This is a genomic window from Streptomyces sp. WAC 06738 (assembly GCF_003945505.1).
Classification (GTDB): Bacteria; Actinomycetota; Actinomycetes; order Streptomycetales; family Streptomycetaceae; genus Streptomyces.
This window is the reverse complement of the sequence record NZ_CP029618.1, coordinates 7632059-7689729: the sequence shown is the minus strand read 5'-3', so window position 1 is coordinate 7689729 and position 57671 is coordinate 7632059. Positions and strand designations below refer to the sequence as shown.

The 57671-nt window shown below is 74.6% G+C and carries 44 protein-coding genes and 2 pseudogenes (2 of these 46 running past the window's edge); 16 read left to right on the top strand and 30 right to left on the bottom strand.

The annotated features are described in order from the left end of the window. Nucleotides 1–144: the start of a helix-turn-helix transcriptional regulator gene (locus DMB38_RS33420; RefSeq protein WP_125939441.1), read on the bottom strand. Its footprint begins 678 nt before the window's first position; the window shows 144 of its 822 coding nt (coding positions 1–144); it begins with the start codon at nucleotides 142–144; its stop codon lies beyond the left edge, outside the window. A gap of 323 nt (nucleotides 145–467) precedes the next feature. Here DMB38_RS33420 and DMB38_RS33415 point away from each other — a divergent pair, with 323 nt between their 5' ends. After that, on the top strand, nucleotides 468–716 hold the full coding sequence (locus tag DMB38_RS33415) for a hypothetical protein (protein ID WP_125938320.1): 249 nt from the start codon (nucleotides 468–470) through the stop codon (nucleotides 714–716). Nucleotides 717–799: 83 nt separating this feature from the next. Here DMB38_RS33415 and DMB38_RS33410 read toward each other — a convergent pair whose 3' ends face one another. The 3 genes from DMB38_RS33410 to DMB38_RS33400 form a co-directional block, all read right to left on the bottom strand. Next, the gene (locus DMB38_RS33410; RefSeq protein ID WP_125938319.1) at nucleotides 800–1111 is read right to left on the bottom strand and encodes an L-rhamnose mutarotase; all 312 of its coding nucleotides are present in this window, start codon (nucleotides 1109–1111) and stop codon (nucleotides 800–802) included. Then, the gene (locus DMB38_RS33405) at nucleotides 1108–1869 is read right to left on the bottom strand and encodes an SDR family oxidoreductase (RefSeq protein WP_125938318.1); all 762 of its coding nucleotides are present in this window, start codon (nucleotides 1867–1869) and stop codon (nucleotides 1108–1110) included. The genes DMB38_RS33410 and DMB38_RS33405 overlap by 4 nt, the downstream gene beginning before the upstream one ends. A 175-nt stretch (nucleotides 1870–2044) precedes the next feature. Further along, entirely contained in the window at nucleotides 2045–2620 is a 576-nt protein-coding gene (locus DMB38_RS33400; protein WP_240662613.1) for a TetR family transcriptional regulator, read from the bottom strand. A gap of 74 nt (nucleotides 2621–2694) precedes the next feature. Between DMB38_RS33400 and DMB38_RS33395 the strand changes: the two genes are divergently transcribed. Further along, complete coding sequence (locus tag DMB38_RS33395) at nucleotides 2695–4581, top strand: ABC transporter ATP-binding protein (protein WP_240662612.1); 1887 nt, start codon at nucleotides 2695–2697, stop codon at nucleotides 4579–4581. On the opposite strand, the gene DMB38_RS33390 is transcribed toward DMB38_RS33395, so the two are convergent. Beyond that, nucleotides 4566–8000, bottom strand: coding sequence for a S8 family serine peptidase (locus DMB38_RS33390; protein ID WP_240662611.1), 3435 nt, complete (start codon nucleotides 7998–8000; stop codon nucleotides 4566–4568). The two genes, DMB38_RS33395 and DMB38_RS33390, sit on opposite strands and share 16 nt — an antisense overlap. A 129-nt stretch (nucleotides 8001–8129) precedes the next feature. On the opposite strand from DMB38_RS33390, the gene DMB38_RS33385 reads away from it, so the two are divergent. Next, complete coding sequence (locus DMB38_RS33385; protein ID WP_125938315.1) at nucleotides 8130–9146, top strand: LuxR family transcriptional regulator; 1017 nt, start codon at nucleotides 8130–8132, stop codon at nucleotides 9144–9146. Nucleotides 9147–9344: 198 nt separating this feature from the next. On the opposite strand, the gene DMB38_RS33380 is transcribed toward DMB38_RS33385, so the two are convergent. The 4 genes and pseudogenes from DMB38_RS33380 to DMB38_RS33365 all read right to left on the bottom strand — a co-directional run bounded on the left by DMB38_RS33380 (nucleotide 9345) and on the right by DMB38_RS33365 (nucleotide 15513). Continuing rightward, the gene (locus tag DMB38_RS33380) at nucleotides 9345–13160 is read right to left on the bottom strand and encodes a S8 family serine peptidase (RefSeq protein WP_125938314.1); all 3816 of its coding nucleotides are present in this window, start codon (nucleotides 13158–13160) and stop codon (nucleotides 9345–9347) included. Between the two features lie 116 nt (nucleotides 13161–13276). Then, nucleotides 13277–13786, bottom strand: a complete 510-nt coding sequence (locus DMB38_RS33375; protein ID WP_346429533.1) for an alpha/beta hydrolase — start codon at nucleotides 13784–13786, stop codon at nucleotides 13277–13279. Between the two features lie 12 nt (nucleotides 13787–13798). Further along, nucleotides 13799–14490, bottom strand: a pseudogene (gene pcaG, locus DMB38_RS33370) (protocatechuate 3,4-dioxygenase subunit alpha). A 126-nt stretch (nucleotides 14491–14616) separates the two neighbouring features. Continuing rightward, entirely contained in the window at nucleotides 14617–15513 is an 897-nt protein-coding gene (locus DMB38_RS33365) for a LysR family transcriptional regulator (RefSeq protein WP_125938313.1), read from the bottom strand. Nucleotides 15514–15570: 57 nt separating this feature from the next. On the opposite strand from DMB38_RS33365, the gene DMB38_RS33360 reads away from it, so the two are divergent. Both DMB38_RS33360 and DMB38_RS33355 read left to right on the top strand, forming a co-directional pair. Further along, nucleotides 15571–16473 carry an EamA family transporter gene (locus tag DMB38_RS33360; RefSeq protein WP_125938312.1) on the top strand — a complete coding sequence of 301 codons (903 nt, stop codon included), beginning with the start codon at nucleotides 15571–15573 and terminating at the stop codon, nucleotides 16471–16473. Between the two features lie 133 nt (nucleotides 16474–16606). After that, complete coding sequence (locus DMB38_RS33355; RefSeq protein ID WP_125938311.1) at nucleotides 16607–17722, top strand: isoaspartyl peptidase/L-asparaginase; 1116 nt, start codon at nucleotides 16607–16609, stop codon at nucleotides 17720–17722. 112 nt (nucleotides 17723–17834) lie between these two features. Here DMB38_RS33355 and DMB38_RS33350 read toward each other — a convergent pair whose 3' ends face one another. The 9 genes from DMB38_RS33350 to DMB38_RS33310 form a co-directional block, all read right to left on the bottom strand. Then, complete coding sequence (locus DMB38_RS33350) at nucleotides 17835–18416, bottom strand: hypothetical protein (RefSeq protein WP_125938310.1); 582 nt, start codon at nucleotides 18414–18416, stop codon at nucleotides 17835–17837. A 271-nt stretch (nucleotides 18417–18687) separates the two neighbouring features. Beyond that, the gene (locus DMB38_RS33345; protein ID WP_125938309.1) at nucleotides 18688–19467 is read right to left on the bottom strand and encodes an FHA domain-containing protein; all 780 of its coding nucleotides are present in this window, start codon (nucleotides 19465–19467) and stop codon (nucleotides 18688–18690) included. A gap of 144 nt (nucleotides 19468–19611) precedes the next feature. Next, nucleotides 19612–21474 (bottom strand): serine/threonine-protein kinase, encoded by a 1863-nt coding sequence (locus tag DMB38_RS33340; RefSeq protein WP_240662610.1) that lies wholly within the window; start codon nucleotides 21472–21474, stop codon nucleotides 19612–19614. 118 nt (nucleotides 21475–21592) lie between these two features. Then, nucleotides 21593–22363, bottom strand: a complete 771-nt coding sequence (locus tag DMB38_RS33335; RefSeq protein ID WP_125938307.1) for an FHA domain-containing protein — start codon at nucleotides 22361–22363, stop codon at nucleotides 21593–21595. A gap of 103 nt (nucleotides 22364–22466) precedes the next feature. Beyond that, complete coding sequence (locus DMB38_RS33330; protein ID WP_125938306.1) at nucleotides 22467–23357, bottom strand: Gfo/Idh/MocA family oxidoreductase; 891 nt, start codon at nucleotides 23355–23357, stop codon at nucleotides 22467–22469. Then, nucleotides 23354–24553, bottom strand: coding sequence for an ROK family protein (locus tag DMB38_RS33325; protein WP_125938305.1), 1200 nt, complete (start codon nucleotides 24551–24553; stop codon nucleotides 23354–23356). Before DMB38_RS33325 ends, DMB38_RS33330 begins: the two co-directional genes overlap by 4 nt. 14 nt (nucleotides 24554–24567) lie before the next feature. Beyond that, complete coding sequence (locus DMB38_RS33320) at nucleotides 24568–25434, bottom strand: carbohydrate ABC transporter permease (RefSeq protein WP_125938304.1); 867 nt, start codon at nucleotides 25432–25434, stop codon at nucleotides 24568–24570. After that, nucleotides 25434–26450, bottom strand: a complete 1017-nt coding sequence (locus tag DMB38_RS33315; protein ID WP_125938303.1) for a sugar ABC transporter permease — start codon at nucleotides 26448–26450, stop codon at nucleotides 25434–25436. The genes DMB38_RS33320 and DMB38_RS33315 overlap by 1 nt, the downstream gene beginning before the upstream one ends. 47 nt (nucleotides 26451–26497) lie before the next feature. Further along, a complete protein-coding gene (locus tag DMB38_RS33310; RefSeq protein ID WP_125938302.1) occupies nucleotides 26498–27901 on the bottom strand; it encodes an extracellular solute-binding protein in 1404 nt (467 codons plus the stop codon). 156 nt (nucleotides 27902–28057) lie between these two features. On the opposite strand from DMB38_RS33310, the gene DMB38_RS33305 reads away from it, so the two are divergent. From DMB38_RS33305 to DMB38_RS33290, 4 genes are all read left to right on the top strand, one after another. After that, nucleotides 28058–29104 (top strand): zinc-binding alcohol dehydrogenase, encoded by a 1047-nt coding sequence (locus tag DMB38_RS33305; RefSeq protein WP_125938301.1) that lies wholly within the window; start codon nucleotides 28058–28060, stop codon nucleotides 29102–29104. Nucleotides 29105–29180: 76 nt separating this feature from the next. Further along, the gene (locus DMB38_RS33300) at nucleotides 29181–29981 is read left to right on the top strand and encodes a sugar phosphate isomerase/epimerase family protein (protein WP_125938300.1); all 801 of its coding nucleotides are present in this window, start codon (nucleotides 29181–29183) and stop codon (nucleotides 29979–29981) included. Next, entirely contained in the window at nucleotides 29978–31432 is a 1455-nt protein-coding gene (locus tag DMB38_RS33295) for a hypothetical protein (RefSeq protein ID WP_125938299.1), read from the top strand. Before DMB38_RS33300 ends, DMB38_RS33295 begins: the two co-directional genes overlap by 4 nt. After that, entirely contained in the window at nucleotides 31429–33417 is a 1989-nt protein-coding gene (locus DMB38_RS33290) for a glycogen debranching N-terminal domain-containing protein (RefSeq protein WP_125938298.1), read from the top strand. Before DMB38_RS33295 ends, DMB38_RS33290 begins: the two co-directional genes overlap by 4 nt. 113 nt (nucleotides 33418–33530) lie before the next feature. Here the strand turns inward: DMB38_RS33290 and nhaA are convergent, their stop codons facing one another. Both nhaA and glpK (DMB38_RS33280) read right to left on the bottom strand, forming a co-directional pair. Next, nucleotides 33531–35435, bottom strand: coding sequence for a Na+/H+ antiporter NhaA (nhaA, locus tag DMB38_RS33285; RefSeq protein WP_125938297.1), 1905 nt, complete (start codon nucleotides 35433–35435; stop codon nucleotides 33531–33533). Between the two features lie 123 nt (nucleotides 35436–35558). Then, nucleotides 35559–37027 (bottom strand): annotated as a pseudogene (gene glpK / locus DMB38_RS33280) (glycerol kinase GlpK). 275 nt (nucleotides 37028–37302) lie between these two features. Here glpK (DMB38_RS33280) and DMB38_RS33275 point away from each other — a divergent pair. Further along, entirely contained in the window at nucleotides 37303–38070 is a 768-nt protein-coding gene (locus DMB38_RS33275) for an IclR family transcriptional regulator (RefSeq protein ID WP_125938296.1), read from the top strand. Between the two features lie 69 nt (nucleotides 38071–38139). Continuing rightward, complete coding sequence (gene glpK, locus DMB38_RS33270) at nucleotides 38140–40146, top strand: glycerol kinase GlpK (RefSeq protein ID WP_125938295.1); 2007 nt, start codon at nucleotides 38140–38142, stop codon at nucleotides 40144–40146. A 24-nt stretch (nucleotides 40147–40170) separates the two neighbouring features. Here the strand turns inward: glpK (DMB38_RS33270) and DMB38_RS33265 are convergent, their stop codons facing one another. The 7 genes from DMB38_RS33265 to DMB38_RS33235 all read right to left on the bottom strand — a co-directional run bounded on the left by DMB38_RS33265 (nucleotide 40171) and on the right by DMB38_RS33235 (nucleotide 46836). Then, on the bottom strand, nucleotides 40171–40425 hold the full coding sequence (locus DMB38_RS33265) for a DUF397 domain-containing protein (protein WP_125938294.1): 255 nt from the start codon (nucleotides 40423–40425) through the stop codon (nucleotides 40171–40173). 211 nt (nucleotides 40426–40636) lie between these two features. After that, nucleotides 40637–41536 (bottom strand): DUF5753 domain-containing protein, encoded by a 900-nt coding sequence (locus DMB38_RS33260; protein ID WP_125939439.1) that lies wholly within the window; start codon nucleotides 41534–41536, stop codon nucleotides 40637–40639. Nucleotides 41537–41703: 167 nt separating this feature from the next. Continuing rightward, nucleotides 41704–42492 (bottom strand): ABC transporter permease, encoded by a 789-nt coding sequence (locus DMB38_RS33255; protein WP_240662609.1) that lies wholly within the window; start codon nucleotides 42490–42492, stop codon nucleotides 41704–41706. 11 nt (nucleotides 42493–42503) lie between these two features. Further along, complete coding sequence (locus DMB38_RS33250; protein WP_240662608.1) at nucleotides 42504–43403, bottom strand: SAM-dependent methyltransferase; 900 nt, start codon at nucleotides 43401–43403, stop codon at nucleotides 42504–42506. Between the two features lie 48 nt (nucleotides 43404–43451). After that, a complete protein-coding gene (locus tag DMB38_RS33245) occupies nucleotides 43452–44642 on the bottom strand; it encodes a hypothetical protein (protein ID WP_125938292.1) in 1191 nt (396 codons plus the stop codon). 53 nt (nucleotides 44643–44695) lie between these two features. Further along, nucleotides 44696–45472: an ABC transporter ATP-binding protein gene (locus DMB38_RS33240; protein WP_125938291.1), complete on the bottom strand. Its 777-nt coding sequence runs from the start codon at nucleotides 45470–45472 to the stop codon at nucleotides 44696–44698. Between the two features lie 209 nt (nucleotides 45473–45681). Continuing rightward, nucleotides 45682–46836: a hypothetical protein gene (locus tag DMB38_RS33235; protein WP_125938290.1), complete on the bottom strand. Its 1155-nt coding sequence runs from the start codon at nucleotides 46834–46836 to the stop codon at nucleotides 45682–45684. 182 nt (nucleotides 46837–47018) lie between these two features. Here DMB38_RS33235 and DMB38_RS33230 point away from each other — a divergent pair, with 182 nt between their 5' ends. Both DMB38_RS33230 and DMB38_RS33225 read left to right on the top strand, forming a co-directional pair. Further along, entirely contained in the window at nucleotides 47019–48122 is a 1104-nt protein-coding gene (locus DMB38_RS33230; RefSeq protein WP_125938289.1) for a chitinase, read from the top strand. Nucleotides 48123–48250: 128 nt separating this feature from the next. Then, on the top strand, nucleotides 48251–51175 hold the full coding sequence (locus tag DMB38_RS33225; RefSeq protein ID WP_125938288.1) for a glycoside hydrolase family 2 TIM barrel-domain containing protein: 2925 nt from the start codon (nucleotides 48251–48253) through the stop codon (nucleotides 51173–51175). 110 nt (nucleotides 51176–51285) lie between these two features. Here DMB38_RS33225 and DMB38_RS33220 read toward each other — a convergent pair whose 3' ends face one another. Further along, nucleotides 51286–52518, bottom strand: coding sequence for a S8 family peptidase (locus DMB38_RS33220; RefSeq protein WP_125938287.1), 1233 nt, complete (start codon nucleotides 52516–52518; stop codon nucleotides 51286–51288). A 213-nt stretch (nucleotides 52519–52731) separates the two neighbouring features. After that, complete coding sequence (locus DMB38_RS33215; protein WP_125938286.1) at nucleotides 52732–53646, bottom strand: LysR family transcriptional regulator; 915 nt, start codon at nucleotides 53644–53646, stop codon at nucleotides 52732–52734. A gap of 256 nt (nucleotides 53647–53902) precedes the next feature. Here DMB38_RS33215 and DMB38_RS33210 point away from each other — a divergent pair, with 256 nt between their 5' ends. From DMB38_RS33210 to DMB38_RS33200, 3 genes are all read left to right on the top strand, one after another. Then, nucleotides 53903–55228 (top strand): hypothetical protein, encoded by a 1326-nt coding sequence (locus tag DMB38_RS33210; protein ID WP_125938285.1) that lies wholly within the window; start codon nucleotides 53903–53905, stop codon nucleotides 55226–55228. A 204-nt stretch (nucleotides 55229–55432) separates the two neighbouring features. Beyond that, nucleotides 55433–55612, top strand: coding sequence for a hypothetical protein (locus DMB38_RS33205; RefSeq protein ID WP_125938284.1), 180 nt, complete (start codon nucleotides 55433–55435; stop codon nucleotides 55610–55612). 232 nt (nucleotides 55613–55844) lie between these two features. Further along, nucleotides 55845–57014, top strand: coding sequence for an LLM class flavin-dependent oxidoreductase (locus DMB38_RS33200; protein ID WP_240662607.1), 1170 nt, complete (start codon nucleotides 55845–55847; stop codon nucleotides 57012–57014). 69 nt (nucleotides 57015–57083) lie between these two features. Here DMB38_RS33200 and DMB38_RS33195 read toward each other — a convergent pair whose 3' ends face one another. Continuing rightward, nucleotides 57084–57671, bottom strand: partial view of a MauE/DoxX family redox-associated membrane protein gene (locus DMB38_RS33195; RefSeq protein WP_125938283.1) — the 3' portion only. The gene runs 351 nt beyond the window's last position; only the last 588 of its 939 coding nucleotides appear in the window; its start codon lies beyond the right edge, outside the window; its stop codon occupies nucleotides 57084–57086.

Genomic DNA, 57671 nt, shown 5'->3' with positions numbered 1-57671 from the left:
GCGCACGTACGGGATACGGAGGCCGACTTCCGCCTTCTCCATCCGCCGCACGGTCAGCGGCGTGACGTCGATGGCGTCCGCGGCCCGGTCGAAGCTGACCTTCGCCTGCTCCCGCAGGTGCCGCAGCCGTTTGCCCAGGACCATGCGGAGCACGGTCGGGGCGCTGCCGCCACCCGAGCGTGTTTCGCTCACGTCCTTGACCTCCCGGCACGGCTACCCCGGGAGTGTGTCACGGACGGCATGACGGTGACAGGGGGTCCGCACACATTCTGAAATTATCAGGGCGATGCTTGCGGACTGCCGTTGTCGACGGCCATAGTGAGGGGACCTGCCGACCACGCCGACCGCGCTCACGCCCCCACCGCGGTCCGGCCGCACGGCAGTTGGCGACTCCAGGGACCCGGTGGCCGACCACCACCGGGAGGGGGCACATCCTCGACCGCGTACGAACCTCCGAGGAGCGCATCGTGAGCAGCAGACTGGGCCTCGGCCTGGGGCACGAACGCCATCCGTTGCTGGGCAAGCTGGTGCTGGACCGTACCTCCGGCCGCACCGGCGTGCTCCGCGCCATCTGCCCCGAACCCGAGACCCACACGGTGTGGTCGACGCCCGTCCTGCGTCAGGTCGCAGGCCCCCGGATGGCATGGCTGGTCCCGGTGGGGGGCGGCGTGGAGTGGACGACGACGCCGGACGCCATCGAGGAGGCGACGGCCTGAGTGCGAGCCCGGGGAGGAGCGCCGGACGGACCCGGCCGCGTGGTGCGGCGCGGCCGGGTCCGCCGTGCGTCGGCGCGAAGGGCTCAGAGTTCCCAGACGACGGGCAGGCCCGCGCTGGTGCCCTCGTCGGTGTAGTCGTGGACCACGTCCAGGAGTTCGGCCATGCGGGCCTGCCAGGCGACGTTCACCGGAAGGTGTTCCAGCTCGGCGAGGAGGCGGGCGTAGTCCTCGCACTCGATGACGTGGAAGAGGTCGGTGCCGCTGCGCCAGATGGTCCAGGAGGTGGCGCCGGCGCCGCGGATGGCCGCCGTCAGCTCCCCGGGGACCTCGCGGTGTGCGGCCTCGTACTCCTCGATGCGGTCGGCGCGGACCTGCGTGCGCAGCGCGATCCTCATGTGCCGGACTCCGGGGCGCGCAGCCGCAGGCCCTGCATGCCGCCGTCGACGGCCAGGGCGGTGCCGGTGACGGAGGCCGCGGCGGGGCTCGCCAGGTAGGCGATGGCGGCGGCGACTTCGTCGGCGGTGACCAGGCGGCCCATGGGCTGGCGGGCGTGGAGCGCGGCGCGTTCGGCGGCGGGGTCGGGGGCCTGGTCCAAGAGCCGGCTCACCCACGGGGTGTCCGCCGTGCCGGGGTTCACGCAGTTGACCCGGATGCCCTCGCGTACGTGGTCGGCGGCCATCGCCAGCGTCAGGGACTGCACGGCGCCCTTGGTGGCGGAGTACAGCGCGCGCTGCGGGAGGCCGGCGGTGGCGGCGACGGAGCAGGTGTTGACGATCGCGGGGTGCGCGGAGCGGCGCAGGTGGCGCAGGGCGGCGCGGGTGGTGCGTACGACGCCCAGCAGGTTGACGTCCAGCACGCGGTGCCACTCGGCGTCGTCGTTGTCCTCGACGGTGCCGACGGCGCCGATGCCGGCGTTGTTCACCAGGACGTCGATGCCGCGCAGTGCGCCGGCCGCGTCGCTGATCGCGGCGGCGACGGAGGCGTCGTCGGAGACGTCCGCGCGGTAGCCGCGCAGAGGCTGGGGTACGCCGTCGGGGTGGAGGTCGAGGACGGCGACCTGGGCGCCGCGCTCGGCGAGCAGCCGCGCGGTGGCCAGCCCGATCCCCGAAGCCCCGCCGGTCACCACGGCCTTGAGCCCGTCGAAGTCCTTCATCCTGGAATGGCCTCCTGTCATCCGACGACTGCCCCGGCGGGCGCCGACCCGTCCGGCACGGCGCACCTGTGCACGCAGCACGATCTGCATATTTACCAGATCGATCGTCGCCTGCGACACCCCGCGGAGTGAAGATCCGTCCACCCGGCGTGAATTGATCGGATCTCTGGCGGGGCTAGGACGGCACGCCCACGGACTTCCGCAGTGTGTAGAGGCAGAGGCTGAGCGCGTTGTGCGTGGTGTCGCCGCCGCGCTTGCGCTGCCACGCGACGTACAGCAGCGACCAGAGGAGCTGGACGATCCAGTCGGTGTCCAGCCGGCCGTCCAGCGTGCCTTCCTCCCGGCCGCGGTCGACGAGCCCGGCCAGCGCCCGGTCCGCCTCCGTCTCCTCGTCCCAGCCGTCCCAGTTCCACGTCCCGGCCAGCGAGTCGTCGAAGGCGATCGCCAGGCTGTCGCCCAGCTCGAAGTATTCCTGGCAGACCCGCTCCAGCGCGGTGAGCGCGGGGCCGTCGTCGGGGCGGGCGCGGTCGGTCGCGGCGGCGATCTTGTCGAGGACGTCCGCGCCGATGGCGGCGACCAGGTCGGAGCGCTCGGCGAAGTAGCGGTGCACCGTGGTGCGCCCGACGCCCGCCGCCGCCGCCACGTCGGCCAGCGAGGCCGTCGGATTCTTGGCGAGCACGGCGATGCCGGCGTCGAGGATGGCGCGCCGTGTGCGGGCCCGCGCGCCGGTGCTGCTCACTGCGGTGTCCATGCCCATACCGTACCGCCACCACCAGAATGGAACTCGCTTGACGAGAATGGAACATCGATGTTCTACTACCGGGCATGAGTGTTCCGGATAGTGTGCGCATCCTCTGGTCGTTCGCCAGGCCCCACCGGCGGGTGCTGGCGCTCGGACTGCTGCTGGCCCTGGCCGGCTCCGCCCTCGGCCTCGCGTCCCCGATGGTGACGAAGTGGGTGCTGGACTCCCTCGCCGACGACGCGTCGCTCGCCGGCCCGGTCGTCACGCTGCTGGTGCTGATGGTCGTCGGCGCGGTGCTCGGGCACCGGCAGTCGGTGCTCCTCGGCGCGGTCGGCGAGCGCGTGGTGCTGGACGCCCGCGAGTCGATGGTGCGCCGCTTCTTCCGGGCCACGGTGCCGGGCGTGACCGCCCGGCCGCCCGGCGAGCTGGTCTCCCGGGCCGTCTCCGACACGACGCTGCTGCACTCGTCGGCCTCGGGCGCGATCGTCGGCCTGGTCAACGGCGTGGTCATGCTGGCCGGCACGCTGGCGATGATGGCCGTGCTGGACCTCGTGCTGCTCGCGACCACGGTCGCGTCGGTGATCGTCGTGGTCGTCCTCTTCGCCGCCCTGATGCCCGGCATCGCGCGGGCCGAGGAGCAGGCGCAGGAGCACGTCGGCAGGCTCGGCGGGCGGCTCGAAGGCGCGCTGCGCGCGGTGCGCACGGTCAAGGCCAGCGGCGCCGAGGAGCGCCAGGCCGACCGGATAGCGCAGGAGGCCAGGTCCGCGGCCGACCACGGGCTCCGGGCGATCCGGCTGGAGGCGGCGGTCTGGGTGATCGCCTGGACGGGCATCGAGCTGGCGATCATCCTGGTCCTCGGCATCGGCGCGTGGCGCGTGGACGCCGGGTCCCTGGAGGTCTCCGGGCTCATCGCCTTCCTGCTCTACGCCTTCGGGCTGATGGGTCCCGTGACCGAGCTGAGCGAGCACACCTCGGAGCTGCAGGCGGGGATCGCCGCGGCCAGGCGCATCCGCGCGGTGGACGAGCTGGCCACCGAGGAGGAGCAGACGGGTGCCGCGGCGGGTGCGCCGGCGAAGCGGGCCGCCGCGCCCCCGGGCGCCGCGGCCGAGCGGGCGGGCGGCCGGTCAGGCGAAGAGGCGCACGGCGGGTGCCGCGGCGGTGCCGTGCTCGAACTGCGGGGCGTCACCGCCGCGTACGAGCCGGGCCCCGACCCCGCGGTGCGCGGCATCGACCTCGCCGTGCCGCGCCGCGGGCACCTCGCCGTCGTCGGCCCCTCCGGCGCCGGCAAGACGACCCTCCTCTCACTGATCCTGCGCTTCCTGGAGCCCCAGGAGGGCGAACTGGCGCTCGACGGGCGGCCGTACGGCGCGCTGAGCCACGCCGCGATCCGCTCCCGGCTGGCGTACGTGGAGCAGGACACCCCGGTCGTCCCCGGCACCATCCGGGACAACCTGCTCTTCTCCCGCCCCGACGCCGGGGAGGAGGACCTGCGCCGCGTGCTGAGCGACGTGCGGCTGGCCGAGAAGGTCGACGGCCTCGACGACGGGCTGGACACCGAGCTCTCCGCCACCGCCGTCTCCGGCGGCGAGCGCCAGCGCATCGCGCTGGCCCGCGCGCTGCTGCGCGACCCCGACGTGCTGCTGCTGGACGAGGCCACCGCCCAGCTCGACGCGCTCACCGAGGCCGCAGTCCACGCGTGCATACGCACCCGGGCGCGGACAGGCGCCGTCGTCACGATCGCCCACCGGCTGTCGACCGTGATCGACGCGGACACCATCGTGGTGATGGAGTCCGGCCGGATCCGCGCCCGGGGCACGCACGACGAACTGCTCGCCGCCGACGCGCTCTACCGCGACCTGGTGGAGGCGCTGCGGATCGCCTCGGCGGGGTCGGGGGCCGCTGCGCCCGCCGGTCACGCAGCGGCCCCCGTCACCGTCGTCGCCCCGGGTGCGCCTCAGCGCACCGGGTAGGCGTCGACGATGGTCTGGTCGACGGTCCGGCCTTCCGCGGCCGAGCCCTCGACGCGTACGGAGACGGAGTCACCCGCGCGCGGCCGCACCCCGGGCGCCGTGGCCAGCACGGAGCCGTCCGGCGCGGGCACGACCACCATCCGGTGCCAGCGGTCGCCGGAGTCCGTGGACACCCACATCCGCAGCGTGCCCTTCTCCTCGCGCAAATCGCTCCGGCTCTCGGAGGAGACCAGCCGGGCCCCCATCATCAGCGGGACACCGGCGCGCAGCGTGCCGTCGTCGCGGGTCGGCGGCCGGTGGTCGACGGTGAGCAGCCGCGGCTTGACGGCCGAGCCGCCGGGCGCGGGCCCGCGGGACGGGAAGGTCCAACTGGTCTCCGTCCGGCTGCCGAGCGGCAGCAGCGCGGTGTCCGGCCGCGACGTGTGCTCCAGACGGTACGTCGCGGGCCCGGACGGCACGTCGAAGAACGCGCTGCCCGGCTGACGCGGCCGGACCTCGGTGCCGTCGCGGTAGAGCCGCAGGCTCTGCTCGCCGAACACGCCGGTCGGCTCTTGCCCGTTGTGCTCGCCGTCGCTGAGGTCGACGGGCACGTTGAGGCTGCCGTCGTAGTGGTTGCCGGCGACCACCGCCGGTGCCAGCCCGCGGAACCACACGGGCGCGCCCTGCTCCCCGCGCTCGTACGGCGCCGTCGGCCCGCACATCGAGAGGCCGCCCGCGGACGGCGCGCGCAGGCAGTGCTGCCAGCGCACCTCCGGTCCCGCGGTGACCAGTTCCGTCCTGCGCCGCGGCACGTCCAGCGGCTCGCTGATTCCGTACGCGGCGTGGATCCGGTCGGTGTAGGCGAAGCGCGTCTCGGCGTACGTGTCGGCACCGCCGCGCAGCGAGCGGTAGTCGGACGTCATCCTGGCGAGGTCGCGGACCTCGGCGCGGGAGACGTCGTAGACCGGCGGGTCGGCGATCTTCTCGCCGCCGAGCACGAGCTCGTAGGCGTCCGCCTGCCGGCCGTGCGCCGGGCCCGTCGCCTTCAGCCGCCAGCGGGTCTCGAACGCCACGGTGCCGCTCTCGACCCCGCCGGTGGGCTGGAGGAACACCCGGCCCTCGGCGACCTCTTCGCCGCCGGCGTAGATGCCGTCGCCGATGCCGCTGCCCCGCTTGGCGTCACCGCGCTGGTAGTGGATGGAGACGTGCTCGACCTCGGTCTGCGCGCCCGCGACCCGCGCGGGCCGCAGTTGCTTCGCCTTGCGGGCGTCGATGGTGTACTCCATGTCCCGGTCGAGCATGACCTCGGGCGAGCCGGCGAAGGCGACCGTGGCCGGGGAGCCGTCGCGCGCCGGGGTCTCGACCTTCGCCATCACGCTGAGCGATCCGGGCAGCAGCCGGGCGGTGCCCTGGCCGTTCCCGTCCAGGTGCACGGACTGGGAGCCGCCGCCGCTGACGGGACGGTAGTCGTCCATGTTGGCGAGCCACACGGTGCCGCCCGCCCAGGGGTCTCCGTTGCGGTCGAGCACGGTGAGCCGGATGTCGTGCCGGGGTGCTTCGAGGTAGGCGTTGAACGGCAGGGTGACGGTGTCGCGGCCGTCGCGCTCCACCACGACCCCGCCGGCGTAGACGCGCGGCGGTGCCGCGCCGGGGTCGAGCCTGGCGGTGATCGTCTCCGTCTCCCCCGGCGCCACGGTGACCTGGGCCGGGCTGACGGTCAGCAGGTCGTCGGGGGCGTCGTCGCCGTAGACGTCGCGGGAGTTGTCGGAGAGGTCCAGGCGCTCGGGCTCGGTGCCGTTGTTGGTGACGGAGAACTCGACGGTGCGCGGCTCGCTGCCGCCGGGGTAGCGGAGGTAGCCGAAGTCGACGTTGCCGCGGTCGAAGGTGAGGGTGTCGGAGAGGGCGCCGGGCACGTCGAGCATGCCCGCGCCCGCGTACTGCGACTGCGTTCTCTCCGCCTCCCCGTCCGCGGTGGTCATGAGGGCGGTCTTCACCCGCTCCCAGCTCCAGTCGGGGTGCTCCTCCAGCAGGAGCGCGGCGGCGCCCGCGACATGCGGCGCGGCCTGGGAGGTGCCGTTCATCGTCGTGTACGGATCCGCCGTGCCGCCGCCGGAGCGGGCGGCGGTGATGCCGGAGCCGGGTGCGATGAGGTCGGGCTTGGCGCGGAACGTGGCGCGCGTCGGCCCGACGCTGGAGTAGAACGCCGTCTTGCCGCTCTCCACCGCGGCGCCGACCGTCAGCGCGCTGCGCGCGATGCCCGGCGACTGGATGGTGCCGCCGAACGGCCCCATGTTGCCCGCCGCCGCGACGAAGAGGGTGCCGGTGTCGGCGGTGAGCGCCTCCAGCGCGAGCGCGACCGGGTCGTCGCTCTCCCCCGGCTGCGCGCCGAGGCTGAGGTTCGCCACCTCGGCGCCCTGCTCGGTGGCCCACTCCATGCCCGCGATGACCCAGGACGACTGCCCCCGGCCCTCGTCGTCCAGCACCCGGGCGTTGAGCAGCCGGGCGCCGTGGGCGACGCCGCGGCGGGCGCCGTCCGCCGCCGCGCCGGTGCCGGCGACGATCGAGGCCACGTGGGTGCCGTGGCCGTCCGGGTCGCCGGTGGAGCCGCTGCCGGTGAAGTCCCGGGCGGCGGCGATCTGTCCGCGCAGGTCGGGGTGGTCGGCGTCGATGCCGGTGTCGAGCACGGCGACGTCCACGCCGGCGCCGCTCAGGCCGCTCTCCCACGCTCCGGGGGCGCCGATCATGCCGAGGTTCCAGTCGAGTTCCGTGGCCCGGACCTCGCGGTCGAGCCATACCTTCGTGACCCCGGCCGCGGCCCGCGGCCCGGCGGGGGCGGTGAGCCGGCCGGCGAAGCCGGCGGCGGCGTCCTTGGGCACGTCGACGGCGGTGGCGCCGATGCTCGGGAGCCTGCGGCTGTCCGCGGCCTCGCCGAGCGCGGCCAGCGGGCGCGGGCCGCGGACGATCAGCGGGAGGGTGTCGGTGGCGGCGTCGTCGTAATCCATCGCGGCCAGCGCGGTGACGTTGAACAGTTCGATGTCGAGGACGCCGGGTACCAGCCGGGCCACGGCGTCGGGGATGACGTACACGTCGGCGCCCTCGTGCAGGGTCGTGAACGACGTGCTCCCCCCGGCGCCTTCCGCGGGGGTCACGGAGACGGTGGGCCGGCCGTCGGAGACGGGGCCGAGGGTGACGGTGTCGCCCGTCACGAGGGTGATTTCGGTGCCCGGTCCGGCCGCCGCCGCGGCGCGGGCATCCGGTTCGGACGGTGCGGCGGTGGAGGCCCCCGGGGCGGCGGTGGTTGCGGTGGCGAATGCCGCGGGGTGTGACACTGACGATTCCGGCAGCGCTGTGGCTAGAGAAGGCACGGAGGCCAGCAACGAGGCGAGGCAGCCGAGCACGGCGGCGCGGACAGGCAGGTAACGCCGGGGCGAACGATGCATGACTTGGGTTGTAACCCGCTCGTCCGGCGCCAAGGAAGCGGTTTCCGTTGGCGACTTGTCGCCATGTCGGCCATTGGTCAGACAGGGCGTACGGCGGCGGGGGCCCGTGCGGAAGGAGCGTGAGAGACGATGCTGGAGCCGGCAGGCGTCGAACCGGCGGAGGAACGGGTGTACCGGCTGCTGGTCGGGCTGCACGGCGCGGACGCGGAGTCCGTGGCCGCGGAGCTGGGCCTCGACCGGCGGCGCGCCGAGTCGCTGCTGACCTCGCTGCAGGACAAGGGACTGGTGAGCGGCCCGGAGCAACGCCCGGGCGGCGGGGGGCACTTCGTGGCCGTGGCGCCGGACGTGGCGCTCGGGCCGCGGCTGCTGCGCGGGCAGGAGGCGCTGGAGCGGGCGAGGCGGGGGGTGACCGAGCTGGCCGAGGAGTTCCGGGCCGGCGGGCGGCGCCGCGACGCGCGGCAGCTCGTCGAGGTCGTCACGGGCGTGGCGGCGATCCGGCAGCAGATACGGGACCTCGCGTACGGCGCGCGTACGGAGGTGCTGGCGCTGTGCAAGGCGGGGCACGTGGCGATGCCGTCGGAGGACAACGACGAGGAGTTCGAGATGCTCGCCAAGGGGGTGCGTTACCGCGTCATCTACGAGCGCGCCCTGCTGGAGGAGCCCGGGATGCTGGGCAACGTCGCCCTGGGCGTCCGGGCGGGCGAGGCGGCGCGGGCGGCGAGCGCGCTGCCGGTGCGGCTGATGATCGCGGACGGGGCGCTGGCGCTCTGCCCGCTGGTGCCGAACGCGGACAGCAGGTTCGGCGAGCCGACGGTGGCGGTGGTACGCAGCAGCGCGCTGCTGGACGCGCTGATCGCGCTCTTCGAGAGCCAGTGGGCGGCGGCGTCACCGCTGCACGTCACCGGGGCGGGCGAGCTGGCCGGGCTCGGCGAGGGCACGGGGGCGGCCGGGCCCGCGCTCGCGGAGGACGAGCGCTATCTGCTGTCGCTGGTGGTGGCCGGGCTGGCGGACAAGGCGATCGCGACCCAGCTCGGCATCAGCCAGCGGACGGTGCAGCGCCGGCTGCGGGACATGATGGGCCGCGTGGGCGCCGACACCCGGGCGCAGTTGGTGTGGCAGGCGGCCCGCCGCGACTGGCTGCCGTGACGGCGGTGGCGAGGACGGCCGTGCCCGGCTGAGCGCGGGCCCGGGACCCGTATCCGTACGGCGGACGCACTTCGGGGTGCGCCCGCCGGGGCACGTGTGCCCGGACGCGGCGGACGCCCCGCCGGGGGACGTCCCGGCAGGACGCGCACCCGCACCGGTGCGGGCGGATCGCTCCGGCCGCACCGGTGACGGAGGGTGTCACTTCAGCGCGTAGGCCCGCTTCACCGTCTGCTCGACGCTGTTGCCCGCGTCGTCCCACGCCTTCACGCGCAGCGAGACGAAGCCGCCGTCGTCACCCACCGAGGGGTGCCGCAGCAAGACCTGGTAGCTGCCGTCCCACCAGGGCATCGCCACGGCGTCCTTCCAGGTGGCGCCGTCGTCGAAGGAGGTGGAGACCTCCATCCCCTTGATGCGCCGCCCGTCGAGCCCGTCCTGGTGCCGCGCCGTGATGCCGAGCGGCACCAGCCGCCCGCCGGGCGCCGCGCCCCGCGCGTCGGTCGGCACGTCGTAGTCCAGCTGCAGCAGCGGCAGCAGGTCCTGCTCGCCCGCCGCGGGGCGGTCGGCCGCGAACGACCAACTGGTGCGCGTGCTCACGCCCGTGCGCCACTCGGGGGTGGTCCTGTCCACCGCGAGGTCGAGGCGGTACGTGCCCTTCCCGCCGGTGCCGCCCGCGGGGAACGCGCCCCAGGCCGTGCGGCCCTCGGCCAGCTTCTCGCCGTCGCGGTAGAGCACCGCCGACGCCTTGTCCGCCGGGGTGCCGTCCCAGTCACCGCCGTCCAGACGGCTGTAGTGGCCCTTCTGGGAGTCGGCGAACTCCGGGATGCGGATGGTGAGCTGGTCTCCCTCGCGGTACGAGGTCAGCCCCTCCACGCCGCGCGGGATCGCGGGCCGCACCACCGGCGCGAACCAGCTCTCCTCGACCCGCTCGCCCGCCCGGTAGCTGCGGGCCTCCTGGATCATGCCTCCGGCCAGCGGGTTGAAGGTGTCGAAGGTGTAGCGGTGGTGGACGTTGTGGCGCCAGAGGGTGTCGCCGGCGCTCACGTACTCGGTGCGCTCGTGCGGGGTGGGCACGTGCCGCTGGTACTGGTTGATGGCCGTCCCCATCCACGGCCGCCAGCCGAAGCGCTGCTCCTTGGTCCAGGGGTTGCCGCCGGAGTCGCCGTAACTGGTCTGCACGGTGGCGGTGTTCGAGCTGTTCACCCGGTGCACCACCTGCTGGGGCACCTGCTGGTTCGCCACCTGCATCACGTCGTACATGTACGGGCTGGCGGGCGTGCCGCGCAGCTCGACGGTCGCCGGACCCCCGGCCGACGCCGCGCGCAGCCGCTCGCCGACGTCGTACCTGACCATCGCGCCGACCGCGGGCAGCCGGTCGCCGCCGGGCCGCCACACGCTCCAGCCGGGCGAGCCCTCCGGGCAGACGACGATGACGTACTTCGCCCCGGCGGCCGCGGCGCGGCGGACCGCGTTCTCGTCCTGCGGGCTCGCGCCGTCGACCAGGACGGCCGAGCGGGCGAGGTCGGCGCCGTCGTCGGCGAGGGCGGCGAAGTCCGCCTCCGTGCCCGCGCCGGCGTCGACCAGGGGAAGCTGCCGGGTGCCGTCCAGGGCCGGGGAGCGGCCCATCAGGCGTACGGCCTCGATGTCGGCGCGGCCCTGCGTCCCGGACCCGCGGACGGTCCCCGTGAGCATCGGGGCCTCCAACTGCCAGCGGGAGGAGACCTCGAAGACGCCCTCGCGGGCCTTGGCGGTCGGCGTCACGTACAGCTTGCGGCCGTCGACGCTGAACTCCATGTGCCCGTGGGAGATGCTGCGGTTGCCGAACTCGCGGTGGCTGTAGAAGCTCATGACGGCTTCCTGCACCGCCGGCTTCGGCGTCTCGATCTTCACCTCGTTGGCCTTGCGGGCGTCGAGCACGACGTCCAGGTCGCCGTCGACCTTGAGCTGCGGGTCGACGATGAGGCTGTCGACGCTGCCGCCCGGGATCTTGTCGGAGACCACCGCGTGCAGGAAGTACTCGCCCTCCGGCACCTCGACGGTGAGCGTCCTGCCGTTCGCGATGTACGTGACGACGTCGTAGCGGTCGTCCTCGCCGAAGAGCGTGACGGGGTTGACGAAGGCGGGCTGCCCCGAGCGGTCGATGCCGCGCAGCGTGACGGTGCGCGTGGGTGCCTCGCGGACGGCGCCGATGGTGGTGTGCACGACGGTGTCGCCCGCGGTGGCGGTCACGTACCCGCCGTAGCGGCCGGGGCGCAGCCCCGCCGGGTCGAGGGTGACCGGGACGGTCGCGGTGCCGCCCGCGGCGATCTCGACGGTGTCGCCGTCCGGCAGCCCCACGGCGTCGGCCGGGACGGGCTCGCCGTTCGCGGCCCGCAGCGAGGCGGCGAGTCCGAGCGTCACGGGCGCGTCGGAGGCGTTGGTGTACGTGACCTCGCGCCGCACCGGCTCGCCGCCCTCGTCGACACCGCCGAAGCCGAGGGTGCCGGTGGCGTACACCTGCTGCGCGTCGGCGCGGGCCGCGTCCACGCGCCCGCCGCCCTGCTCGTAGACCGTCAGGTCGTCGTGGTGCTGCGCGGTGCTGACCAGCGCGTCCTTGAGCTGCTGCGCGGTCCAGTCGGGGTGGCGCTGCGCGATCAGCGCCGCGGCGCCGGCGACGTGCGGCGCGGCCATGGAGGTGCCGGAGGCGGCCGTGTAGAGGTCGTCCACGGGCGTGCCCATGGCGGTGCCGGCCGCGCGGGCGGCGACGATGTCCACGCCGGGCGCGGTGATGTCGGGCTTCACGGCGAGGTCGCCGACGCGCGGGCCGCGGCTGGAGAAGCCGGCCAGCGACTCGTCGCGGTCGACGGCGCCCACGGTGAGCGCGGCGTCGGCGGCGCCGGGCGAGCCGACGGTGGCCGAACTCGGGCCGTTGTTGCCGGCCGAGGCGACGAAGAGGGTGCCGGTCTCGGCGGTCAGCCGGTTGAGGCCGAGGCTCAGCGCGTCGGTGCCGTCGGTGGCCGCGTCGGTGCCGAGGCTCATGTTGACCACGTCGGCCCCGGCGCCCGCGGCCCACTCCATGCCGGCGAGCACCTGCGACTCGGAGCCGAAGCCGTCGTCGCCGAGCACCTTGCCGACCAGCAGCCGGGCGCCGGGCGCGACGCCCTTGCGGGAGCCGCCGGAGCCGGCGCCGGTGCCGGCGACGGTGGCCGCGACGTGCGTGCCGTGGCCGAAGGCGTCGCCGGTGGTGGGGCTGTCGGAGAAGTTGCGGGCCTCGTCGATCTTGCCGGCCAGGTCCGGGTGGTCCGCGTCGACGCCGGTGTCCAGCACGGCGACCTTGACGCCCTTGCCGTCGTGGCCGCCCTGCCACACCTCGGGCGCGCCGATCTGCGCCACGCTGCGGTCGAGCGAGGCGCTGACCTTGCGGTCCAGCCAGATGCGCTCGATGCCGCCGGCGAGCTTCGGCCCGGCTGCCGTCCGGGCGTTCGCGCGGTCGTCGTCGACGGCCTCCCAGAGGCGGTCGGCCTTGTCCTTCCCGGCCTCGACGGCGCGGGCGTTCAGGCTGGGCAGCGCGGGGCCGGTCCTCACCCCCGGAAGTTCCGCGGCGTCGGCGCTGCGGGCGCCCTTCGCGTACGACACGATGAGCGGGATCCGCTTGCTGCGCCCGTCGCCGTAGCCCTGCTCGACCAGTTCCGTGATGTTGAACAGGTCGCGGTCCACGGCGCCGGAGCCGACGTAGGGGACCGCGTCGGTGGGGATGACGTGCAGGTCGCCGTCGATTTCGAGCTGCTCGAAGCCGCCGCCGCCTTCGGCGCCGTCGCGTGGCGTCACGGTGGCGGCCTGCCGGCCGTCGGGGAAACGCTCGAGCCGCACGCGGTCGCCGGTGACGAGCGTGACGGAGCTGAGCGAGGGGCCGGCCGCCCGGTCCGCGACCGTCGCGCCGCCGGGTGAGGCGGCTGCGTGGGTCGCGGAGGGCGCCAGCGTGACCAGGAGCGCGCCCGCGGTGGCGAGCGCCGGCAGCTTTACTCGTCGTAGATGCACGGGGAAAGCTTTCGGTCATGACGGGCCGGCTGTCACGATCTCTGCCGTGCCCGGCTTGCGACATGTCGCCTGTACGACAGCGGTCGCGGCCGGGGACGGGTGGCCCGGCGCCGGGTTCAGCCGGGGCTGTACCCGTTGCCCTGGTCGAACGCGGCGGGCGCGAAGTGGGCGAGCAGGGCGGCCAGTACGGGCTCGGGACGCTCGACGGGCGCGAGGTGGCCGGTACGGGGAAGCTCGACGAGGGCGGCGTCGGCGATGCCGTCGGCCAGGGCGCGGGCGTGCGCGGGCGGGGTGGCCACGTCGTCCCGGCCGGCGACGACGAGGGCGTCCACCAGGTCGAGGACGAGGCGGGCGAGGTGCGCCACGGTGCCGCCTGCGCCGAGCAGCCAGGCCGGGGACCGGCCGTGTCCCGGCAGGTCCCAGCGCACCACGCGGAACACCTGGGCGAGCGCGGGCACCTGGGCGTCCCAGACGGCGGTGGTGGTGCCGAGGGACGGCCCGAGGACCAGCACCGGGCGCCCCTCGGGCCCCTCGACGCGATGGTGCAGCAGGGGCGCGGCGGCGGGCCGGCTCCCGGCCCCCCGCGCCACGCCGCCGGACGCGCCCGCGCTCCTCGGCCCGGTCATCTCAGGCCGTCCTCAGCGGGGCCCGGGAAGCGGGCGGATGTCAAGGAAGACCGTCTCCCTCTCGCCCTGGAGATGCACGTCGAAGCGGTACGTGCGGTTCTCCCCGGCGCGCGCGAGCAGCGTCGCGCGCAGTTCCGCCGGCAGCGCGGCTACGGGGTCCCCGGCGGGCGGCGGGGCGAGGTAGGCGCGGGTGTACAGGTGGTGGGTGAGGCCGCGGGCGAAGAAGGAGAAGTGGAGGTGGGCGGGGCGCCAGGCGTTCTCGTGGTTGCGCCAGGGGTACGCGCCGGGGCGGACGGTGGTGAAGCGGTAGCCGCCGTGGTCGTCGGTGAGGCAGCGGCCGACGCCGGTGAAGTGCGGGTCCAGCGGCGCCGGATGCCGGTCGCGCCGGTGCGCGTAGCGGCCGGCGGCGTTGGCCTGCCACAGTTCCACGAGCTGGCGGCGTACGGACCTGCCCCTCCGGTCCCTCACCCGCCCGGTGACGGTGATCCGCTCCCCCACCGGCTCGCCCGCGTGCTGCCGGGTCAGGTCGCCGTCCCGTTCGGTGACGTCGGTGACACCGAAGACGTGCTGCGGTACGGGGCGAAGTCGCGGGCCGGGTGGTGCGGGGCGGGCGCGCCCGCGGCCACGGCCTCGGCGGTGGCGCGCTGGGCGGCGGCGATCTCGCCGGATATCCGGCGCTGCGTCAGGGGTGGTCCGGCGGCCACGGCTGCTGCACCTCCCGGGGGCGGGGCGGCTCCGGCGTGGTTCCCGGCACGAGGTGCCGCGTGCGCCTGGCGCACGAGTGTTCACATCGGCCCACCCGCCGAGTCTCCGCGCTCACCCCACCGGTGTCAACGCCCCCGCGCCCGGCGGGCCTTGCCGCCCCGGCGCGCCTCGTGCTCGCGGTAGAGGTCCTGGAGGAGCGCGACGGCGGCGTGCGTGGCCGGGTGCGGGTCGTGGCGGCGCCAGACGAACCGGACGGCGACCGGCGGCGCGTCGCGTACGGGCCGGTAGACGATGCCGTCGCGGCGGTACTGCGCCACGGTGCTCTCCGGGGTGAGGCCGACGCGGCGGCCGGTGGCGATGTCCGCGAGCCAGTCGTCGACGTCCCGGGTGTGCTCCACCGCCGGCCGGTCCGCCTCCGGCCACATCTCGGCGGTGGTGGTGCCGGTGCGGCGGTCCACCAGGACGGTGCGGTCGCGGATGTCGGCGAGCAGCAGGCTGCGGCGGCGGGCGAAGGGGTCGTCGGCGGCCATCGCGCAGTAGCGGCGCTCGTGGCCGACGACGGCGTCGGCGTAGCGCCGCTCGTCGACACCGGTGCGCACGATGGCCAGGTCGCAGAGCCCTTCCGCGAGGCCGCCGGTGGCCGAGTTGGTACGGATCAGGTGCAGCTCCACGTCCGGATGCCGGCCGGCCCAGCGGCGCTGGAACTCCGCGGTGTGCCGCCCCGCCGCCGACCAGGCGTGCCCGATGCGCAGCCGGGTGTGGCCGGTGGTGGCCTCGCCGACGAGGTCGTCCGCCTCGGCGAGCAGGTGCCGCGCGCGGGCGAGCACCTGGACGCCCGCGGTGGTCGGGGTGACGCTCCGGCTGGTGCGGTGGAGCAGCCGGACGCCGAGGATCCGCTCCAGCGCCAGCAGGGTGCGGGAGACCGCGGCCTGGGAGACGCCGAGATCGATGGCGGCGTCGGTGAAGCTGCCGGTGTCCACGATGGCGACCAGGCAGCGCAGGTGGCGTAGCTCCAGATCCATGACTTCAGCGTATAGAACGCGCCGCGCATGCATTTTGCGCATACGAACCGGGCGCGCATGCTCCGTGCCATGACCGCAGAACCGCAGCCCGCCGCCGTCCTCCCGCACGCCGGCCCGCGGGAGGACGCCGGAACCGCGGGACGTGCGGCGGGCGTCGCGATGATGCTCGGCAGCGGGCTGTCGAACCAGACCGGTGCCGCCGTCGCCGCACTGGCGTTCCCCGTCGTCGGCCCGGCCGGAGTGGTCGCCGTCCGGCAGTGGGTGGCCGGTGCCGTGCTGCTGGCGGTGGGCCGGCCCCGGATGCGTACGTTCACGCGCGCGCAGTGGTGGCCGGTGCTGGGTCTCGCCGCCGTGTTCGCCGTCATGAACCTCTCGCTGTACACCGCGATCGGCCGGATCGGGCTCGGCCTCGCGGTGACGCTGGAGTTCCTCGGCCCGCTGGCCGTGGCGCTCGCCGCCACCCGCCGCCGCACCGACCTGGCGTGCGCGCTGGCCGCGGGCGCGGCCGTCGCCGTCCTCACCCGCCCGCGCCCCGCCGCCGACTACGCGGGCATCGCGCTCGCCCTGCTCGCCGCCGTCTGCTGGGCCTGCTACATCCTGCTGGGCCGCACCGTCGGCCGCCGGCTGCCCGGCGTCCAGGGGCCGGCGGCGGCAGCGGCCGTCTCCGGCCTCGCGTACGTCCCCGTGGGCGCGATCGTCCTCGCCCACCGCCCGCCGACCGCCGCGGCCCTCGGCTACGCCGTCACCGCAGGCGTGCTCTCCTCCGCCGTCCCGTTCCTCTCCGACCTGCTCACGCTGCGCCGCGTCCCGGCCCGGCTCTTCGGCACGTTCATGAGCGTCAACCCGGTGCTGGCGGCGCTCGTCGGCACGGCCGTGCTCGGGCAGCGGCTGGGCCCGTACGAGTGGGCGGCCATCGCCGTGATCGTCACCGCGAACGCCGTCGTCGTCACCCGGGGCTGACAGGTCCGCTCCGCCCGATCGGTGGTGTACGACGCCTTGGCAGCCGCCCCGTACGGCGCCATGATCGCCCCCGGCGGCCGGGCGGTGTGCCCGGCCCGCCAGGAGTGATGTGCACCAGCGAGAGGAGCGGCTCATGTTTCGCAGGACATCGACGCTCGCGCGCACCGCGCTGCTTGCCGCGGCGGTCGTGATCACCCCGGTCACCGCCCTCGGGGCGGCCGCCGCGCCGCAGCAGGGCGCGGCGGCCGACCGGGCGCCGGCCGCCGCGGCCGGTACCCGCACCACCCAGGACCAGAAGGAGCCGGGCGACCCCAACACGAGCGAGACGGCGCGCGACGTCGTCTTCGCCATCCACGGCGGCGCCGGCACGCTCAGGCGCGAGGACATGACCCCCGAGCTGGAGCGGGAGTACCGCGCCAAGCTCACCGAGGCCGTCCGCACCGGGCAACGGGCGCTGGCGGACGGCGAGTCCAGCGTCGCGGCCGTCGAGGCGGCGATCAACGTGCTGGAGGACTCGCCGCTCTTCAACGCCGGCAAGGGCGCGGTGTTCACCACCGACGCGGAGAACGAGCTGGACGCCGCGATCATGGACGGCGCCACCCTCGACACCGGCGCGGTCACCGGGGTGACCCACATCAAGAACCCGATCTCGCTGGCGCGGGAGATGATGGAGAACTCCCGGCACGTGCTGATGAGCGGCGAGGGCGCGGAACGCTTCGCGCAGCACCGCGGCATGGACCTGGTGACCCAGGACTACTTCTTCACCGAGCGGCGCTGGGAGTCCCTGATGGCCGCCAAGAAGGGCGAGTCGGACTTCGACTTCGGCGAGACGGGCACGGTCGGCGCCGTCGGCATCGACGGCAACGGCGACCTGGCCGCCGGCACGTCGACGGGCGGGCTGACGAACAAGCCCGTGGGCCGCGTCGGGGACACGCCGATCGTCGGCGCGGGCACGTACGCGAAGAACGGCAACATCGCGGCGTCCGCGACCGGCACCGGCGAGCTCTTCATCCGCGAGGCCGTGACGCACACCATCTCGGCGCAGGTCGAGTACCTGGGCCGGTCGCTGTCCAGGGCGGCCGGGGCGGCGATCGACAGGACGGAGGCGCTGGGCGGAGACGACACCGGCGGGGTGATCGCGCTGGACTCCCGCAAGAACCTCGCGTTCACCTTCAACACCTCGGGCATGTACCGGGGTTACGCCACCGCGGACGGCGAGATCGTGGTGAGGATCTTCGCCGACGAGTGACGGGCCGGGCGGCGGGGGCCGGTCTCCCGCCGCCCGCTGCCACGGACCGGCGGACCGGCGGACCGGAGAGGGCGGCGCGCCGGGCGGCGGGGGCCCGTACGGTCCCGGGGCGTCAGCGGCCCGTGCAGCACGGCGTCGGCGCCGGCGCCTCGAACGGGATCAGCGTCTCCGCCGCCGCCGGGATCACCGCGAGCACCAGCCGCCCGTCGAGCCACTGCGGGCGCACGTGCCCGCGGGTGACCATCCGGGCCTCCCACGGCGGCCCGTGCGGCGCGCCGAGGAGCACGACCTGCTCGATCGCCGAGGCGCCCAGCAGTTCCCCGACCGTCATGGTCCCGGTCAGCGCGTCCGCCCCCGGGTACAGCACCGCGCGCCCGACGCTGCGCGAGGCGTGCTCGGCGGCGGCGCGGGCCGCCGCCGCGGCGGCCTCGCCGGGGCCGTGGCGGGCGCCGCCGGGCAGCCCCGCGACGGCGTGGCCGCGCCCGGTGAGCCAGCGCCACGCGGCGGCCGCGTCGGTGGCGCCGGCGAGGGCCAGGGAGACGGCGATACGGGGCCGCTCGCCCGCGACGAGGTGGGTGCAGCCGTACGCGGTGCGCGGCAGCCGCAGTTCGCCGGCGAGCGCGTGCAGCAGGTGGTCCGCGTCGCGCAGCTCGGTCAGTCCGGGGTCGGCGCCGAGGACGTAGGCGCCGCTCATGGGCGCGAGCGGGTCGCGGTACGGGCGGCGGGCTGTGCGCCCGGCCGGCGGTGGTCGCGGTGGCGGAGTCCGTGGCCCATGACGCCCTCCCAGTCGTGCCGGGTGCCGTGTCCTGACGCGGCGGCTCTGCCGAGGGTCGGGCCGCAAGATGAACGCCGCGCGTCCCGGCGGTGATCCCCGAAGGACCGTACGGCGGCGGCTTCGAGGGCAGCCGGGTGACGCCTCGGAACGCGGGCGGCAAGCCGCGGGGAGGCCCGCGCGGCGGATCGCCTCAGCCCCCCGCGGCGTCGAGCAGCCCCAGGTCCGGCGGTACCAGCGCCGTCGCCGCCACCAGGTCGGTGAGCAGCCGGTGGTCCGGCGTGCAGCCCCGCGGCTCCGGCGGCTCCTCGTCCGGTACCGCCGGCGACCGCCCCGCCGCGCGCGGCATCCGGCGGCGTACGTCCTCCACCCGGCGGGCGACCTCCGCCGCGTCCCACCGCTCCCCCGGCCGCAGGAACGCCATCACCTCAGCCGTCTGCCGGTACGGCAGCGGGTGCGGGTCCGGTTCGTGGCGCAGATACCGCTGCCCCAGCACCACCAGCACCAGCCGCTCGTCCTCCGACAGCGCCCATGCGGCCGGCGGCGGTGTGCCCGCGAGATCCCCCGGACGCGCCGGTTCCGGGCGGACCACGTACAGCTCCACGAGGTGTTCCCGGAAACCGGAGCCCTTGACGAACACCGGCGTGTACCCCGCGGTCAGCGCCAACCGGTCCGAGCCCGGCGGCAGCAGCCGGCCGCGCGGCAGCCGCAGCGCCTGCTGCCCGGTGTTGCGCAGCGTCCAGCCGCCCTCCAGACACGTCAGCTCGCCGTGCCGCCGGCTCACGCCCTGGTCGCGCCCCCCGACGTGCAACTCGACGTCCCCGCCGGCGCCCTCGTCCCCGGGACCGCGCCCGAACCGGACGGTCAGCCCGGGCAGGGGCGCCACCTCTATGCCGTCGGTGGCCGAACGCGCGTGCAGCGTGCCCGGCTGAGCGGGCGTCACGCCGCGGGCCAGGCTGTCGCGCCCGCTCATCCCCGGCGTCCTCGGATACGGTCCATCGCAGGTCCCCTCGGCCGCGGCCGGCTGCTGCCGACCGCCCCACGGTGCTCCCTGCCCCCGGGGACCCCTCCCCGCCGCCGGTCACGGGCCTGCGCGTACCGCCGGGGCCGTGCCGGCTCAGATCCTCGGCAGCTCTCCCGCGGCCGTCTCGGCGAGCCGGGTGGCCATCGCGCACAGCTCGTCCGGCGACTCGTCGTCGCCGTCGAGGGTGAGGTAGAGCAGTTCGACGGCCTTCTGGCCGTTCTCGTCGGGGTACTCGCGGTACTCGACCCGTACGGTGCAGGTGTCCTCGCCGTCGTACCCCGGGGAGACGACCGTGTCGCGGCCCGCCAGCCTGGTCACCCTGCCGTCCTCGCCGCTGAGGGGCTGGTCGCGGTCGTAGCGCAACTGGACCTCTATGTCGCGCGTGGTGCTGTACCAGTCGCAGTCCCAGTTGCCGAAGCCCACGTCGGGATCGCCGGCGTCGACGCCGGGGACGATCTCCAGCGCACGGGCGTCGAGGAGCCGGCAGGCGTCGAGCCAGAGCAGCGACACGTCCGGCGCCGGCGGGTCGCGGCGCGGCACGGCGCGCTTCTCGGCGCGGGCCTTGCCCAGCGTCTCGCTGGCGGTCCTGGCGGCGATGTCGGCCATGTCGCAGAGGGTCTCGACGCCGCCGTAGTCCCGGGCGGCCCCGCCGTCGACGTAGATCCAGATGCTGACGTCACGGTCCGCCTCGTCCGGCAGGACGAGCGCCCGCGCGCACTCGTCGCCCTGCTGCGGCTCCTCGATGATGCCGATGCCGCCGAAGGTACGCACCGGGGCCGGCGACTCGGGCGCGGGCCCGGAGTCGAACTCGACCTGGACGTCGATGTGTTCGCCGTCCTCGCCCTGCGGGTAGACCAGCACGTCGCAGCGGTCGAAGTTGCCGTAGTCGCGGTCGCGCTCCGCGTACGTGCCGAACCGGGCGAACTCGCCGGGGTCGGTCAGCGCGCACGGGTCCATGGTGCGCTGGTCGCCGATGACCGATCCGGCGCGCGGCTTCTCGCCCCCCGGCGTGCCGCCCGGCTCGTCGTCGCCGTCGGCGGCGAGCCACCAGAACCAGGCGCCGGCCACCGCCGCCGCCGTCACCAGTGCGGTGCCGGCCGCGGCGGTCGCCCGCGGGTGCCGGCGCGGGGCGCCGAGGAAGCCGAACCGGCGCGCCCAACTGCGCTGCCCGGCCGCCTCCTCCAGCAACCGGCGGGCCTCGGTCGCGTCGGGCCGCCGGTCGGCCCGGCGGCGGAGCATCGCTTCGAGCGCACCGGCGAGCGGACCGGTGTCGCGCTCCCGGCGCAGCACGCCCTGGCTCACCTTCCACTCGCGCAGGGTGGACTCGTCCTCCTCGCCGTCGTCCTCGTCGTGGGGGACGCCGGTGACGGCCTTGTAGAGCATCGCCGCGAGGGAGTACACGTCCGAGCGGGGCACGGGCGAGCCGTTGACGACCTCGGGGGCGGCATAGTCGGGGGTGTAACTGAGCGGGCGGTCGGGCGAGATGGTCTCGTTGCTGCCGGTGCGCTGGGCGGAGTCGAAGTCCGTGAGCTTGGGCGTGCCGTCGTCGGTGATGACGACGTTGGCGGGCTTTACGTCGCAGTGCACGACGCCGTTGGCGTGCAGGGCCGCGAGCGCCGACGCGATCTGCGCCCCTATCCGCGCCGCCTTCTCGGGTGCCATCCTGGGCTGCTTCTCCAGGCTGCCGCCGGTGACGTGCTCCATCACCAGCCAGCAGCCGGAGTCCGGGCCCGACTCGATGAACTCCACGCCGTAGAGCGTGACCACGTGCGGGTGGGTGGCCTTCGCCTGCGCCCGGGCCACGCCGAGCAGCCGGGGACGCTCGCCGATGGCGCCGCCGCGTTTGAGCACGACCGGGCGGCCCAGTTGCTCGTCCGCGGCGAACCACACCTCGCCGCGCCCCTCGTCACCGATCAGCTCTTCGAGCCGGTAGCGGTCGCCGACAAGCTGACCCACGCGCACCGCGACTCCTTTCGCCCGTCTGCAGGGCGAAACTTATCGGCTGCGCGCGGCGCGGGCACGAAGTCTTCACGACTTCCCCGTGCCGGCGGCGCGGATGCGGCGAAAAGGGCGCTCAGCTCGAGAAATAGTCGTCCAGGAGTTCGAGATCGGGCGGCACCAGGGTCGTCGATTCCACCAGTCCGCGCAGCAGGTTGTGCTTCAGGACGCTGTCGCTCGGGCCGCCGCCGTCGTCGCCCCGGGTCACCTGGTACGGGAAGCCGCCGCGCGCCAGCCGCCGGCGGACGTCCTCGACGCGGTGCTCGATGACGCGCTTGGTGATCCCCTCCGCGCCGGGCAGGAAGGCCAGCAGCTCGGCCGCCTGCCGGTACGACAGCGGGCGCGGATCCGACTCGTACTGCAGGTACTGCTGCCCGAGCACGACGAGCACGAGCCGCTCCTCCCGGGAGAGCGTCCAGCGCTTGGGCGGCAGCGTCTCGGCCCGGTGCCGCGGCACCCGCCCCTCCTCGCCGGCGTCGGTGACGTACAGCTCGACGAGGTGCTCGCGGTGCCCCGAGCCCTTGACGAACAGCGGTGTGTAGCCGGGAGCGAGGGGGATCGGCTCGGTGCTCAGGTGCATGAGCCGGCCGCGGGGCAGCCGGACGAGCTGCTGCCCGGTGTTCCTCAGCCACCACGTGCTGCGCTGGTACGACAGCTCGCCGTGCCGGCGGCTGACGCGCAGGTCGTCCTCGCCGACGCACAGGTCGACCTCGTCCTTGTCGCGTCCGAAGCGCACGACCCGCTCGGCGCCGGGCGGCACCCGGATGCCGCCGGCGACGCTGCGGGCGTGCAGGGTGCCGGGGGGCGACGGCGCGGCGCCGCGCGCCAGGCTCTCTCGCAGGGTCATCGCCGGCCTCCGGAGCTCGTGACGGTACGTACCCCACCAGTGTCCCGCGCGGCCCGGGGACCGGTCCCCAAAGGGAGCCGGCCGCCGCGGGATCGCCCGGGGTTCAGCCGGGCAGGGCCTGGTGCAGCAGCTCCTGGAGGCGCAGCCCGCGGCGGGCGTCGAGGCCGCCGGGGCGGCCGGCCCGGACGGCGGCGGCGAACTCGCGGCGCAGCACGGGCCAGCACTCCTCGTGGTCGAGCCCCGCGGTGTCGTAGACGAGTTCGTCCCCCGGGCCGAGCAGCTCGACGCGGGTGCGGGCGGCGGGCAGCCGGACGCTGCCGGAGAGCGACGCCTGGCTGACGGCGCCGTTCTCGTGCTCGCAGGTCAGCTCGATCCAGCGGCGCGGGTCGCCGGTGCCCCGGACGGCTGCGATGGGGCCGACGGCGGCGTCGAGGAGGTCCAGCAGGTGCGGGCCGAGGTCGAGCAGGGCGCCGTGCTCGAGCCGCCAGGCGGTGGCGAACTCGCCGCCGAGGAAGGCGCCGTGGAGGTAGCAGGAGCGGGCGCCGGTGACGTCCGCGGCGGCGGCGCGGCGGAGGAAGTCGCGGGTGGCGGGGTGGTACCGCTTGGTGAGGACGAGCTGCGAGACGACGCCGTGCTCGGCGACCGCGGCGGCGACGGCGCGGGCGGCGCCGAGGCCGGGGCCGAGCGGCTTCTCCAGCAGCAGCGCCCTGCCCGCGGCGGCGGCGCGTACGGCCAGTTCGGCCTGGACGGCCGGCGGTACGGCGAAGGCGACGGCCTCGCAGCCGTCGAGCAGTTCGGCGAAGGATCCTGCGACCGCGGCGCCGTACGGCGCGGCCGCCTCGGCGGCGGCCTCGGGGCGGCGGGCCCAGACGGCGGTCAGCTCGGTCTCGGGTCCGGCGGCGAGCATCCGGGCGTGCATGGCGCGGGCCCAGGGCCCGGCGCCGGCGAGCCCGACCCGTACCGGCGGCGCCGGAGCCGCGGCACCGGCCGTCATCGCGCCCCGCTTCCGCCGCGGGCCGCGAGCCGTTCGTCCGCCCGTCCCGGCGCGTACAGGTGCTCCACCACCAGCGCCCCCGCGCCCGCGAGCCCCGCGGTGTCGCCCAGCCCCGGCGTGACGACCTTGAGGTGCGCGGTGGTGCGCGGCATCGCGCGCTGGTACAGCAACTCCCGCACGCCGGTGAGGAAGGGGGTGCCGGCGAGGTCGCCGACGATCATGAGTACGCCGGGGTTGAGCAGGGTGACGACCGTGGCCAGCACCTCGCCCACCCGCATCCCCGCCTCGCGCGCGAGCCGTACCGCGTCCGGCTGCCCGGCGGCCAGCAGGTCGCGCACGTCGGAGCCGGAGGTGGCGGGCACGCCCAGCCCGGTGAGCCGGCCGGCCAGGGCCCGCCCGCTGGCGACGGCGGCGAGGCAGCCGTACGAGCCGCAGGCGCAGAGGGCGTCCATCCCGTCGTGCAGCCGTACGTGCCCGATGTCGCCCGCGCCGCCGTCGATGCCCCGGTAGATACGGCCGTCGACGACGACGCCCGCGCCGATGCCGGTGGAGACCTTGACGAGCACGAAGGCCGCGCAGTCGGCGTACCCGGCGCGCTGCTCCGCGTACGCCAGGAGGTTGGCGTCGTTGTCCACGAGCACCGGCACGTCCTCGGGGCCCTCCGCGTGCTTGGCGAAGGACCGGCGCATGTGGTCCTGGATCGGGTAGCCGTCCCAGCCGGGCATGATCGGCGGCTGCACGACGAGCCCGGTGTCGAAGTCCACCGGGCCCGGCACCGAGATGCCGATGCCGCACACCTCGTCCGCGCCCCGCCCGGCCTCGGCGAGCAGCGGGCCGAACCAGCGCCCCAGTTCGTCCAGGACGGGCTCGGGCCCGTCGCCGACGCGCAGTTCGCCGGTGCGCTCGGCGAGCGGCCGGCCGGCGAGGTCGAGGACGGCGGCGCGGCCGTGCCGGGTCTGCAGGTCGGCGGCGAGCACGACGGCGTGCCCGGTGTCGAACTCCAGTTGCACGGAGGGCCGGCCGCCGGTCGAGACGCCGGCGGCACCGCGCAGCCAGCCGGCGGCCTGGAGCGCGTCGAGCCGGCCGGCGACGGTGGAGCGGGACAGTCCTGTGGCCTCCTGCAGCGCGGCCCGGGTGGTGGCCTCGCCGGTGCGGATGAGCTGGAGCAACTGCCCCGCGCTCGCCTGGTTGCGCATACCTCGTCCCTCGCTCAGCTCTTGTCCGCGCCGCTGGTCAGGCCCTCGGTGAGGAGCCGTTCCGCGGCGAAGAACAGCAGTACCACGGGGATGGTGAGAACCACGGAACCGGCCATGAGCACGGTCTTGGAGACCTCGATGCCGTTGGAGAGCTGCGCCAGGCCGAGCGAGACGGTCCAGCTCTCCGGCTCGGCGGCGAGGAAGAGGAGGGCGAAGAGGAACTCGTTCCAGGCGATCATGAAGACGTACAGCCCGGTGGCCATCAGCGAGGGCGCGGCCAGCGGCAGCACCACCTTGCGCAGCGTCTGCAGCCTGCCGCAGCCGTCGAGCGAGGCCGCCTCCTCGATGGAGGGCGGGATGGTGACGAGGTAGTTCTTCAGCATGTAGATGGAGACCGGCACGGTCTGCGCCACGTACACGATCGCCAGGCCCACGAGACTGCCGGAGAGGCCCATCCGCGCGAACATCACGAAGAGCGGGACGGCGAGCAGCGTGGCCGGGAAGAGGTAGACGGCCAGGAACATCGCGCTGACCTGGCGGCTGCCGAAGAACCTCAGCCTGCTGACGGCGTACGAACCGGGCACGGCGGCGGCGAGCGTGAGCACCACGGTGCCGAGCGACACCAGCGCCGAGTTGAGCATCAGCTTCAGGAAGCCCTGGCCGCCGTCCTCGGTCGGCTTGAGGACGTCCCGGTACGTCGTGGTCGTCAGCTCCTTCGCCGACACCCACATCGACCCGGGGTCGGCCAGCAGGGAGTCGATGGGCTTCAGCGACAGCACGACCATGTAGTAGAAGGGCACCAGCGTGATCAGCGCCAGGAACGCGATCACCACCCAGCGGAGGGTGCCGAAGAGGCGGTCCTCGAACTGTGCGCGCGTCATCACGCCTCCTCCTGGACCCGCTTGGCGAAGAACTTGAAGTAGATGCCCAGCAGCACCGTCAGCACGGCCGCCAGGACGAGCGCCTGGGCCGCGGCGGCGCCCACGTCGAAGCGCGAGGTGAGGAAGTCGTAGACGCGCACGGCGGCGACGTCGGTGCCGGCGCCGCCGCCGGTGAGCAGATAGACGTCGTCGAACTTGTTGAACGTCATGATGAAGCGCAGCACGCACAGCAGCGCGATCACGGGCATGAGCTGCGGCAGCAGGACGTGCCGGAAGCGCTGCGAGACCGTGGCGCCGTCCACGGTGGCGGCCTCCTCCAGGGTGTCGGGCACGGCCTGCAGCCGGGCGAGGAGGAAGAGGAACGCGAAGGGGAAGTACCGCCATATCTCGAAGGCGATGACGGTGAGCAGGGCCAGGGGTATGTCGACGTGCCAGCCGAGCAGGTTCACCTCGTACTGCCGGGTGGAGAGGAAGGCGATCGGGTCGTCCCAGCCGAAGGCGTCCCTGCCCCACTCGTTGACCACGCCGTACTGGGGGCTCAGCGCCACCTCCCAGACGAAGGCGACGGCGACGACGGGTGCGACGTACGGCAGCAGCATCGAGCCGCGCAGCAGGCCGCGGCCGCGGAACGGGCGGCGCAGCGCGAGAGCGGCGACGAGGCCGAGGAGCACGGATCCCGCGGTGGCGCCGACGGTGTAGACGAGGGTGGTGCCGAGGCTGGACCAGAAGCCGGCCGAGGCGAAGACGTCGGAGAAGTTCTCCAGCGACCAGTTGCCGAAGAGCCCCATGGACTGGATGTCGACGAGCTTGGCGTCCTGGAAGGCCAGCAGGACCGTCCAGAGGATCGGGACGATCACGACGACCAGCACCACCAGGAAGGTGGGGCTGACGAAGGCCAGTCCCGCGCGGTTCTCGCGGCGGCTCGCGGTCATGGGGCGGCGGGCGCGCGGCCGGCCGCCGGCGGGCGGGCGGGGATCCGCGGAGTTCGCCGCGGGGCGGCTGTCGATCGTCGTCATGTGCGGTTTCCTCGGTGAGGGTTCCTCGGGGAAGAGGGGCGGGACGGTCAGTCAAGGGAGGTCTTCAGCGCGTCGACCTCGTCGTACGCCTCGCGCGCGGCCTCCCCGGGACTCGTCTGTCCCGAGGTCATCGCGCCGACGGCCTTGGCGACGGGCAGTTCGCCGTTGGTGGCGCCGACGAGCGCGCCCTCGCCCTGGTCGATGCCCCACCGCTTCATGTCGCCGACACCGGCGACGAGCTGGTCGAGCAGTTCCGGGGAGAAGACCTCCTCCATGGACTTCCTGGTGTCGACGCCCATGTCGCTGGCGCGCCAGGCGTCGAGGTAGCGCTCGGGCTGGCCGGGGGTGCCGGTGCGGACCGGGATCTTGCCCTCGGGCGCCATGCCGAACCAGTCCTCGTAGCCGGCGCCCATCATGTACTCGATGAACTGGGTGGAGGCCTCGGTCTCGGCGGTCTTGGTGGCGAGCCACGAGGTGATCTCGCCGAACTGGGCGGGCTCCGTGCCGCCGGGGCCCTGGAGCGAGGTGACGATGCCGCTGTTCGCGGCGAGGAACCCGGGGTCGTCCTTGCACTCGGCGCAGCTCGGCATGGCGTCGTTGCGCAGTCCGGCCAGCTCGTCCAGGAGGAACGAGGACCAGATGATCATGCTGGACTGGCCGGCGAAGTAGGTGGCCCGGGTGGTGTCGACGGTCTGCAGCCCGGGCGGGCCGTACCGGCGGGCGAGGGAGTCGTACGCCTCGAAGGCGGTGCGGCACCGTTCGGAGTCCAGGCCGATGCCGCCGTCGCCGTCGACGAGGTCGCAGCCGTTGGCCAGGGCGAGGTCCTCGAAGCTCTGCTGGGTGAAGACGTCGGCGGGGTCGGTGGCGACGGATATCCCGTCGCGGCCCTTGACGTCCAGCGTCTCCGCGGCCTTCAGCAGGCTCGCGTAGTCGTCGGGGACGTCGAGACCGGCCTCACGGAAGAGGTCCTGGCGGTACGCGACGATCTGCACCCAGGCGTCGGAGGGCACCCCGAGCCGGGTGCCGCCGTCGGCGGTCAGGCGCAGCCCGTTGGCGTCGAAGGTGTCCTCGCCGAGCCGGTCGACGACCTCGGCGGGGATGCGGGTGTTCAGCAGCTCGTTGCTGTACATCTGCCAGGCCTGGCCGAGCGGTACGGCGCCGATCACGTCGGGCAGGTCGCCGGCGGCGGCGGCGGACATGATGAGCTGCGGGAGCTGGTTCTCGTCCACTCCGACCAGCTCGACCTCGACGCCGGTCTCGTCCTCGAAGCGGTCGATGACCTTCCGGGTGCTGGCGATGCGGTCGGTGAGACTCTCCTCCGACCACACGGTGATCTTCCGGTCGGGCTTGCCCGGACCGGAGGTGCCGGTGGCGCAGCCGGCGAGCACACCCATGGCGAGGGTGCTTGCGAGCAGGGCCGAGATCCGCGACCGCCGGGTCCACGTGCGCATGTTTCTGATCCTTTGACTCTTCCCTGGATCGACTTAAGCGTTGGCGGACTGCATCACACCACTACTTTTTCATGTTGACAAGACATAAGTCTGAGATATCTTCGACGCAAGTCGTTAACAGCCGTGCCCCCGATCAGCCCTACCGGAGCACCCACCGTGGAACGCGTCGTCCAGTTCACCGCCCCCCGCCAGGTCGAGGTCGCCGAGCACGAGAGCGCCCCGCTGCCGCCGGGCCACCTGCGGGTCCGTACCCGGTACTCCGGCATATCCGCCGGCACCGAACTCACCGCCTACCGGGGCACGAACCCGTATCTGACCCGCTCCTGGGACCCGGAGGCCCGGCTCTTCCGCGAGGACGCGGCGGGGCTTTCGTATCCGGTCGCCGGCTGGGGCTACTCCGAGGTCGGCGAGGTCACCGAGGTCTCCCCCGAACTCGCCGGCACCCCCGGCCTGCCCGCGGTGGGCGACCTGGTCTGGGGCATCTGGGGCCACCGCAGCGAGGGCGTCGTCCCCGCCGAGCGGATGACCGGGCACACGCTGCCCGCCGGGCTCGACCCGCTCGCCGGGTCCTTCGCCAGGGTCGGAGCGATTGCATACAACGCGGTCCTCGCCGCCGGCATCCATGTCGGCGAGGACGTCGCCGTCTTCGGGCAGGGCGTCATCGGGCTGCTCGCCACCCGGCTCGCCGCGCTCAACGGCGGAACCGTGACCGCCGTGGACGCCCTCGGCGCCCGGCTGGAGCGGGCCGCCGGGCACGGCGCGGCCCGTACGCTCAACGCCCGCACCGACGCCGTCGCCGAGGAGATCCGGGCGGCGACCGGGGGGCGGGGCGCCGACGTCGCCATCGAGATCAGCGGCGCGTACGCGGCGCTGCACGAGGCGGTCCGCTCCGTCGTCACCGACGGCCGGGTGGTGGCCGCCGGCTTCTACCAGGGCGACGCGGTCGGGCTGCGGCTCGGCGACGAGTTCCACCACAACCGCGTCCGGCTCGTCTGCTCCCAGATCGGCGGCGTCCCGCCGGAGCTGGCCGGGCGGTGGGACCAGCAGCGGCTGCAGCAGACGTTCCTGCGGCTCGTCGCCGACGGCCGCGTCGAAGTCCTGCCGCTGGTCAGCCACGTGGTGCCGGCGGCGGAGGCGGCGGAGGCGTACGCCCTGCTCGACGAGCGGCCCGAAGCCGCCCTCCAGGTCGTGCTGGAGTTCTGAGACCGCCGTGCCCGACCCCGCACCCCGCTCCGCGCACCCGCGCACACCCCCCGGCAGAAAGGCCGACCGCCCCGCCATGTTCTCCCTCGCGGCCCAGGAACAACTGCTGCCCGGCGACACCCTCCAGCAGAAGTGGGAGTTCGCGCAGGCCGCCGGCTACGACGGCATCGAGCTGCGCGCCCAGGGCGACCTGCGCTTCGCCGCCCGGCTGCCCGAGCTGAAGCGCGCGCTCGCCGACGGCGTCGTCATGCCCACCGTCTGCGTCGAGATGCTGCACTTCTTCGGCGACTTCGACGCCGGGCGGCGCCGCGACGCGGTGGCGCAGATGAAGTCGCAGCTCTCGGTGATCGCCGAGATCGGCGGCGTCGGCGCGCAGACCCCCGCGTCGTACGGGATGTTCTCCCGCCGGCTGCCGCCCTTCACCCCGCCGCGCGACGAGGCGGGCGATCGCGCCGTGCTCCTCGACGGGCTGGCCGAACTGGGCGAGCACGCGCGCCGCGAGGGCGTCACGCTCTTCCTGGAGCCGCTGAACCGCTACGAGGACCACATGGTCAACCGGCTGGCACAGGCCACGGAACTCATCCGCGCCGCCGGTCTGGACAGCGTGCGGATCGGCATCGACAGCTACCACATGAACATCGAGGAGGCCGACCCCGCCGCCGCGATCCTCGACAACGCGCCCTGGATCGGGCACGCGCAGGTCTCCGACTCCAACCGCTTCCAGCCGGGCGCCGGCCATCTCGACTGGCCCGCCTGGCTCGGCGCGCTCCGTGCCGCCGGCTACACCGGCTGGCTCGCCGCCGAATGCCGGCTGACCGGCGACCCGGCGGCGGCCGTCGCCGCCGTGCCCGGGTTCCTCCGCAGGGCCGGCGCATGACGGCGGCGCCCGCGGAGGGGCGGGGCGCGACGGCGCTGACGGCGGCGCCCGGCGACGGGACGGACGCCGCATCGTCCGGGCCCGTACGCGCGGACGACCCGTGGCGGGCCGCGGCGGCGGTGCTGCTGGGCAACTGGACGGGGACCTCCACCGTGCCGTCGCGCACGCTCTATCCGCACCAGTGGAGCTGGGACTCGGCGTTCGTCGCGATCGGGCTGCGGCACCTGTCGCCGCGGCGGGCGCAGCGGGAGCTGGAGATGCTGCTGGGCGCCCAGTGGGGCGACGGCCGCATCCCGCACATCGTCTTCAACCCGGCCGTGCCGCACGCCGCGTACTTCCCCGGCCCGGACTTCTGGCGCTCGGCGGGCTCCCCCGCCGGCGGCGGGGGCGGGGTCGCCGGTCCGGGCGCGGGGGCCCGGGCCGGGGCCCCGGCGCGCACCCAGACCTCCGGCATCGTGCAGCCCCCGGTGCACGCGCTCGCCGCGCTGCTGGTGCACCGGGCGGACCCGGCGGCCTCGGCGCGCCGCGGCTTCCTGGCGCGCGTGTATCCGCGGCTGCTCGCCTGGCACCGCTACCTCGCCGAGGACCGCGACCTGGGCGGCGCCGGTCTGGCCGCGATCGTCCACCCCTGGGAGTCCGGGATGGACAACAGCCCCTGCTGGGACGGTCCGCTGGCCCGGATCGAGCCGGCCCCGGCGGCGTCGTTCCGCCGCGCGGACCTCGACCACGGCGATCCGGCGGACCGGCCGACCGACCTCGACTACGGGCGGTACGTGCGGCTCGCCGCCGACTACCGCGACGCGGGCTACGCGGATGCGGGGGTGCGGCACGGCTTCGCCGTCGAGGACCCGTGCGTGAACGCGCTGCTGATCGCCTCCGAGGAGGCGATGGCGGAGATCGCGGCGGAACTGGGCGCCGACCCGGGCGGCCACCGGGAGCGGGCCGCACGGCTGACGGAGGCGCTGGTCGCCCGGCTGTGGGACCCGGACGCGGGCATCTTCCGCAGCCGAGACCTGCGGGCCGACCGGGCCATCGGGCAGTACAGCGTCGCCGGGCTCACCCCGCTGCTCGCCCCGGGACTGCCGCCCGCGGTGGCGCGGACGCTGCGGGACACCCTGGCGGGCCCGCACTTCCGCCTCGGGGAACTGCCGCTGGTCGCGTCGTACGACCTGGAGGGCGGGGCGTTCGACCGCACCCGGTACTGGCGCGGCCCGGCGTGGTTCAACACCGCCTGGCTGCTGGAGCGCGGCCTGCGCGGGCACGGCGCCGCCGCGACGGCGGACGCGCTGCGGCGCGCGGTGCTCACCGGGGCGGCGGCGTCGGGGTTCGCGGAGTACGTGGACCCGCTGACGGGCGCGGGCCGGGGCGCGCGGGGCTTCAGCTGGACGGCGGCGCTGGCGCTCGACCTGGCGTCGTCCGGCCGGGAGTGGCCGGGGGCGGGCGGACGATGAGCGACGGACGGGTCCTGCTCGCGCGGGACGGTACGTTCGCGGCGCTCACCCGCGGCGGCGGCGTCACGGGCCGCCGCGGTACGTCACCGGACGGTCTCTTCCGCCACGACGCCCGGCACCTGAGCCGCTGGTTGCTGACGGTCGACGGCGCGGAACCGGCGGTCCTCACCCCGGCCCGCGACGGCTCCCTCCCGGCCACGAGCGTCCTCACCCCGCCGGCCGTCCGCGACGCCCCGGCCCCGTACACGGTCTTCCGCGAACAGGCCGTCGCCTCGGGTCTCCTGCTGGAACGCCTCCGCCTGGTCAGCAACAGCCCGGACCGGGTGACGGCCCGGCTGGAGCTGCTGGCGGACGCGGACTTCGCGGACCAGTTCGAGCTGCGGTCCGACGGCCGCGCGTACGCCCGCCCGCCGGAGGCTGCCCGGGAGGCCGGGGAGCGGCCGGACGGCGTGGAGTTCACGTACCGCCGCGGCGAGGGGTGGCTGTCCCGTACGACGGTGAGGTGCGACCCGCCGCCGGACGAGGTGACGCCGGAGGACCGTCCCGGGCGCGGCGCCGGCACCGCCCGGCGGCTCGGGTGGACGCTGACCCTCCCGCCGCACGGCGCCGCGGAACTGGCGCTACGCGTCGAAGCCCGCCCGCACGGCGCGCCCCCTGTCGCGGACGCCGCGACCCCGGCACGGGCCGCCGCCGAACTCCGCGCCGGGATCGAGGCGTTCACCCGCCCGCCGGCGGCAGCGGACGCCGCCCTCCTCTCCCCCGCCGAGCGCGCCGCGCTCCGGACCGCCTGCGCGCACGGGCTCGCCGACCTCGCGCTGCTGCGCGTGCCCGCCGCCGGGCCCCGCGGCGAAGCGCTCCGGGTGCCGGGCGCGGGGATTCCGTGGTTCCTCACGCTCTTCGGCCGCGACTCGGTGCTGACCTCCCTCTTCGCGCTGCCCTACCGCCCCGCCCTCGCCCGCGACACCCTCCTCGCGCTCGCCGCCACCCAGGGCACCCGGTACGACGCCTTCTCCGCGGAACAACCGGGCCGCATCGCGCACGAGGTGCGCCACGGGGAGCTGGCCGCCTTCCGGCAGGTGCCGTACGGGCGTTACTACGGCTCCGTGGACGTCACCCCCCTCTTCCTCGTCCTGCTCCAGGCGTACGCCGAGGCCGCGCAGGACACCGCGCTCGCCGCGCGGCTGGAGCCGCAGGCGCGGGCCGCCGTGGAGTGGATGCTGGGCGACGGCGGGCTGGCCGAGCGGGGCTGGCTGGTCTACAGGCCCGATCCCGGCGGCCTGGTGAACCAGAACTGGAAGGATTCCGCGGGCGCGATCTGCTTCGCGGACGGCACCCAGGCCGAGGGGCCCGTCGCCGTCGCGGAGGCGCAGGGCTACGCGTACGACGCCCTCGTCCGCACCGCGCGGCTCGCCCGCGACGTCTGGGGCGACGCCCCGTACGCCGACCGCCTCGACGCCCTCGCCGCCGGGCTGCGCGACCGCTTCCACCGCGACTTCTGGCTGCCCGCGCAGGACTTCCCGGCGCTGGCGCTCGACGGCCGCGGGCGGCAGGTGGACGCGCTCGCCTCGGACGCCGGCCACCTGCTGTGGTCCGGGATCCTGGACCGGGAGCGCGGGGAGCGCACCGGGCGGCGGCTGCTCGCCGGCGACTTCTTCTCCGGCTGGGCCGTGCGCACGCTGGCGGCCGGTCAACGGCCGTACCACCCGCTGTCGTACCATCGCGGGAGCTGCTGGCCGCATGACAACGCCGTCATCGCCCTCGGCCTCGCCCGCTACGGACTCGGCGGCGAGGTCCGCACGCTGACCCGGGGGCTGCTGGCCACCGCGGAGGCGCACGGCTGGCGGCTGCCGGAGGTGCTGGCCGGTTACGCACGCAGCGACCACCCGGCACCCGTACCGTATCCCCACGCCTGCTCCCCGCAGGCGTGGGCGGCTGCCACGCCGCTGGCGCTGCTCACCGCAGTCTCCGGGGGCGGCGGAACCTGACGCCCGCCGCCTCCGGTCCCCCACTCCCGCGCCCCGCCCGCGCCGTGCCCCGCGCACCGGCGGGGCGCGGCGCCGCGCACCGGCCGGTCGCCGCGGCGCTCAGCGCCCGGCGGTCACCGCTCTTCCGCCGCGTCCTCCTCCGCCAGCATCGCCCGCGCCCGCGCCGCCCGTACCGCGGCCGAGAGACCGGCGATGTCGTACGCGCCGTGGTGGCGGCGCCCGTTGACGAAGAACGTCGGCGTGCCCGCGACCCCGCTGAGGTCCGCGGACTCCGTGTCCGCCGTGACGCGAACCGCGCCGCTGCCGGCCTGCAGCGACCGGCGGAACCGCTCGACGTCCAGCCCCAGGTCCGCCGCGTGCTCCAGCAGGTCCCGCGGCGTCAGCCGGTCCTGTGCGGCGAGCAGCCGGTCGTGCATGGGCCAGAACGCATCCTGCTCGGCCGCCGCCTCCGCGGCCTCGGCGGCAAGCTGGGCGCGCGGGTGCACGTCGGTGAGCGGCAGATGCCGCCAGACGTAGCGGATGTCGCCGAAGTCGGCGAGGAGTTCGCGTACGACGGGCTCGGCCCTGCCGCAGTACGGGCACTCGAAGTCGCCGTACTCGACGACCGTGACGGGCGACTCCAGCGGGCCGCGGATGTGGTCGCGCTCGTGGTCGACGGGCACCGCGAGGTCCACGACGACGGGCGTGGTGCCCAGGAGCGCGCGGATGCGCCGCGGCTTCGGCAGCCGGGCGGTGGCGAAGGCGACGAGCGCGGTCACGACACCCGAGCAGACGACGGCGGTGAGGATCCCTATCTTCGCCTGGGCGAGCTGCTCGCCGTGGAACGCCTTCGTGGCGATCAGCAGCGCGACCGTGAACCCGACGCCGGCGATCGTGCCTCCGCCGGCGACCGCCGCCCAGCCGACCGGCGGGCGCGTCCGGCCGCGGCTCAGCCACGCCGTCAGCACGGTGGCACCGACGATGCCGATCGGCTTGCCGAGCCCGTACGCCGCCAGGATGCCCAGCGTCACGGGCGAGGTGAACGCGCGTGACAGCAGCCCGCCGTCGAGCTGGATACCTGTGTTGGCCAGGGCGAACAGCGGCACGATCAGATAGCTGCTCCACGGGTGGTAGATCCGCTGCAGCCGCTCGTTCGGGGAGATCGCCGAGGCGATGCCCTGCCGCGCCTCCCGCTCCAGCTCCGAGGTGGGCTGCTCCCGGAACGAGCGGAACAGCCCGCTGGCCCGCTCCAGCTCGCTGCGCGGCGCGGGATAGGCGTACGTGGCGAGCCCGATGAGCAGCCCGACGACGACCGGGTCGATGCCGGACTCCACGAAGGCGACCCACATCGCGACGCCGAGCAGCGCGTAGACGGGGCCACGCCTGCTGCCGGCGGTGCGCAGAACCAGGATCACCGCGAAGAACACCACGCCGGCGAGCAGCGCGGGCCAGGTCACGGAGCTGCTGTACACGAAGGCGATGACGGCCAGGGCGACGAAGTCGTCGACGACGGTGATGGTCAGGACGAAGGTGTACAGCCGCCGCGGGAACCGCTTGCCGAGGAGGGCCAGCACGCCGAGGGCGAAGGCGGTGTCGGTGGACATCGCGACACCCCAGCCGGAGGCGGAGGAGTCGCCGGCGTTGATGCTCAGGTAGATGAGCACCGGTACGAGCATCCCGGCGACGCCTGCGACGAACGGCAGCGTCATCCGGTGCCGTTCCCGCAACTCCCCCATGTCGAACTCGCGCCGCGCCTCCAACCCCACGACCAGGAAGAACAGCGTCATCAACCCGGTGTTGACCCACTCGCGCAGGTCCATGCCGAGACTGCGGTCGCCCAGTTCGACGGACAAGTGGGTGTGCCAGAAGTCCGCGTAGCTGCCGGGTGCGGCGTTCGCCCAGACGAGGGCGATGACGGCGGCGGCGACGAGGAAGGTGGCGCTGCCGCTCTCGGTGCGGATGAACGTCCAGCGGGCCGAGGTGGTCGGACCGGCGTCCGTCGTCCGGTCATCGGGCGGGGCGGCGTCCGGCTGCGGCATGCTCGGTCTCTCTCGTCTCGCGAACCGTGGTCGACGCGAGGACGTGGGGCGCCGCCGTGGACCGATGTTACGCGCCGCGCACGCCCTGCCCCCGGTGCGCGGCGCTCCGGCACGGCGCCGAGGTCACCGCAGGCCCGGACCCTGGGTGTCCTCCGTCCAGCCCATGGTGCGCTGGACTGCTTTGAGCCAGTCCTTGTATTCGCGTTCGCGGGTGGTTTCGTCCATGCGGGGGGTCCATTCGGCGGCGCGGCGCCAGTTGGCGCGCAGGGTGTCGGTGTCGGGCCAGTAGCCGACGGCGAGTCCTGCGGCGTAGGCGGCGCCCAGGCAGGTGGTTTCGGCGACGAGGGGGCGTACGACGGGGGCGTCGAGGACGTCGGCGAGGGTTTGCATGAGGAGGTTGTTGGCGGTCATGCCGCCGTCGACTTTGAGGGAGGTGAGTTCGACGCCGGAGTCTTTGGTCATGGCGTCGACGATTTCGCGGGTCTGCCAGGCGGTGGCTTCCAGGACGGCGCGGGCGAGGTGTGCTTTGGTGACGTAGCGGGTGAGGCCGGCGATGACGCCGCGGGCGTCGTCGCGCCAGTAGGGGGCGAACAGGCCCGAGAAGGCGGGGACGAAGTAGGCGCCGCCGTTGTCTTCGACGCTCAGGGCGAGGGTTTCGATTTCGGCGGCGGTGGAGATGATGCCCATCTGGTCGCGCATCCATTGGACCAGGGCGCCGGTGATGGCGATGGAGCCTTCCAGGGCGTAGACGGCGCTCTGGTTGCCGATGCGGTAGCCGACGGTGGTGATGAGGCCGTTTTCGGAGTGGACGGGCTCGCCGGCGGTGTTCATGAGGAGGAAGGTGCCGGTGCCGTAGGTGGATTTGGCTTCGCCCTGGGCGAAGCAGGTCTGTCCGAAGAGTGCGGCTTGCTGGTCGCCGAGTGCGGAGGCGACGGGGGTGCCGGTGAGGGTGCCGGAGGTGGCGTGGCCGTAGACCTCGGCGGAGGAGCGGATCTGGGGAGGACTGCTTGGGGGACGCCCATGGCTTCGCAGATGCCGGGGTCCCAGTCGAGGGTTTCGAGGTTCATGAGCATGGTGCGGGAGGCGTTGGTGACGTCGGTGACGTGGACGCCGCGGCCGGGGCCTCCGGTGAGGTTCCAGATGACCCAGGAGTCCATGGTGCCGAAGAGGATGTCGCCGGCTTCGGCGCGGGCGAGGAGGCCGGGGGTGTTGTCGAGGAGCCAGCGGATTTTGGGGCCGGCGAAGTAGGAGGCCAGGGGCAGGCCGGTGGCGGCGCGGAAGCGGTCTTGGCCTTGGGTGCCGCCGAGTTGGCGGCAGAGTTCGGCGGTGCGGGTGTCTTGCCAGACGATGGCGTTGGCGACGGGTTCGCCGGTGTTCTTGTCCCAGAGCAGGGTGGTTTCGCGCTGGTTGGTGATGCCGATGGCTTTGACGTCGGCGCGGGTGATGCCGGCTTTGGCGACGGCGCCGTCGACGACTTGCTGGACGTTGCGCCAGATCTCGGTGGCGTTGTGCTCGACCCAGCCGGGCCTGGGGAAGATCTGCTCGTGTTCCTTCTGGTCCACCGACACGATCCGGCCATCGGTGTCGAACACGATGCACCGGCTCGAAGTCGTCCCCTGATCGATAGCCGCAACGAACGGGCCGGGGCGCTGCGGGGAGGGGGCGCTGAAATCGTCGGTCACGGTCTGCTCCTGCTCCGAAACGTCGCATCGGTCGCCGGGACCGTGCCGCTGCGCCGGCACCCCGGCCCGTGGTGAGTACATGACCAGCGCGGAATCCCGCCGTCAACGACGCCCTGCCGACATTGTCGAACGAATCTGCTGCACCCCGCTTTCACCGGCGGGGCACGGAGGCTTATGGTCGGCGCGTGCCAGGTCCGGTTCAGTCGGTTGAACGCGCGGCGGCGATACTGCACTTGCTGGCGCGCGGTTCCGGCCGCCTCGGAGTGAGCGAGCTGGCCGGGTCGCTGGGCCTGGCGAAGGGCACGGTGCACGGGCTGCTGCGGACGCTGCAGCAGGTGGGCTTCGTCGAGCAGGACCGGGACACCGGCAAGTACCGGATCGGCGACACGCTCCGCGACCTCCGCTCCGGCCACGTCGACGCCAACGAGCTCCGCTCCCGCGCCCTGAACTGGGCCGACGGGCTGGCCGCGAGAAGCCGTGAGGCGGTGCGCATCGGCGTCCCGGCGGACGGCCGGGTCCTCGTCGTCCACCACGTCTTCCGGCCCGGCGACCCGCAGCAGACCCTCGACGTGGCCGCGACGCTGCCGGCGCACGCGACCGCGCTGGGCAAGGTGCTGCTCGCGTACGACGTGCACGCCCCGGCGGCGGTGGGCGGCGGCCCCCCGGCCGCGTACACACCCAGGACGCTCACCGCGCCCGCGGCGATCCTGGCGGAGCTGCGGCGGGTGCGCGAGGCGGGCTGGGCCGGCGAGCACGGCGAACGGCGCCTGGAGGAGGCGGGGATCGCGGCGCCGCTGCGCGGCCCCGGCGGTCTCGTCGTCGGCGCGCTCGGCATCTCGGGGCCGGCCGAGCGGCTCTGCGAGCGCTCCGGCGCGCTGCGCGAGGACCTGGTGGGGCTGGTGCTCGGCACGGCCAGGTCGGTCTCGCGCGACCTGGGCGCCTCCCGCCGGTGACGGCCGCGCGGGACCGAGGAGACGAGACGGGCTGTCCGGGCGGGGCAGCCGGTACGGAGCGGGGGCGGCATGGTGCAGCGGTACGTGATGTCGGTGGACCAGGGCACGACGTCCACCCGGTGCATCCTCTTCGACGCCCAGGGCCGGCTGGTCTCCGTGGTGCAGCGCGAGCACAAGCAGCACTTCCCGCGGCCCGGCTGGGTCGAGCACGACGCCGTGGAGATCTGGCGGAACCTGCGCCGGATCATGCCGCGGACCCTGGCGGAGGCGGGCGCCGACGCCGGCCAGGTCGTCGCGCTGGGCATCGCCAACCAGCGGGAGACGACGGTGCTGTGGGACCGGCACACCGGCCGCCCGGCCGCCCGCGCCGTCGTCTGGCAGGACACCCGCACCGACGAGCTGGCCGAGCGGCTCGCCCGGGACCCGCGCGCGGACCGGGTGCGCGCGCTCTGCGGGCTGCCGCTGGCCACGTACTTCTCCGCGCCGCGGATCCGCTGGCTGCTGGACTCCACCCCCGGCCTCCGGGAGCGGGCGGAGCGCGGTGACGTGCTCTTCGGCACGATGGAGAGCTGGCTGATCTGGAACCTGACCGGCGGGCCCGCGGGCGGGCTGCACATCACCGACGTCACCAACGCCAGCCGCACGATGCTGATGAACCTGCGCACCTTGTCGTGGGACGACGAGTTGCTGGACTTCTTCGGCGTGCCGCGGGCGATGCTGCCGGAGATCCGCTCCTCCACGCAGACGTACGGCACGACCACCACCGTCGTCCCCGGCATCCGCATCGCCGCGGCGCTCGGCGACCAGCAGGCGGCGCTCTTCGGCCAGACCTGCTTCGCTCCCGGCGAGGCCAAGTGCACGTACGGCACGGGCAGTTTCCTCCTCCTCAACACCGGCGAGACGCCGGCGGCCTCCCGGCACGGGCTGCTGACGACCGTCGGCTTCAAGATCGGGGACGAGCCGGCGGTGTACGCGCTGGAGGGCTCGATCGCGGTGACGGGGTCGCTGGTGCAGTGGTTCCGCGACGGGCTGGGGCTGATCGGCAGCGCGCCGGAGATCGAGACGCTGGCGCAGACCGTCGACGACAACGGCGGCTGCTACATCGTGCCGGCGTTCTCGGGGCTCTTCGCGCCGCACTGGCACAGCGAGGCGCGGGGCGTGATCGCCGGGCTCACCTCGTACATCACCAGGGGGCATCTGGCGCGGGCGGTGCTGGAGGCGACGGGCTGGCAGACGCGGGAGGTGGTGGACGCGATGAACGCCGACTCGGGTCTGGCGCTCTCCGGCCTGCGCGTCGACGGCGGCATGACGGCGGACAACCTGCTCATGCAGTTCGTCGCCGACGTCCTGGACGTGCCCGTCGTCCGGCCGATGATGGCGGAGACGGTCTCGCTGGGCGCGGCGTACGCGGCGGGGCTCGCGGTCGGCTACTGGCCGGACCTGGAGGGGCTGCGGCGCAACTGGCACCGGGCGGCGGAGTGGCTGCCGCGGATGCCGGAGAGCACCAGGTCCGCGGAGTACGCCAACTGGCGCCACGCGGTGGGCCTGACGTTCGGCTGGACCCGTCCCGCACAGAGCCCGCCGCCGTCCGGGGCCGACGTGGTCGACCTGGTGCTGGCCGACCACCGCAGGGTGGAGCACCTGCTCAGCGCGGTGCGCAGCGAGGAGGCGGACCGGCGCACGGTGCTGCGCGAGCTGGCGGGGCTGCTGGTGGCGCACGTGGAGGCGGGCCGGGCCGCGGCGCGCTCCGGGGCCGGCTCGACGGCGTACGCGCTCTGCCCCGACGACGCCGGCCACGGGCCGGCGGCGCTCGCCCGCGCCCTGCTGGCGCTGCTGCGCCTGGAGGAGCCCGCAGGGCCGGAGTTCGACGCCGCGCTGGACCGGCTGGGCACGGTCGCCGCCGGGCACATCGCCGCCGGGGAAAGCGTCCACCTCAACGCGCTGCGCCGCGGCGCCTCCGCGCAGGAGCGCGCCGTCCTGGGCCGTGCGTACGCCGTGGCACGCGGGCGGCTGCGTGCCTCCGGCTGCGACAGCGCGGCCCGGGTCGCGGCGCTGGCGGGCGAGTCCGTGCCGTAGCCGCGCACCTCCCTGGCGTTCCGGTCAGGCGCCGGCGGTGCCGCGGCCGGTGACGAGGTCGTCGAAGTCCCCTTCCTTGGCGGCCCGCAGGAACGCGGCCAGCCCCGCGGGCCCGTAGACCAGTGCGGGGCCCTGCGGGTCCCGGGAGTTGCGGACCGCGACCTCCCCGCCGGAGAGCCCGGCCAGCTCCACGCACTCGCCGTTGGGGTTGCTGTAGTGGCTCTTGCGCCACTCGACGTTCCCCAGCCGGCCCGCGGGCACACCGTTCTCGACCTGCATGGCTGCTCCTTCCCACTGATCTTTTGCGTACTGTACTTGCGTCTGTGCTTGCGGATGCACTTACAAATGAAATTTCATCCAGCCATCACCCAGCGCTCGGAGCACGGTGGCGCACGGTGATCGAATTCCCGAACTGCCGTACGGGAACAGGCGGAAGGCCCTCGGACCGTGTGGTCCGGGGGCTGAGAGGGGAAGGTGCGGGCGGGGCCCGTCAGGTGGTGTGCAGGAGCTGCCGCAGGAAGGTGTCGGTGTTCGTCAGCTCCGTGGCCGGCGCCGCCAGCCGGTCGACGGCCAGCCGGTGCCGCTCGACGTCGTCGGCGTCGTCGAGGTAGAGCGCGCCGGTGAGCTGTTCCAGGTACGCGATGTCCGGCAGGTCCGCCTCGGCGAAGCGCAGCAGCGTCACCGAGCCGGCCAGCACCGTCGCCGCGGAGGTCCGCAGCGGCACGACGTGCACCGCGATCTCCGGGAACTCCGCGCTGTGCAGCCGGATCAGATGGCGTATCTGCTCGCGCATCACCGCGGGGCCGCCCACGCTGCGGCGCAGCGCGCCCTCGTCGATGAGCTGCCAGCAGCGCGGCGGGTCGGCCCTGGCGAGGAGCTGCTGACGGCGCTCCAGCAGGTCGACGCGGCGGGCCACGGCCCCGGCACTGTCGTCGGGGTACGTCAGCCGCGCGAGCGCGGCGGCGTAGGCGGGGGTCTGGAGCAGGTCCGGTACGCGGTGCGACTGGTAGCCGCGGATGAGCGTCGCGCCCTCTTCGAGCCCGAGGTACGTTTCCAGCCAGCGCGGCGTCAGATCGCCGTACTGCTGCCACCAGCCGGGGGTGTTGGCGCCGCGGGCCAGCGCGAGGTACGTTTCGCGCTCCCGGATGTCGGTGACCGCGTAGAGCGTGAGCAGGTCCGCGATGTCGCGCTCCTTGCAGCCGCCCTGGCCGCGTTCGAGCCGGCTCATCTTGGGCACCGAGGCCCGGATCGCCTGCGCCGCCGCGTCGAGTCCGACGCCACGCCTGACGCGCAGCCTGCGCAGCCGGGAGCCGAGGACGATCCGCCGGATCGTGGGCCCGCCCCGGCCGGGGTCCGCGCCGCCCCCGGGCAGCCGGCGCCCGCCGGCCACCGGTACTGACCCCGCCATCTCCCCTCCCCCGCCGGTCGGTTCACCATCCCGTCGCCAGCGCGGAATCATACCCGCCCGGGGCCTCTTTCCCGAACCTTCGTCCGGTTTTCGCCTACCGGATCGGACGTAGGGACCCGTTGCCCCGAGCGGGCGGCGTACGGAGGGGATCAGCCCTTCGCGCCCGGTTCGTCCGCGGACTCGTGCCAGCCGCCGACGACGATCCGGGCGAGCCGGCCGAAGAACCAGAAGACCAGCACGCCGAAGAGCGAGGAGACCAGCACCGCCGCGAGCAACTGCTCGGACTGCAGCCGCGACTGGTACAGGTCGATGAGCACCCCGATGCCGGGCTGCCCCTGGCGGAAGAAGAAGTCGCCGACGATGGCGCCGACCACGGACATCCCGGCGGCGATCCGCAGCCCGGTGAAGATGTGCGGCAGCGCGGCGGGCAGTTGGAGCTTCCAGAGCCGGGTCAGCCGGCCGGCGTTCTGGAGCCTGAAGAGGTCGTGGTACGAGGAGTCGGCGGAGCGGATACCGAAGAGCGTGCTGGTGAGGATGGGGAAGAAGGCGATGATGACGCAGACGAGCACCCGGGTGGAGAACCCGTAGCCCCACCAGAAGCCGAAGAGCGGGACCAGCGCGAGGATCGGCGTCACCTGCAGCACGACGAAGTACGGGAAGAGGGAACGTTCCAGCCACCTGGCCTGGCTCATCAGGATCGCCATCGCGATCGCCCCGGCCGCCGAGATGAGCAGCCCGAGCGAGGCGACCTGCGCGGACAGCAGCAGGGCGTCGAGGAGTTCGGCGCGGTTGTCGCCGTCGAGGAATCCCACGCGCACCACGTCGTGCGGCGGCGGGAAGAGGAAGCGCCGGTCCTCGGCCAGCACCACCATGCTGATCAGGTACCACACCCCCACGGCGGCACCGGCCACCAGCACGGCGGGCAGCCTCCGGAGCAACGGGCGCAGGTTCATGGCTTGACCGCCACCAGCGCGTAGGCGTTTCCCTCGGTACGGTCCGGGGGCCGGGGGCGCCAGCGGTGCGCGACCACCACGCCGGGGTCGACCGGCTCCCAGCCGTCGATGATCCGCTCCAGCTCGGCGCGGCTGCGCTCCACCATCGGCGTCGCACCGCACGCCCACGCCTTGGTGAGCCGGCTCACCCGGGAGTCGAGTTCGGCGGATATCTGGGACACGGCGAGGTAGCTGCCCGGGACCACCCCGCGGCGGACCCGCGCCACCAGGTCCGCCGGGTCGTCCTCGTCGGGCAGGAAGTGCAGCAGCCCGACCATGAGCACGGCCACGGGCCGGTCGAGATCCAGGACGGCACGGGTGTCCGGGTGGGTGAGGATCAGCTCGGGCCGCCGGACGTCGCCCGCGAAGGCGACGGTGAGGATCCCGTCGGCATGCAGGGCCTGCATGTGCGCCACAGCGACGGGGTTGTAGTCGACGTAGACGATCCGGGTGTCGGGGGCGATGCCGTGCGCGATCTCGTGCACGTTGGGCATGCGCCGCTGCGGCAGGCCGCAGCCGATGTCGAGGATCTGGCGGATGCCGGCCTCCCCGACCAGGTAGCGCACGGCCCGTTCCAGGAAGAGCCGCTGGGCGCGGACGCGCATCTTCACGTCCGGCATGAAGGTGGCCTCGACCTCGTCCACCAGCGCGCGGTCCGGGCCGAGGTTGTCGCTGCCGCCGAGGTGGTAGTCGTACGTGCGGGAGGCGTGGGGGCCGTGGGGTCGGGCAGGGGCGACGTGCCGTGGGGCCCGCCGGCTATGCCGTTGTCGCTCATGTTCCTCTCCGCGTCGGCCGCGTACGGCCGTGGCCGTGCCGCCCCGCGGCGCGCTGCGGGCCGGGAGGGCAGCGTACTCCACCGCGCCGCCGCGGCCCGCGGTGCGCGGTCCCGGCGGTCGGGCGGCCGGTCATCCGCCGTGTCCGATCGCGGGGTCGAGGAACTCGTTGGTGACGACGTCCGCGGGCTTCAGGCCGTCCTTCACGGGCTTCTTCTGCTCGGCGAAGATCGGCTCGACGATGTCGATGATCTCCCGGACCCGCGCGGTCTCGAAGTTCCCGACGGTGGTGTCCTCGCCCTCGGCGTGGTCCGAGGCGATGCCGAGCCTCTTCATCTCGCCGATCCCGTACTGCGCGATGCCCTCGGTGAGCACGTCGCCGCCCTTGTACTGCCCGGCGATGTCCACGATGGTGGCGATGGCCGCGTCCGGGTCGCGGAGGTAGTCGACCTGCGACTGCTGGACGACCGGGATCAGCTTCTCCAGGCAGGGCGCCAGTTCGGCCTTCGCCTCGGGGCGGACGACGAGGGAGGGCCCGTAGATCGGGTAGCCGGCCTCGTAGACGAGCTGGCCCTTGATGGGCTTCATCCAGTCGTCGATCTCGTTCTCGAACATGTACGGGTCCTCGGCCGCGTACCCGGAGGAGGCGAGCTTGCCGCCGGAGGCCACGAAGCGCGCGGGCGAGCCGTCGAAGGAGCCGTCCACCTGGTCCTTCTTGAGGATCCCGGCGCCGGTCAGATACTCCATGTACGTGTCGCCGCCGGAGTACAGGACCGTGGTGTCCGACTTGCCGACGTCCTCGATGGTCTCGAACTCCGGGTACGTCTCCGGGTCCCAGTAGATCATCGTCGGGTCCTTCTCCAGCAGCGCCAGCACCGCGGTGGTGGGCTGGGTGGCGGAGAGCTGGACGATCTCGTCGAAGCCGCCGACCACACCGAGGTCGATGTCCTCGTCCGTGTACATCTGGGCGGAGGTGGCGGCGAAGCCGATCGCCGGGCCGCCTGCACGCAGTTCGAGCGAGATGCCGGTGTCCCTGCCGTCCGCGACCAGCGGCGCGGTGGCCCGTTTGCGGTCGGCGTCCACCTCGGGGTCTTCGCCGAGGAGCGCGTACAGCGGGCCGAAGGCGGTGGCGTTCGGCAGCCACGACGTCTGCACGGTCACGGTCTCGGGGCACACGCCGGCCAGGGAACCCGCGCCGCTCTTCGCGGGTGACTCCTTGCCGCCGGCCCCGCCGTCCCCGTCGTCTCCGCAGGCGGCCGTGGTCAGCAGCACGCCGGCGACGAGCGGCAGGGCTAAGGAGCGCAGGTGACGCTTGAGGTGCATCGCGGGTTCCTCCGGAGGGGGGTCGGGGGGCCGGTCGGTGCTTCGTACGGTGCTCAGCGGGCGGAGGCGCGCATGCAGGCGGACACCTCGGCCGCGATGCGGTTCAGCTCGGGGTCGTAGCGCAGGCTCTCGGTCCGCGGGTAGCCGAACGGGACGGTGAACTCGCCGCAGACGCGCCCGGGCCGGGGGGACATCACCAGGACCCTGGTGGAGAGGTAGACCGCCTCCAGCACGGAGTGGGTGACGAAGACGGCCGCGAACCGCTCGGCGGCGAAGAGCCGCAGCAGGTCGTCGTCCAGCCGCTCGCGGGTGATCTCGTCCAGGGTGCCGAACGGCTCGTCGAGCAGGAACAGTTCCGGGCGCAGGGTGAGGGAGCGGGCCAGGGAGACGCGCATGCGCATGCCGCCCGACAGCGCGCGGGGCCGGTGGCCGGCGAAGTCGGTGAGGCCGACCAGTTCCAGCGCGGCGTCGGCGCGCTTGCGCCGCTCGGCCCGCGGAACGCCGCGCAGTTCGCCGAAGAGCTCGACGTTCGTGCGCACCGAGCGCCAGGGCAGCAGCGTCGGGTCCTGGAAGACGTAGCCGAGGCGGTCGGCGCGCGCGGCCACGGCGCCGGCGGTGGGCTCGACGAGGCCCGCGGCGATGCGCAGCAGGGTGGTCTTGCCGCAGCCGGAGGGGCCCACGAGGGAGACGAACTCGCCGGCGCCGACGTCGAGGTCGACGGGGTCGAGCGCGCGGGTGCCGTCGGGGAAGCGCTTCTCGACGGCACCGAGGGAGAGCACGGGCCCCGCACCGGACACGGGCGCGGCCTCGTCGGCGTCGGCGACGGTCATGGGCCCACCTCCCGGCGCCCCGGCGGGTGGTCGGGACCGCCGGGCAGGTTCCTGCGCCGCGGCGGGCGCCGCGGGCTCGGGGCCACAGAGGCTACGGGATGGGAACGTGCCGCGGCACGCGGGGTGCCCTCCGACAGGGACAGCGGCGGACGCGGGGGCCCGGCGGTGGACCCGCGCGGCCGGCGCACCGGCCGTACGCGAAGCCGGCGTCAGCGGCCGTCGTGCGGGTGGCCCGGGTGGGCGGTGTGGCGCCAGACCTCCAGCAGCCGGGCGGCGGACCCGCCGATCGGGCCGACGGCGTCGGCGAGGACGTCCGGTGCGGGCAGCCGCGCGGAGGCGACGGCCGGCACCGCCTCCGCCGGATCGTCGATGGTCGAGGAGCACACCGCCAGCAGGTAGTCCGGCACCGTCAGCCCGGCGCCCGTCACACCGACAAGCGGCACGCCGACCGCCGCGACCAGCGGGAAGACGGTGCCCGGGATGCCGACCGCCGCCTCCGCCCGCGCCGCCGCCTGGAGCGACGGCACGTCGCTGATCTCGTACGCGTCCCACAGCTTGGGGTCCTCGCGCGGGTGCAGGCCGACGAGGATCCGCTTGCCCGCGGCCCGCAGCTTCCCGGCCGCCGCGAGCAGCAGTTCGGTGCCGGGCGCGGCGCCGCCGGTGCCGTCGGGGTGCGTGACGCTGGTGAGAACGAGCACGAGGCCGGGCTCGGGACGGTGGTCCGGCAGCGTGTCGGTCTGCGGCGAACCGACCACCCGGATCCGGCGCCGCACGCCCAGGTAGCCGCCGAACGCGCGCGCCTCGGCCGGCGAGGAGGAGGTGACGGCGCGCAGCCGGGGCCGCAGCAGCCGGGCGCCCGGGGCCTGCTGGGGCCCGAGGTAGGCCAGTGAGCCGGCCGCCACCGGCAGCCGCGGGAAGCGCGCGAGGCACTCCAGCGGCCAGTCACCGGCGCCGGTGACGACCAGCAGATCGGCGCGCGGCGCGGCCTGCGGCGTGGCGACGGGCACGGGGTCGCCGGGCTGGACTCCCGAGGTGTCGGGGACGAGTTGGGTGAGGCGTACGCCGCGCCGCCCGGCCTCCGCGAGGAGCGGCTTGACGTGGTACGTGCCCCACGGCTCGTTCGTCGCCACGAGCACCCGCAACGGGCGCCCGGGGCGCCCGGGGCCACTGCCCGCGGCCGGCGCGGGACCGGCGCCGAGCACGGCGAGGCCGGCGGCACCGGCCGTCGCGGTGAGCCCGCGCAGCACCCGGCGGCGGGACGGCGCGGTCCGGGGCCCGGCGCAGGCGGCCGGTCCGGCCGCGGCGGCGGGGACTTCGGGGAGGTCCGGGGCTGCGGGGACTCCCGTTTCGTACGTGGTGGGCATGGGCGGCACGCTAGGCAACGCCGCGAACTCGCGGGTGAACGCGGCACGAACAGCTTCCGCGCGGCCCGCCCCGCGACCTTTGGTCCAGACCTCTTGACGAAAGGTCTGGACCAACTTACCTTGTGCCGCAGCGCAACACGTACCTCTCCTGGCAACCCCACAGCCCAGAAGGCGAGCGTGTCATGCAGTCTGCGATCAGCCGGACGCTGCGTCTCTTCGGCATCGGCCTCACGCTGGTGCTCGCCGCCCAGCTCCCCGCCGCGGCGGCGACCCCGCCGGAACCGGCCGGGGCGGCGGCAGGAACGACGGCGGCGGCGCCCACGGCCGCCGAGACCTGTCCCACCAAACCCAGGCCCGCGGGCAAGGTCCTCCAGGGCTACTGGGAGAACTGGGACGGCGCCGCCAACGGCGTCCACCCGCCGTTCGGCTGGACGCCGATCACCAACCCCGATCTCCGCACCCACGGCTACAACGTCATCAACGCCGCCTTCCCCGTCATCCTCTCGGACGGCACCGTCAAGTGGGAGGACGGCATGGACAGCACGGTGAAGGTCGCCACGCCTGCCGAGATGTGCGCGGCCAAGGCGGGCGGCGCCACCATCCTCATGTCGCTCGGCGGCGCCGCGGCCGGCATCGACCTCAGCTCCAGCGCCGTCGCCGACCGGGTGATCGCGACCCTGGTGCCGATCCTCAAGCGCTACAACTTCGACGGCATCGACATCGACATCGAGACCGGCCTCGTCGGCAGCGGCAACATCAACCAGCTCTCCCCCTCGCAGGCCAACCTCATCCGCATCATCGACGGCGTGCTCGCCCAGATGCCCCCCGGCTTCGGCCTGACCATGGCCCCCGAGACGGCGTACGTCACCGGCGGCAGCGTGGTCTACGGCTCGATCTGGGGCGCGTACCTGCCGATCATCAAGAAGTACGCCGACAACGGCCGGCTGTGGTGGCTCAACATGCAGTACTACAACGGCAGCATGTACGGCTGCTCCGGCGACTCGTACCAGGCGGGCACCGTCCAGGGCTTCGTCGCCCAGACCGAGTGCCTGAACCGCGGCCTCGTCGTGCAGGGCACCACCATCCGCGTCCCGTACGACAAGCAGGCCCCGGGCCTGCCCGCCCAGCCCGGCGCCGGCGGCGGCCACATGACGCCGGGGCTGGTGTCGCAGGCATGGAGCCACTTCGGCGGCGCCCTCAAGGGCCTGATGACCTGGTCGATCAACTGGGACGGCGCGCGCGGCTGGTCCTTCGGCGACAACGTCAAGTCGCTCCAGGGCCGCTGACCGACGCGCCCCGGCCGCTCGTCCCCCACGGCGAGCGGCCGGGGCGGCACGGAAGTCCAACCGGTGTCCGAAAAGTCCAATGGATCGCGGCGCGGCGTCTGTTGTGCCGCGCCCCCCGGCGGGATCAGATGGATCTCATGCACGATCCGGCTCTCCCCGCCCACGAAGACCCCGCACCCGGCACCGGCACCCTGCCGCCGCGCGCGTGGTACGCCAGCTCCGACGCCGCCCGGCTGCCGCTGAACGGGGCCTGGCGCTTCCGGCTCTCCCCCACCGCCACCACCCACGACACATCCTTCGCGGAACCCGGCCACGACACCTCCGGCTGGGACGAGATCACCGTCCCCGGGCACTGGGTGCTCCAGGGCGGCGGCCGGCACGGCACGCCCGCGTACACCAACACCCCCTACCCCTTCCCGGTCGACCCGCCGCGGGTGCCGGCCGAGAACCCGACCGGCGACCACCTGCGCACCTTCGACCTGCCCGGCGGCTGGCCCGCCGCCCCGCTGCCCGCGGACGAGGCGGTGCTGCGCTTCGACGGGGTGGACTCGCACGCACGGGTCTGGCTCAACGGCACGGAGCTGGGCGAGTTCAAGGGCTCCCGGCTGCCGCACGAGTTCGCCGTCGGCGCACTGCTGCGCCCCGCGGGCAACGTGCTGGCCGTCCGCGTCCACCAGTGGTCGGCCGGCTCGTACCTGGAGGACCAGGACCAGTGGTGGCTCCCCGGCATCTTCCGCGACGTCACGCTGCTGCACCGGCCCGCGGGCGCCGTCCGCGACTTCTTCGTGCACGCCTCGTACGACCACGTGACCGGCACCGGCACCCTGCGCGTGGACTGCGCGCCCGGCGGCCGGGTCACCCTGCCGGAGCTGGGCGTCGACATCGCCACCGGCGAGTCCGTCACGCTCCCGGCCGAGCCGTGGACCGCGGAGGTGCCGCGGCTGTACGCGGCCGAGCTGGCCACCGCGGGCGAGCGGATCCCGCTGCGGGTGGGCTTCCGCACCGTCACCGTCGAGGACGGCGTGCTCAGGGTGAACGGCCGCCGCATCCTGCTGCGCGGCGTGAACCGGCACGAGTTCCACCCCGAGCACGGCCGCGCCGTCGACGAGGCGACGATGCGCGCGGACGTGCTGCTGATGAAGCGGCACAACGTCAACGCCGTACGCACCAGCCACTACCCGCCGCACCCCGCGTTCCTCGACCTCTGCGACGAGCTGGGGCTGTGGGTGATCGACGAGTGCGACCTGGAGACGCACGGCTTCGGTGCCCTCGGCTGGCGCGGCAACCCCGTCGCCGACGAGCGCTGGACCCCGGCGCTGCTGGACCGCGCCGCGCGCATGGTCGAGCGGGACAAGAACCACCCCTCGGTCATCATGTGGTCCCTGGGCAACGAGTGCGGCTCGGGCGCGGGACTGACCGCCATGGCCGACTGGATCCGCGGCCGCGACCCCGGCCGGCTCCTGCACTACGAGGGCGATCCGACCAGCCGCGACACCGACGTCTACTCGCGGATGTACGCCGACCACGACGAGGTCCGCCGCATCGGCGAGCGCACCGAGGACCCCCTTGAGGACCCGGCGCTGGACGCGCGCCGCAGGGCACAGCCGTTCGTGCTCTGCGAGTACGCGCACGCCATGGGCAACGGTCCCGGCGGACTGGCGGACTACCAGCCGCTGTTCGAGACGTACGAACGCTGCCAGGGCGGCTTCGTCTGGGAGTGGATCGACCACGGCATCGCCCACCCCGAGCTGGGCTTCGCCTACGGCGGCGACTTCGGCGAGGAGCTGCACGACGGCGCCTTCGTCTGCGACGGCCTGGTCTTCCCCGACCGCACGCCGTCGCCGGGGCTCACCGAGTTCGGCCACGTCATCCAGCCCGTGCGCATCGGGCCCGGGGACTCGCCGGGACAGGCCGTGGTCACCAACCTGCACGACTTCGCCGGCCTCGGCCACCTCGCGTTCTCCTGGTCGTACGCCGTGGACGGCGCCGAGACGGAGAGCGGACCGGCGGCGGTGCCGCCGCTGGCGCCGGGCGAGAGCGCGAAGGTCGACCTGCCCGCGCCCGGCGCCCCGCCCGCGGGCGAGGCGCAGTGGACCGTCACCGCGCGGCTCGCCGCGGACACCGCGTGGGCGCCGGCCGGGCACGTCGTGGCGCGCGGGCAGTGGTCCGCCGCGCCGCGCCCGCCGCTCGCGCGGCCGGCCGGGGCGGCGCCCGTACGCGACGACGCGCTGATCCGGCTCGGCCCGGCGGTGTTCGACGCGCGGACGGGCGAGCCGCGGACCCTGGCCGGGGTGCCCGTGGAGGGACTGCGGCTGGAGGTGTGGCGGGCGCCGACCGACAACGACCTCGGCGCCGACTGGCTGCCCGAGACCGAACTGGCGCGCCGCTGGCGCAAGGCGGGGCTGCACCGGGTGCGGCACCGGACGGACGCGGTGGAGGCCGCGGACGGCGGGCTGACGGTCCGTACCCGGGTGGCGCCCGCGGCCACCGACCTGGGCCTCGCCGCCGCGTTCCGCTGGACCGCGGACGGGGACCGGGTGGCGCTGACCGTGTCGGTGACGCCGGAGGGCGACTGGCGGATGCCGCTGCCGCGGCTGGGGATCCGCTTCGCGCTGCCCGCCGCGTACGGCGCGGTGCGCTGGTACGGCGGCGGGCCCGGCGAGGCGTACCCGGACACGGGCACGGCGGCGCTGCTGGGGCGCTGGACGGCGAGCGTCGACGAGTTGCAGACGCCGTACGTACGCCCGCAGGAGAACGGCGCGCGGGCCCGGGTGCGCTGGGCGGAGCTGACGGGCGCCGGGGCCGGTACGGGGCTGCGGGTCGAGGGCGAGCCGGAGTTCGCGCTCACGGCCAGGCGCTGGACCACCGCGGAGCTGGACGCCGCGACGCACCGCACCGACCTGGTGCCGGGCGACCGGGTGCACGTGACGCTCGACCACGCCCGCCACGGCATCGGCTCGGCGTCCTGCGGTCCCGGCGTGCTGCCGCAGTACGAACTGGCGGCGCGCCCGGCGGCGTTCACCTTCGTCTTCTCCGCCGCCGAAGGGCGCTGACGCGCGGGGCCCGCCCCGCCCGGGTCCCGGGCGGGGCGGGCCGTGGCGCCCGTCTTCAGGCCGGCGGCGCCGGCGGTTCCGTCACCGCGCCGGCGGAGCCGTCACGGCTGTCAGAAGAGCGAGTAGAGCAGCCGGTTCGGCGAACCGGTGCGCGGGTCCTGCACCTTGTTCGGCGTGGTGCCGTTCACGATGGCCTGGCTCACCTGGGCGGGGCTGGCCGAGGGGTTGCCCTGGAGGTACAGCGCGGCGACGCCCGCGGTGTGCGGGGTGGCCATCGAGGTGCCGGAGATGGTGTTCGTGGCCGTGTCCGAGGTGTACCAGCCGGAGGTGATGCTCACGCCGGGCGCGAACAGGTCCAGGCAGGTGCCGAAGTTGGACCACGAGGCGCGCCGGTCGGCGCTGTCCGTGGCGCCGACCGTGATGGCCTCGGGCACCCGCGCCGGAGAGTAGTTGCAGGCGTTCTGCGGCGTGCCGAAGATGTCGCCGTTGCCGGCGGCGATCGCGTACGTCACGCCGGCGGCCACCGACCGCTTGACGGCGTTGTCGAGCGTGGTGCTGGCGCCGCCGCCGAGGCTCATGTTGGCCACGGACGGGCTGGTGGCGTTGGCGGTCACCCAGTCGATGCCGGCCACGACGCCGGCGGTGGTGCCGGAGCCGCTGCAGTTCAGGACGCGTACGGCGACGAGCTTCGCCTGCTTGGCGACGCCGTACGTCTTGCCGCCGACGGTGCCCGCGACGTGGGTGCCGTGGCCGTTGCAGTCCTGGCCGTTCTGGCCGCCGCCCACGGTGTCGGTGCCGACCGAGGCGCGGCCGCCGAACTCGCTGTGCGTGGTGCGGATGCCGGTGTCGATGATGTAGGCGGTGACGTTCGCCGCGGTGGTGTTGTACGTGTACGTGGTGCTCAGCGGCAGGTCGCGCTGGTCGATGCGGTCCAGGCCCCAGGTGGCGTTGGCCTGGGTTTCCGCGGTCCGTACGACGGCGTCCTGCTCCACGTACGCCACCCGCGGGTCGCGGGCCACCTCGGCCGCCTCCGCCTTGCTCATCTCGGCGGAGAAGCCGCGCAGCGCGGTGCGGTAGACGTGCTCGGGCCTGACGTCCGCGGTGCCGGCCAGGTCGCGGGCCACGGAGCGGGTGTCGGCCTTGGCGACCTCGCCGTTCTTCAGCACGACGATCCACTGGCCGTCGACGGCCGTGGCGGCCGGGGCGAGCCGGAGGTCGCCGTCGGCGGGTGCGCTGTTCGCGCCGGTGCCGGCGGCCAGTTGGAGGCCGGCGGCGAGGCCGAGCGCGGTGAGCACGGTGGCCGCGCGGCGCAGGGGCGTGGGGGTGAGTCTCATCTCGTGCACCAGAACCTTTCGTTGACCGGATTACGGGCAATGAGGCGTAGTGCGGTGCGGGTGGCCCGCCCGGATACGGGCGGTGCCACGGCAGCGTCTCGCATGCCGGACGCGACCACAAGTGGCAGGTTCACGCCAAATACGGCCCGAAGATCCTGGTGGCGGCGGTGCGCGGGACGACCGGCGATGCTGACGGGGCTTCGGGCCCGGCTCGGACGGGCCTCAGGCCGGTACCGGCCCGGCCGCCGCGGCGGCGGTGGCGAGGGCGTCGTGCAGCGCGCGGGCGGCGGGCGGGATGGCCCGGGTACGGCTGCGCCAGAGCATCAGGTGCACGGCGGGGACGCCGGCACCGGCGAGGGGCCGCCAGGTGACCGCGCCGTGCCGTTCCAGCGGGTCGCCGACGACTCCGAAGTCCGGCAGCACCGTCACCCCCAGCCCCTCGGCGACGAGGTGCTTCGCCGCGTCGGGGGTGTCGGCCGCGTAGGCGGGCAGCGGCGGGCGGACGGCGCCGAGGCGGTGCAGCAGCCGGTGCACGAGGCAGCCGGAGCGCACCGCGACCAGCGGCTCGGCGAGCAGTTCCACGGCGCCGATCTCGTCCAGTTCGGCCAGCGGGCTGCCGGGGCTGAGGCACACCACCGGACGGCCGCGCAGCAGTTCGGTGTCGTGCAGGTCGGAGTACGGCTCCTCGCCCGCGAGCCGGACGACGAGCCCCAGGTCGAGCCCGCCCTCGACGAGTCCGCGGCGTACGGCGTCCTCGGCGCCCGCGACGATCTCCACCCCGGTCTGCGGATGGCCGGCCCGGAACTCCCGTACGGCCGGCGCCAGCAGCGGCGCGGCGACCGCGCCGCCGGTGCCGAGCCGGATCGACCGGCTGACCCGGTGCTGCTCGTCGGCGGCCCGCCGCAGCCGGTCCACGGCCTCCAGCACGGCGGCGATGTGCGGCAGCAGTTCCCGCCCGGCGTCGCTGATCCGGGCACCTGAGCGGCGCCGGTCGAGCAGGTCGACACCGAGTTCGCGCTCCAGGTTCCGTACGGTCTCGCTGAGCGCCGGCTGCGAGAGGTGCAGCGCGTCGGCGGCGCGCCGCAGAGAGCCGAACCGGGTCACCGCGGCCACGTATTCCAGTTGCTGTATGCGCACCCCGACTCCCTGCTCCGCCGCAGGTCGAACACCCTAGCGCGGGCGACGGACGGGAATTCGGGCCGCGGCCCCGGCCGTGACCGGAAATCGGCGTGAGGGGTTTCGCACATACGCCGGCGGCCGGCGGAAATGCCTTGTCACGAAGGTTTGTGAACGCGGTATTTCGAGTCCGTGTCACTTCGGGACCGCACACCCGGTCTCTGCCCGGTTGCCCGATTCTCCCGCCGGGAAACGGCCGATCGGCGATCCTTGAGCGGTGCCCGACCACCCCGCCGCGGACACCGCGGCCGCCGAGCCGTCCGACGACGAGATCTCGCGGCACATGCGGCTGCGGACGCGCTGGCTGACGGTCTTCCTGACGCTGGCGACCGTCATGCTGTCGATGATCGTCGCCCTGGTGGCTCCCGGCCGTCTGACGAACGAACGGTTCCTGGAGGCCGTCGCCACCGAGCGGCAGACCCCCGCGGGGGACGTCGCCCCGGGAGATACGGCATCCTTCGCCGCGAGGCTCGCCGGGCCGGCCGACAAGGTCCGGCTCGCGGTCGGCGTGGAGCCGGCGGACGCGCCGGTGACGTGCGAGCCCCGCTCGGTGGACATCGAAGTCCGCGCCGAGGGCGTGCCCGGCGGGGCCTGGCGGCGCACCTACCCCGGACGGCTCGCCCCCGCGTTCGGCGCCGCAGTGGACGTCTCCCGGCGGGCGCGGACGGTTCTCGTGGAGGTCACGCCGCACGCCGGGGCCCGGGCGGGCTCCTGCGCGTACGAGACCAGCCTGCTCCTGGTGGAGTCGGCGCGCGCCAGGGACGCGTGGATCGCCTGGCTCGCGGGAGGCGTCGCCGCCGTGGCCGCGATCGCGCTCGGCGTCCTGGCCATCCGCAAGCGCGACCTGTTCCGGAGCCCTCCGTGGCTCGGCCCCGACGCCGAGACCCAGCGCGCCCGGGCCCGGGAGCGGGCCGCGGAGCAGGGCATCGAGGACGCGCTGCGGCGCGGGCGGGGACGCCCGCGTCTCCCGGAGTCCCGGCCGCAGGACGGGGAGGACACGGAGCCCGTGCACGGGCCCGGCGGGCCGGAGACCGCGGCCGGGCCCGGCCGGCCGGCCGGGCCCGTCGCCGAACCCGACGCCCTGGTGCTCGCCGACCTGTGGACCGTCACCCACGCGCGGCTCGACAAGTACCACGGCATCGCCCAGACACAGGCCCGGCACGCCTTCCGCAACGCCCAGGTCGCCATGGGCATCGGCTTCGGCATGCTGGTGGGCTTCACCGTCCTCGCCCTGATCGCCGACTCCACCGCGACCAGCATCGTCGCCGGTGTGCTCGGCGCCTCGTCGGCAGCGCTCGCCGGGTTCATCGGGCGCACCTTCGTGCGCTCCCAGGAGTCGACGGTGGAGACCCTGCGGGCCTACTTCACCCAGCCGCTGGAGTTCTCCCGCTATCTCGCCGCGGAGCGCCTGGTGGACGGCGCGGACCTCACCCGCGAGCAGCGCGCGGAGATCCTCGGCGCGATCGCCCAGGCCATCGTCGCCCAGCCCGGTGCCCCTCCGCAGGACCCGCAGCAGCCGCAGAACCCCGGCAACGGCCGCTGACCCGCGGCGGGTTCCCCTTCTCGTACGGCCCCGGCCCCGGCCCGGCGCGGCGCGGAAAACTGCAGTGGTTCAGACCTCTTGACGCATTGGTCTAGTCCTTTTAACCTGCTCCGCAGCCTCAGAGGTGCCTGTCCGGGCGTGCACGCCCGGGCGGCCGCGCACGTGCCCCGCTCGATCGACACACCTCTACGGGAGGACATGAGCGTGCCGTTCCCCAGTCGCGCGAGACGCACACAGGCCGGCGGCTGGGCGGAGACCGGCGGCTGCTTCGACGACAACGGCAAGGAGTCCCCCGCCGGGTTCGACCCGGTGTGGCACGCCAAGAACCCGGAGCGCGGCATCGCCGGCGCGTGGGGCGTCCGGCAGGACGTCAGGGCCTGCTGAGCCGCCCCCGGTCCCCGCGGACCGCGGAAGGCCCGGCCCCCTCCGCCCGGGTCTTCCGCTCCGGCCGCGGCGGGCGCGTCACCCACCCCGCCACGCGCCCGCCGCCCGCTGCCGCCCGCGCCGTCACCGCGGGCGGCAGCGCCGTGCCCGCCGGGTCCCGGTCCCGGATCCGCCGGCCGTATTCCCGGATCCCGGGATTACGGGAATACGGAGCCCTCCTCCTGTTGTCGGCATGGGGAGGACCACAGACACCGGAGACCAGGAGGACCACGTGGCGGCAGCGGACGTGACGGCACCCGACGCGCAGGACGAGATACGGGGCCGGGCGGGCGGCTCCGCCCCCGTGCCGCTCTCCGTGCTGGACCTGGCCACCGTGGGCGCCGGGTACACCGCGACCGACGCGCTGCGCACCGGGGTGGCGCTGGCCCGGCTCGCCGAGGCGCGCGGCTTCCACCGCTACTGGGTCGCCGAGCACCACTCGATGCCCGGCGTCGCGTCCTCCTCGCCCGCCGTGATCCTGGCGCACCTGGCCGCGCACACGACCGCCATCCGGCTCGGCTCCGGCGGCGTGATGCTGCCCAACCACGCGCCGCTCGTCGTCGCCGAGCAGTTCGGCACGCTGGAGGCGCTCGCTCCCGGCCGCGTCGACCTGGGCCTGGGCCGCGCGCCCGGCACGGACGGCGCGACGGCGGCGGCGCTGCGCCGCACGGACCGGCTGCGCGAGGGCGCCGAGGAGTTCCCGCAGCAGTTGGCGGAGCTGATCAGGTTCCTCGACGACGACTTCCCCGACGGGCACCCGTACCGCAGGATCCACGCGGTGCCGGGCCCGGTGCAGGGCACGGCGGCCGGCGGGGTGCAGTCGCTGCACCGGCCGCCGGTGTGGCTGCTGGGCTCGTCGATGTTCAGCGCCCGGCTCGCCGCCGAGCTGGGGCTGCCGTTCGCGTTCGCGCACCACTTCGCCGGGCAGCACACCGGACCCGCGCTGGAGCTGTACCGCGAGGCGTTCCAGCCGTCGGCCGTGCTCTCCGCACCGTACGCCCTGATCGGCGTCTCGGTCATGGCCGCGGAGGACGCGCGCGAGGCGCGGCGGCAGGTCATGGCGGGGGCCCTGAACATGCTGCGGCTGCGCACCGGCAGGCCCGGTCTGGTGCCCTCGCCCGAGGAGGCGGAGTCCTACGAGTTCAGCCCGCTGGAGCGGGAGTTCGCCGACTCCTGGATCGGCAACGTGGTGTACGGCACCCCGGACGAGGTGACGACCGGTCTCGACGACCTGCGCAAGCGCACGGGCGCCGACGAGCTGATGCTCACCACGAACGTGCACGGACCCGCGGCGCGGCTGCGCTCGTACGAGCTGATCGCCGACGCCTACGGCATGCCCGCCACCGCGGCGGCGGAGAAGTAGCAGCGGCGGCGGAGAAGGTGCCGGGGCGGTGCCCGGAGCCCGGCCCCGTACGGGCTCCGGGCACCGCTCTCAGACGCCTTCGCCGAGCAGCGCGCCGGGGCGCTCCCGGCCGGCGGTGACGTCCACGCGTTCGCCGGTCTCCTCGTCCACGACGCCGACCCGGATGACCGGCGGCCGCGGGCTGTCGAGGCCGGCCTTCGCGTCCATCGCGAAGACCACGGACACCGGGCGGCCGGCGCCCTCGGCGCCGTCGGGACCGCTCTCGTGCAGGCCGGTGTAGCGCAGGAAGCGCCAGCCCTCGTCGTCCCAGTGCTCGCGCAGCCCGGAGCGGACGACGTGGGTCACCGTCTGCCACGCCAGCGAGCGTTCCAGCAGCTCGACGGAGCCCTCGACGGGCACCGCCTCGGGGTCGCCGCCCGGTCCCGCCCCGCCGTGCAGCGGGTTCCCGAAGAGCCGCAGCCGCAGCCGGCGCAGCGGCAGCCGGACGGCCCGGTCCGGGTCGCCGAAGAGCAGCCAGGCCAGCGCCGTGCTCGCGGCCAGCAGGCCGAGCGCGGCGCCGGGCCGGTCCCGCAGGGCCTCCCACCAGGGCCCGCCGGCCGGCGCCGGCAGACCGTCGGCGGCGAGTCCTCCGGCCAGCACGACCGCCCCGCCGGCCAG

Excerpts from the sequence above, each read along its gene's own strand:
- DMB38_RS33405 (WP_125938318.1), bottom strand. The coding sequence starts at position 1,869 with ATGAAGGACTTCGACGGGCTCAAGGCCGTGGTGACCGGCGGGGCTTCG.
- DMB38_RS33235 (WP_125938290.1), bottom strand. The coding sequence starts at position 46,836 with ATGCCCACCACGTACGAAACGGGAGTCCCCGCAGCCCCGGACCTCCCC.
- DMB38_RS33330 (WP_125938306.1), bottom strand. The coding sequence starts at position 23,357 with ATGACGGCCGGTGCCGCGGCTCCGGCGCCGCCGGTACGGGTCGGGCTC.
- DMB38_RS33315 (WP_125938303.1), bottom strand. The coding sequence starts at position 26,450 with ATGACGACGATCGACAGCCGCCCCGCGGCGAACTCCGCGGATCCCCGC.
- DMB38_RS33200 (WP_240662607.1), top strand. The coding sequence starts at position 55,845 with ATGGGGAGGACCACAGACACCGGAGACCAGGAGGACCACGTGGCGGCA.
- DMB38_RS33355 (WP_125938311.1), top strand. The coding sequence starts at position 16,607 with ATGTTTCGCAGGACATCGACGCTCGCGCGCACCGCGCTGCTTGCCGCG.
- nhaA (WP_125938297.1), bottom strand. The coding sequence starts at position 35,435 with ATGCCGCAGCCGGACGCCGCCCCGCCCGATGACCGGACGACGGACGCC.
- DMB38_RS33365 (WP_125938313.1), bottom strand. The coding sequence starts at position 15,513 with ATGGATCTGGAGCTACGCCACCTGCGCTGCCTGGTCGCCATCGTGGAC.
- DMB38_RS33295 (WP_125938299.1), top strand. The coding sequence starts at position 29,978 with ATGACGGCGGCGCCCGCGGAGGGGCGGGGCGCGACGGCGCTGACGGCG.
- DMB38_RS33350 (WP_125938310.1), bottom strand. The coding sequence starts at position 18,416 with ATGAGCGGCGCCTACGTCCTCGGCGCCGACCCCGGACTGACCGAGCTG.
- DMB38_RS33400 (WP_240662613.1), bottom strand. The coding sequence starts at position 2,620 with ATGGACACCGCAGTGAGCAGCACCGGCGCGCGGGCCCGCACACGGCGC.
- DMB38_RS33265 (WP_125938294.1), bottom strand. The coding sequence starts at position 40,425 with ATGCAGGTCGAGAACGGTGTGCCCGCGGGCCGGCTGGGGAACGTCGAG.
- DMB38_RS33320 (WP_125938304.1), bottom strand. The coding sequence starts at position 25,434 with ATGACGCGCGCACAGTTCGAGGACCGCCTCTTCGGCACCCTCCGCTGG.
- DMB38_RS33375 (WP_346429533.1), bottom strand. The coding sequence starts at position 13,786 with ATGACCGGGCCGAGGAGCGCGGGCGCGTCCGGCGGCGTGGCGCGGGGG.
- DMB38_RS33345 (WP_125938309.1), bottom strand. The coding sequence starts at position 19,467 with ATGAGCGGGCGCGACAGCCTGGCCCGCGGCGTGACGCCCGCTCAGCCG.
- DMB38_RS33290 (WP_125938298.1), top strand. The coding sequence starts at position 31,429 with ATGAGCGACGGACGGGTCCTGCTCGCGCGGGACGGTACGTTCGCGGCG.
- DMB38_RS33360 (WP_125938312.1), top strand. The coding sequence starts at position 15,571 with ATGCTCCGTGCCATGACCGCAGAACCGCAGCCCGCCGCCGTCCTCCCG.
- DMB38_RS33410 (WP_125938319.1), bottom strand. The coding sequence starts at position 1,111 with ATGAGGATCGCGCTGCGCACGCAGGTCCGCGCCGACCGCATCGAGGAG.
- DMB38_RS33335 (WP_125938307.1), bottom strand. The coding sequence starts at position 22,363 with ATGACCCTGCGAGAGAGCCTGGCGCGCGGCGCCGCGCCGTCGCCCCCC.
- DMB38_RS33325 (WP_125938305.1), bottom strand. The coding sequence starts at position 24,553 with ATGCGCAACCAGGCGAGCGCGGGGCAGTTGCTCCAGCTCATCCGCACC.
- DMB38_RS33385 (WP_125938315.1), top strand. The coding sequence starts at position 8,130 with ATGCTGGAGCCGGCAGGCGTCGAACCGGCGGAGGAACGGGTGTACCGG.
- DMB38_RS33390 (WP_240662611.1), bottom strand. The coding sequence starts at position 8,000 with ATGCATCGTTCGCCCCGGCGTTACCTGCCTGTCCGCGCCGCCGTGCTC.
- DMB38_RS33310 (WP_125938302.1), bottom strand. The coding sequence starts at position 27,901 with ATGCGCACGTGGACCCGGCGGTCGCGGATCTCGGCCCTGCTCGCAAGC.
- DMB38_RS33395 (WP_240662612.1), top strand. The coding sequence starts at position 2,695 with ATGAGTGTTCCGGATAGTGTGCGCATCCTCTGGTCGTTCGCCAGGCCC.
- glpK (WP_125938295.1), top strand. The coding sequence starts at position 38,140 with ATGGTGCAGCGGTACGTGATGTCGGTGGACCAGGGCACGACGTCCACC.
- DMB38_RS33240 (WP_125938291.1), bottom strand. The coding sequence starts at position 45,472 with ATGACCGTCGCCGACGCCGACGAGGCCGCGCCCGTGTCCGGTGCGGGG.
- DMB38_RS33230 (WP_125938289.1), top strand. The coding sequence starts at position 47,019 with ATGCAGTCTGCGATCAGCCGGACGCTGCGTCTCTTCGGCATCGGCCTC.
- DMB38_RS33225 (WP_125938288.1), top strand. The coding sequence starts at position 48,251 with ATGGATCTCATGCACGATCCGGCTCTCCCCGCCCACGAAGACCCCGCA.
- DMB38_RS33245 (WP_125938292.1), bottom strand. The coding sequence starts at position 44,642 with ATGCACCTCAAGCGTCACCTGCGCTCCTTAGCCCTGCCGCTCGTCGCC.
- DMB38_RS33300 (WP_125938300.1), top strand. The coding sequence starts at position 29,181 with ATGTTCTCCCTCGCGGCCCAGGAACAACTGCTGCCCGGCGACACCCTC.